We start from the raw sequence: 48,121 nt of genomic DNA on the forward strand, positions 1-48,121 counted from the left end.
CTGGCCAAAGCGGTCGCACCGCGAGCGCGAGCATCGCGGGAAAGCACACGGAACTCGTAGTCGCAGCCGAACGCGTCGCGGACGCTCGCGTGGACCGACACGCGTCGCTCGCGGTTGCTGCAGGCGCGGCAGGGATTCTGCTTGCCACAGTCGAATCCACCCGTAGCATTTTCTCACTCCAGCAGAGTTGCATGCCGCCCGGTCGGTGACCACGGGCAGCGGCGTCGGGACCTGCAGAATCCAGCTTTGCGACGAGCATCGCGGACGAACTGGTGTCCATGACAGTCGTGCTCAGTCGACCGCGACAGAGCACGCCCATCGCTCCGCGACGATCAGTCCACCTCCGCCGCCGCGACTTGACACGAAGACAGAATGGACCTAATGTTCCCGAACGGGAAGAGTATCTTTCCATTCGGGAACAAGCTTGCCGCTCACACTCACAAGGTCGTGGAGTGGCAACGATCGAACAGAGCTCCTCCAGCTCATGACAGCGATCGTGAAGACCGCGAAGCTGTCTTCAGGACGCATCCGCACCATGCAGTGCTCGTTACGCAACAAAGGGGTTTTACAATGAAGTTCTCCCGTCTCGCGGCCTCAGTCGGTATCTTCGCGGCGCTCACGGCATCGGTCTCCGGCTGCTCGCCGAGCGCACCCGCCGACGTCGACCAGCCGTCGGATCACGTCCTCACCCTTTCCATGCCCGCAGCGCCTCCGTCACTGGCTGTGGGGTCGCTCGACCAAGGCGTGTCGTCCTACGTCTGGGCCAGCGTCTACGACTCGCTGCTCACCCGCGACCTCAGCGGCGCGGTCCAGCCGAGCGTCGCCGAAGAGTACGCGGTCGCCGACGATGGTCTTACCCTGACCTTCACAATCCGCGACGGCATGAAATTCAGCACCGGCGAGCCTGTGGACGCGGAAGCCGTGGCCGATTCCCTGACTTTCTCGAGCACGGCACCGGCAACCTCAGCCGCGTTCGCCAGCGTCGCCTCCATTGAGGCGACGGACGAGTCGACGGTCACTTTGTCGCTGAGCAGGCCTGACACGGCATTGCCGTATCAGCTGGCGCAGGCCGCGGGTGTCATCGGTGAGCCCTCAACGCTCGGGTCGGAGACCGCGGCGCTTGACCCAGTGGGTTCGGGACCTTACGTTCTGGACAACGACGCGACTACCGACGGTTCGACGTACACCTTAGAGCTGCGACCTGACTACTGGAACGCGGATGCGTACAGTTTCAAGAAGGTCATAGTCTCCGTGATCGCGGACGCTACGGCCCAGCAGAACGCTCTGCAGGCGGGTCAGCTGGACTTCATGAGCCTCGCCAACCCTGCCCAGGGCGAGTCGTTGACGGCAGCGGGTTTCACCGTTCAGGAAACCGCGCCCGTCGCGTGGGGTGCCATCGTAATCGCGGACCGCGCGGGCGAAATCCAGCCTGCGCTCGGAGACGTACGCGTCCGACAGGCGATCAACCTCGCTGTTGATCGCGATGCGATCGTGGAGAAGCTTCTTGCGGGCGTCGGTGCGCCGACGGAGCAGATCTTCGACCCGGGCTCGGGTGCATACGACGCGGACCTAGACGGCACGTACGCGTATGACCTCGCCGAAGCGAAGGCGCTGATGGAAGAGGCCGGATATGCCGACGGGTTCACCGTCAGCATGCCCAGTTCCGTCCTGTCACAGACGATGGAGCCCACACTCACTCAGCAGTTGGGCGAGATCGGCATCACCGTCGAGTGGAAGCCGGTTCCCTTCGACCAGGTCGTGTCGGTGCTGGGATCCAAGACCTACCCGATGTATTGGTTCATCAACGGGTACAACGTGCCTCAGATCGTGACCAATGACACGCTGACCCCCACGGGCTATCTGAACCCGTTCGGGGCAACAGATCCGGAGCTGACGGCCCTTCTGGAGACTGCAGCCGACGCATCAGCAGAGGACGCTGATACCGCGTACCGCGCGGTCAACCAGTGGAGTGTGGACAACGCCTGGTTCGCGCCGCTGTACGCGTACGCGCAGCTGGTCGTCACGTCGAAGGCAGTGACCTTCACACCTCGCACCGTCGCCGGTCTCTTGACCGTCGAGCAGTTCCAGCCCGCTTCCTAAACAATGGGGTGCGGCGCCGGCGCTGCCGGCGCCGCACCCAGGGGTTCACATGATCGCATTCGTTCTGAGAAGGATCGCCACCGGAGTGGTGCTGCTCTTCGTCGTGACAACGCTCACGTTCTTCACCATTCAGCTGGCGGACATCCCGGTCGCGCGGAACATTCTCGGCAGCAGTGCCACACCCGAGCAGGTAGCCGCGCTCAACGCCCAGCTCGGCTTGGATCGCAGCGCACTTGAGCAGTACTGGTCCTGGATCACGGCAGCCGTGCGTGGAGACTTCGGTGTGTCGTACTTCACCAACGAGCCCGTGGCCGCCGCGCTGGAGAACCGCCTGCCCGTCACCTTGTCGATCGTGCTCCTCGCTCTGATCTTCACGGTCGTGTTCAGCCTCCTCCTCGGTGTGACCGCAGCATCCCGTGCAGGCGGCACCGTCGACCGCGTTTTGCAGGCCGTGTCCACGGTCAGCTACGTGTTCCCGCCCATCATTCTGGGCATCCTGCTCGTGCTGGTCTTCTCCATCACTCTGCATTTGGTTCCCGCAACCGGGTACGTCCCGATCGGCACGTCCTTCATCGGATGGTTCGGCAGTGTGCTGCTCCCTGCGGTCACTCTCATGTTCGCCTCCATCGCCAGCGTCGCCGGGCAAATCCGAGGGTCGATGATCGACGAGCTGCGCCGAGACTACGTCAGGACACTGCGCAGCCGCGGCGTGCCCGAAGGCACGATCCTTCTTAAGTACACGCTGCGCAACGCCGCATCCCCTGCGCTGACGACCTTGTCGCTCCAGTTCATCGGGATGATCGGCGGGGCGCTGTTCATCGAGCGCATCTTCGCCCTCTCCGGTTTCGGCACATATTCTTTCAACTCCGCCGTCCAAGGCGACCTGCCCGCGATCCTCGGAGTGGTCACGTTCAGCGTCATCCTCGTTGTCATCATGAACCTCCTCGTCGACCTCGTCAACGGCTGGCTGAACCCGAAAGCGCGTATCCAATGAGCGTCCTCATCCCCGACTCAGTCGAAAACATCCGGCGGCCGAATGTGTTTCGCCGGCTCCTAGGGAACCCGATGGCTGTCGGATCGATGGTGCTGATCGCCGCGGTGATCGTGCTCGGACTTCTCGCGCCAGTGCTGTCCCCGCACAGCCCCAACTTCAGCTCCCTCGACGCAGTCAACGCTCCCGTCGGCACTCCCGGCTATCTCTTGGGCGGGGACAGCAGCGGCCGCGACATCTTCGCGAGGCTCCTCGCTTCGGTCAACACAGCCATGCTGTCGGCGATCACCGGCGTCGCGGTCGCTCTGCTGATCGGGATCCCATTCGGACTTATCTCCGGATATGCCAAGCCTCGAACGGATTCGGTGTTCTCCTGGGTATTTAACCTGCTCATGACCTTCCCCGCACTCGTGCTGCTCATCGTGGCTTTCCCCATCACCGGGGGGTCCTACGTCGTGATGATGGCCATCTTTGGTTTCCTCTTCAGCCCCTCCATCTTCCGTCTTGTCCGCAACCTGGTTGTCGCCGTCAAGCGCGAGCTGTACATCGACGCGGCACGCGTCTCGGGACTGTCCACGGCACGCATTCTGCGCCGACACATCCTCCCGGCCGTCCGAGGCCCCATCGTCATCACCGCGTCGTTCCTGGCTGGTGTGGCGATAGCTGTTCAAGCGGGACTGGCGTTCCTTGGCCTGGGCACCAACGACGTGCCCAGCTTCGGCAGCATGACCGCTGACGCCTTCGCGAACCTCTACGTCTACCCCATCCAGTTCCTGTGGCCCACCATCATGCTTGCCATCCTCAGCGGAGGCTTCGTCCTCATCGGCAATGGGCTGCGAGACGCGCTAGAAGACTCCTCCTTGGCGCCCACAAAGGCCCTGCGTCCCTCAAACCCGGAAGCCCGGCATGCAACTGCCCGCGCGCCGCACGGTCCCGCCCAAACCTCCGAGGGACCCTCACCGCTGCTGCGTATCCGCAATCTTCGCGTCTCCTACCCCACCACCGGCGGACAGATGAAGCAGGTCGTCAACGGGATCTCCCTGGATCTCAACGCGGGTGGCGTCCTCGGCCTGATCGGCGAATCGGGTTCCGGGAAAACGCAGACGGCGTTCGCGGTACTGGGACTGCTCACTCAGGAAGCGCGCGTGGAGGCGGACGAGTTCACCCTCGACGGACATGACCTCCTGAGCGGGGACGCCGGGGACCTTAAGCGGCTCCGCACGTCGCTGCTGGCGTATGTTCCCCAGGAGCCGATGTCCAACCTCGCGCCCTCGTTCACCGTCGGCGCTCAACTCGTCGAAGGCATCCGGGCCACCAAAGGCGGCACCAAGCGCGAAGCCCGACAGCTGGCTCTCGATCTGCTTCGACGAGTCGGAATCGTGGACCCCGCGCGCACCTATCGTTCCTACCCACACGAGATATCCGGAGGAATGGCGCAACGCGTCCTGATCGCCGGCGCCATTGCCGCCGGCCCCCGACTCCTGATTGCCGATGAACCCACGACCGCGCTTGATGTCACTGTCCAAGCCGAGATTCTCGATCTTCTCCGCAACCTTCAGACGGATCTCAGCATGAGCGTCCTGCTCGTGACACACAATTTCGGTGTGGTCGCGGACCTGTGTGACGAAGTCGCGGTCATGCGATCGGGCGAGATCGTTGAGGCCGGCAGTTACCGAAACCTTTACCGGCACGCCGAGCACGTGTATACAAAGCAGCTGATCGGGGCGATCCTCGACGAAGACACATACCGCACCGACCCCGTCGCCACATCTGCTTACCCCGACCATTCCGAAGGGAGCGTGGGACGATGACGACGCTACTAGCAGTTCGAGACCTAAAAGTGCAGTACCCCGGCAAAGGATTCCGGCAGCCGCCCAGCGAAGTCCTCCACGGCGTTTCGCTCACGATCGCGGCCGGCGAAACGCTGGGCCTAGTCGGCGAATCTGGCTCCGGAAAAACGACCCTGGGCAGAGCAGTCCTTGGGCTCGTTGAGACCAGCGGAGGATCCATCGAGTTCAACGGGCAACCGATTCAGGATCTGTCTGCCCGGTACCGTCGCAAACTCGCCAAGGACATTCAGGTGGTCTTCCAAGACCCCTACACATCCTTGAATCCTGCGCTGCTGGTCTCCGACATCCTGAGCGAACCTCTCCTCGCTCAGGGCCGGTCACGGCAAGACGCGGCCGCCTCAGTTGCAGGTTTGCTTGACCGGGTCGGGCTGCCGAAAGACGCCGGCAACCGGTACGCACGCGAATTCAGCGGAGGACAACGCCAACGCGTCGCGATCGCGCGCGCACTCGCCATCGCACCGAAACTCATCGTGTGCGATGAGGCCGTGTCGGCACTGGACCTTGTCACTCAAGCACGCGTCCTGGACCTCCTGATCGAGATCCAACGCGAAACGAAGGTCGCGTACCTCTTCATTTCCCACGACCTGACAGTCGTCCGGCACATCAGTCACCGCGTGGCAGTCATGTACCGCGGTGACATCGTTGAAACGGGCACAGCGCGCGACGTCACCACAAGCCCTTCCAACCCGTACACACAACAATTGCTCCTCGCCGCCCCCGTCGCAGACCCAGCCGAACAAACCAAGCGGCGCCACGCCAGAATCGCGCTACGCACTTCCTAGCCGCACGACGGAAACGTTCCACTGTTGAATAGGGGATTCGCGACCGGGTCGTAGGCGGCTGCTGCCAACCGAGACGATGGGCAGCAGCTGTCGAAGAACGCGGCGAACTTGGTGTCGCGGATACCGGGTTCGACGGCTTGAATCTCGTCGACCCCGGCGACGTCGACGGCCCGAGCGGCCGGGCGGGCTGCTGCCCAGACTGGCGAACGCGCGCAGCTACTCAGACCGTTCCGGGTGAGTCAGCCACCAGCTGTGCGCTGCACGATGCGGTCGAAGATCGCGCGCAGCTCGCCGAGGTCCTGCCGTTCCATCCCGGCCCGTGACGCCTGGTTGTTCTCCGCTCCCGTCACTCGGCTCCAGTCGAGGTCGAACCCGGCGCCCGCGGCGATCTGGGTCCAGAAGATCCGTTGCGTGCGGCCGTTGCCCTCCCGGAACGGGTGCAGGTAGTTCACCTGGTCGTAGTGGTGCGCCAGGCGCGCCACGAACCGGTCACGGTCCAGGCCGTGTAGCTGGTGCTCCTCCGCGAGCTCCGCAAACGCGAACCCCGCCCCGGACTCCAGCCGGGACACCGGCATGAAGAACTCCGCGGCGGGGTCGGTGCCCTTGCGGATGTCGACAGTGCGCAGCTGCCCGGCCCACTCGTACACGTCCTGGAACAGCTGCCCGTAGATTGATTGCAGCTGTCGGAGATCTCCGGTGACCTTCACCGCCCGCCCGATCATCTGTGCGCGACGTGCCTCCACCAGGTCGGCCTCGGCGACGTCGAGCGCCTGCAGAGTCGCGATGCCGAGCCTGTTGCGAAGGATGCCCGATGTGGGCTCGAGGTACGGGTCGACGAACTCAGCCAAGGCCGTAACGCACGCGGGTGCGGGTGACCAGCTCGTCGGCGTCATACTCCCCCGCCACGAACGCGGCGGCGTCGGCACGATACTCCGGCGAGGCGGTAAGTCCTTCCATCGCGGAACTGTGCGCGGCGTCGGCCACGACTCGCTCGCGCAACTCGCGCTCGGACGCAAAAATGGTCTTGGCGGTCCTGGCGCTCATGGTGGCCTCCCCCGTTACTTCCATTTTACTCGACTTGTTCAAAAGCCCACAGGACTGGTTTTGCACAGGACGGGGTCTTGACTGGGGTTTTGAGAATCTGCGCTTCCGCGGATTCCCGGCAGATGCACTGCGGGTCGGCGGCCCTGCTCAGAACCGATCGTTACAGGCACACATGCTGGCAGGGACACTCAGAAGGGCGACCTCAACAGAGATTCGCCCAGAACAAGTGAGTCGAAACGACACACACTGAGAACCCGACAAGAAGACGGCCAAGCAGATGATGCAGGCCGTGATCGACACGATCACCACCGGAGTTCTCGCCGTTCTCATCGAGATCCGCAAGCTCGTCCGAACGATGAAGCAGCGCGCAACTGACATCCTCGCGTTTCGACCGGCCCGGCACCAGCAACGGCCCCACCTAGGCCATCAACGGCAGGCTAGAACACCTCCGCGGCTCCGCCCTCGGCTTCCGCAACCTTACGACCTACATCGCGCGGAGCCTGCTCGAGTCCGGAGGATTCAGACCCCACCTACACCCTGGAATGCGACAAGCCACATTACCAGCGGCGGCGCGATAGCCGTGGACTGCGGGTCGGAAGACCCGGCAGACGAGCTCGACCCTGAAACGACCCCGCTGCTCGTTGATGAATCGGATCATCTCAGCCCTTGACTTATCACCAGTCCTCTGCCGCGGCGATCCTTCCATGAACCTTCATCCACGGACCGCGCCCGAGCATCGTGGTCCCGCCGAGTGATCAGCGCAGCGAAGCTGAGAGACTCTCCCACGCGTTGTGGGCGGCCTGGTGGGGTGGTTTCTGCCAGAGCAGGTCGTTGAAGATCTCGACTTCGATCGGTCCGGTGTAGTGGGCGTCGGCGGTGGCGGAGAGGATGCCGGTGATGTCGATGATCCCGTCGCCCGGAAGCACGCGGGTGAGGAATGGTCCGTGTTCGTGCTCCCACGACCAGTCCGCGACCTGTACTGCTGCGATTCTGTTTTCCGCTCCGGCCCGGCGGATCTGCTCGATAAGCTCAGCGTCCCACCACACGTTGAAGGTGTCGACGACTACCCCTGCCGTTTCGGGAGGAAACGGGGCCACGACATCAAGCGCGTGGCGGAGGGTGTTCACGACGGACCGACGGGCGGTGAACATAGGGTGCAGCGGTTCGAGTCCGAGCCGCACCCCGGCTTCCCCAGCTACGGTGGCGATGTCGGCGAACACCTCCGTGACCCGCGTGCGAGCTCCGGCAAGATCACGCGAGCCGGGCGGTAGTCCCCCGGCGAGCACGACCAACGCGGCGGCTCCGAGCTGATGCGCGTCATCGATCGCACGTCGTGCGTCTGCGACCGTGTGCCGATCGGTAGAAAGCACACACCGGCACAAGGTGGACACCTGAAGGCCGTGATCTGCCACGACCTTGGCCGCCTGCCTCGCCGTCTTTCCATCGTAGGTTTCTCGCCACAGCCCCACGTTTCGTGCTCCAGTGGCCGCGATCGCGTCGAGGGCGACGTGCAGGGGTGGATTTCCGAGGGTGACGGTGTTGATCGACAGGCGTGTTTCTGCCACTCGGCGTGGAAGTGCGTTCACAGCGTGCTCTGTTGAAGTAGCCAGGCCGCTTGCCGGAGCGCAAGAGCGACTATTGTGAGGGTCGGGTTGGCGGCGGCGCTGGTGGTGAACACGGACCCGTCCGAGACAAACAGGTTGGGTACCCCGTGCACGCGCCCCCACCTGTCTACGACGCCGTCGTCGGGGTGGGCACTCATGCGGGCGGTACCGAGGTTGTGGCCGGACGGCGTCGGAGGGGCAGTCGAGACGCTGGCAGCGTCCACAGCGCCATACAGGGCACGGGACTTTGTATAGGCGTCTTCGCGCATCGCCACGTCGGCAGGATGATCGTCGTAGTGCACATTGGGTACGGGCAGGCCATGCTGGTCGACCCGGTCACCGAGTGTGATCCGATTGGTCGCCTGGGACATGTCCTCACCGCTGATCCAGATGCCGGCCGTGTGGGAGTAGTGCTCCATCATTTCAGCGAACTCGCGCCCCCAACCATGCGGCTGCGCGAATCGGGCGAAGGCGATGGGGCCGAGCGCGATCAGTTCAAGGTAGTAGCCCCCCGCAAAAGCACGATGCGGGTCGTGGCGGGACTCATCGGCGATAATCCCAGCCATGGATTCGCCCCGGTGGAAGTTCACTGGCCGTTCGAACCGGGCGAACACGTTCCCGGACACGTGGCGTGTGTAGTGTCGCCCCACCTGATCGGAGTGATTGCCGAGCCCGGCGGGGGAACGTCGACTCGTAGATAGCAGCAGCAGCCGTGGAGTTTCGATCGCGTTGCCGGCAACAGCAACGGCCCGGGCCCGCTGGAACTGTACGGCTCCGGAACCGTCCAGGTAAGCCACCCCGGTGACCCGCCCGTTCTCACCTTGTTCGATGGAGAACGCGTGCGAGTTGGCGCGCAGATCAAGGTTGCCCGTGGCGATGGCCCGCGGTATCTCGCTGACCAGCGGCGACCATTTGGAACCCTGTCGGTCGCCCTGGAAGTTGAATCCGTCCTGGACGGTACCGGGGCGACCGTCGTACGGGTCGACGTTGGTCGCGTAGGGCCCGGTGGCGAAGTGCCGGTAGCCCACTCTCTCGGCGCCTGCGGCGAAGACTTTGTAGTTGTTGTTCGCGGGCAGCGGCCGCCGGCCGTGCCGGTGCGATACACCGAGCCGACGCTCCGCTTCGGCGTAATGGGCGATCAGGTCGGGCAGGCCAATAGGCCAGTCCGCAATGCTGGTGCCGCTGATCTCACCGTAGGTTGTGCGCGCCGCGAACTCGTGCGCTTTGAACCGGGGGGTGAGTCCGGTCCAGATAAGTGTGGTCCCACCCACTGCTTTGACCATGTTCGCTGGACTACCGGGAAAATCGTTCCCGAGCTGCCAGGTACCGGAGGTTGTGCGCAGGTCGTTCCATCCCAGGAGGCGTTGCGCTTCGCGTTCATCGTTGACGAAGTCCTCCTTTGCCAGCCACGGGCCAGCTTCTAGCATCACGACCTTCTTGCCGGCCTGGGTGAGAACCGAGGCGAGGGTTGCGCCACCAGGACCGCTTCCAATGACAACGAGGACGTCTTCATCAGCGAGATCGAATCGTCTGCTCACCACGGCTCACCGTCGCCTAGCGTGTGGTCGGGCCCGATCTCGATCATTGGCTCGGTGGATTCCGCAATGCGTGGTTCGGGCAGCCATGTCAGATCGTTGAATCCGCGGTGGAGGTATCCGCCAAGGTGATGCGACGGGCCTTCATATCCGATTCGCGCCCACACCGCCGGATCCCCGTAAATGCTGGGGATGACCAGTTGACGGAAGGCGCGGAACCAGTCTTCATCAGTTTGACCTTCCAGCCATGTCAGCAATAGCTCGTCGCTCGCATCCGGCTCCCTGATCTGTTCGAGCGCGCGGCGAATCCGCAGACCGACAAGAGGGTCGGTGGCAGCGTGTGCCAGCGCATCTGCGGCGGCACACCGGTAGACCTCGTCGGGGACGTCATGCGGAAAGGCGATCCGCGCGACGCGTGCCCCGATAGAGACGAGCTCGTCTGCGACTGAGTCGTGTTGCATAAGAATGTTGTGTCGGTTGTGGCTTAGCCCAGTGCTGCCACACCCGCCTCGGCGATCAGTTGGTCCTGCTCGTTGCTGCCTCCGCTGACACCTACCGCTCCGACGACATCACCGTCAGAGAGTACGGGGAGGCCGCCCGCGAGCGGGGTGAGGCGGTCGATGCTCTTCAGCCCGTAGCCGAATTCGGGGTCGCCCTGAGAGATGCCGTACCAGGCGTTGGTGGGTGTGTTGGTGCTGGCGGCGCTGAAGGCCTTATCTTGCGCGACCTGCACACTGGCAAACGGGGCATCGTCAAGACGTTCGAGCAGGATGAGGCGTCCCGCCGCGTCAGTGACCGCGACGGTCACGGGGATGGAAAGGGACTGGGCGTGTTCGATAGCGGCACGCACGATGGCACGCGCCCCGTCGATAGTGAGCTGGCGAGTGGTGCGCACGAGGGCGTTGTGGGTAGTCATTGTGGTTCTCCAGGTGGTGGTTAGGGGATGAGGAGGGGACGGCCCACGACCCGGCCAGCTCGCATGTCGCCGATGGCTGACTGGAAGTCTTCGAGCGCGTAGCTGGTGTACGGAGATCGGATTGCAGGTGCGCGGGTGTGGACGAGCGCTTCGAGTTCGGTGTGAGTGCCGACGAGGTTGAACAGGATGGTCAATTCGGCAACGACCGCGGTGAGTGTGTCGATGGTGAGGGTTCCTCCGGCGCCGACGATGGAGACCGTGCCGCCTCGGGCGGCGAGCGCGACCGCGATGTCGGCGCTATCGGACGAGCCGACGAAATCGAACACCAGATCGTATCCATCCGGCGCAATCGTGCGTGCTTGATCCTGAGCGCGTGCGCCAACGCTCGTGACGACCTCGTTGGCGCCGAGCTCGCGGGCCAGAGCGGTCTTTGCGGGGTTCGGTTCCAACGCGACGATCCTGCCAGGAATTGCCGCGCGCAGGAGCTGCAGGCCGAACAGGCCAACGCCTCCTAAACCGATCACGGCGGCGTTGGTACCGGTCGGAAAAGTGCGGAGCGCCCTCTGGACCGCATGGTAGGCAGTCAGGCCCGCGTCGGTGAGTGGGCACAGCGCGAGCAGATCGGCGTCCGCGTCCACCCGGACGAGTGCTCGCTCGTCGACACGAATGTACTCCGCCCAGCCGCCTAGTGTGGACCCGTCCACGCCGGGGAAGGTTCGCGTGGGGCAGTACATGTCGGCGCCGCGTCGGCACGCGGCGCACACCCCACAGGTGGAGACCGGGTGAAGGATGACCGCATCACCGATGGCGACCGCCGTGACAGCCTCGCCAACTTCGCGCACCCACCCGGTTGTTTCATGGCCCGGCACGTAGGGGAAGTGCGGCACACCGTACGCGGCCACCAAACCCCCTTGCATCGTCTCGATATCGGTCTGGCACACCCCTGCCGCCGCGACCTGCACGATCACATCTGTCGGACGACGCAAAAGAGGCGTTTCGATATCCCTGAGCGCCACACGCCCGAATTCTTCGATGACGACCGCCTTCACGCCGTCACCTCGAACGGGGCAAAGGTGCGATCCACGGCGGCGAGCATGCGTTCTCGGTCTGCCTCCGCCACCGGCCGCAGAGGGGCGCGAAGGTGGGCCGCGTCGATGACACCAAGGTGCACGAGAGCCTCCTTGAGGCGAGAACGGTTGTCGCGGATCGGTTCGCCGTACATCACTGAGGCTAGCGGCGCGATCCGCTCAGCGTCCCAACGGATCGCCTCGGCGATACGGCCGGCGTGCACCAGGTCATGCAGCCGTAGAGTTGCCGCGCCTGCCAGGCCCGCGAAACCGAGGAGGCTGCCGTGAGCGCCGAGGATGTAAGACTCGAGGATGAAGTTGTCGCATCCGGTGAGAAGCTCCACGTTGGGGAAACTCTGCGTCAGCAAGTCGCGTGTGCGCACGTAGGCGCGCGCATCGAACGAGGCGTCCTTGACCGCAGCGATCAGGTCCGGCACCGCGCACAGCGGCGCGAGGGTGTCCGGTGTCAGGGTGACGCCACCCACATCGGCCATCAGGCTAAATGCGATCAGTGGAAGCCCCGCCTCCCGAGTGGCGGAGTAGTACCCGACAAGCGCGTCTGTGCTCACAGTCGTACCCGCGAACGCGGGCGGGGTGAACATGAGCAGAGCATCCGTCCCTGCCGTGGCAAGATCGCTCGCAAGCTGCTTCGCGGCACGGTCGTGGGTGGCGATCAGCCCTGACACGAGGTAGACGGTGTCCCCGAATTCTTCCCGCACCGCGTCGGCCGTCCGCAGCCGCTCCGGGTTGTCCAAGTGTGCTCCTTCGCCGGTGTCGGCGTTGATCGCGAAGGCGGTTATGCCCTGCTCATCTGCCAGCCACCGCAAATATCGGCGGAAGGCAACGAAGTCAGGGTCTCCGTTGGCCGCCATCGGAAGGGCGACGGATGCGATCACCTTGTGGGACGCGATTGTCATGTGGTGGGGTCCATTCTCTTCGGTCTCTTCCGCGAGGGTCGCGTTGGCGGGTGGATGGTTGCGGAGCTCTGTCACGGCACACGCTGCCTAGACGACGCGGGCCGATGCGGCTGCGTCCTATCGCGCTCATTCAGCCAATCGATCAGGCACTCGATAGAGGTCACGGGCAGGCCGTCCCGATCACCGGTGGTCAACAGTTCCGCCATCCGCATGGTGGAGCCATCGCTCGAGATCATCTCGCCGATTACGCCTACCGGCGGCAGGCCGGCCGCGCGCAGGAGCTCCACGGCAGCTTCAGTGTGGCCGGCTCGTTGGCGGACACCGCCGTCCACGGCGCGCACGGGCAGGATGTGTCCGGGTCGGATAAACGACGTAGCCGTCGAGTCCGCGGCCCCCAGAAGATTCAGCGTACGTGCCCGGTCGTGAGCGCTGATGCCGGTACCAATACCCGTCGCGGCGTCAATCGACACCGTGTAGGCCGTGCGACGAGGGTCCTGGTTGTCGCGGACCATGAGGGGAAGCTCAAGGGCGTCTGCGAGCTCCCCCGGCAGTGGCGCGCACAGATACCCGGAGGTGTTGCGGACCATCCACGCGATCCAGTGCGGTGTGGCAAGAGCCGCGGACATGATCGCGTCGCCTTCATTCTCCCGGTCGGCGGCGTCACAGACGAGGACGGGACGGCCGGCACGGAGAGTCTCGAGCACGTCGGGAACGGACGCCAGCGTGGATGGTGTGCTCACCGTCACGTCAGAGTCCGGAAGGCGCGGTCGAAAAACATGAGGGGACGCCGCGTCGTTCCCTCGATCAGGTCGCGGACGCCACCGACCGCGATCATGTGGTCCCCACCGTCGTGAGTGGCAACCAGCTCACACTCGATCCACGCGACACACCCCGCAAGACGAGGCACCCCGGACCGTCCGGGTGTCCACTCGACGTTCTCGAATCTGTCGGTGCCCGATTTGGCGAAGGCGAGTGCCAACTCCTCCTGATGCTCCCCCAGCACGTTCACCACGAACCGACCTGAGTCGACAATCTTCGGCCAGGACGTGGAGGTGCGGGACACATTGACCGAGATCAACGGCGGAGCGAGCGACAGGGACGAGAACGCCTGCAACGTGAAACCCACAGGGCCGTCATCAGTCATTCCGGTGATCACAGTCAACCCCGTGCCGAACAGGGCCATAGTTTCGCGCATAGCCGCCGCGCCGACAAGTTCCCGTGTTGCTTCCTGAACCACGATGTTCCTCCACTCCTAGATCACCACGAGAAACACCGTCCCATGTGTGAAGGTTGCAGTTCAAGGGCGGAATGCCGGAAGAATCGACGCAGCTGAATGTGAAAACCCCACACCCATTGGTCAAGCAAATGTGGCAGCTTGACCATTGTCCTCACCATGCCACCCCGCAAAACTGAACCATGATCGAACGACATCGTCGATGAACATGACGGTGATGAGATTCCGGGGCGACGATGCACCGACGTTCGAGACAGGTACTGGATCCAACTCGCTCAGGGATGAGGGGGTTGGACGGACTGAAAGAGGATGATGAATGGTCAACAACGGCTTCAAGACTGTCGAGACGATGCGCGGCCCCTTCGACCCGGGCGGACAGCCGGACCTGGAAACGGGACAGCCCCTGCAGCTCGGATTCTTCGGCTGGAACGTACGCGCGGGGATGACGGCATCGAAGGCGGTCCTCACGGACGAAGCGCGGCTCGCTGACTATTGGGTGTGGGAGCGCTCAAGCAAGCTCATCAAGCTGGCCGAAGATATCGGCTTCGATTACCAAGTGCCGTTCGGGCGGTGGATCGGTGGGGGCGGCGCCACCAACTTCAACGGCGCGGCGCTGGATTTCCTGGCCAGCGCTGCCGCCACCGCGCCGATCACCGAAAGGATGGGTGTGATCTCGACCGCACACATCACCTACGGTTTCCACCCCCTGCATATCGCGAAGTTCGGCGCCACCATCGATCACATCTCCAACGGTCGGTGGGGTTTGAACATCGTGTCGGGCTATCAGGCACAGGAGCGTGCGGCGTTCGGCCGCCTCGACGAACTTGACCACGACGAAGCGTACGACATGGCCGAAGAATTCGTCGTCCTCATGAAACACCTCTGGCATGAGAAGGAACGCTTCAACTTCGAGGGCAAGTACTACCAGTCCTATGGTGCCGTCGTCGCTCCTGGCCCGTCCCGCAACCCTCGGCCGGTGTTGATGAACGCCGGCGGTTCACCCAAGGGCATCGACTTCGCGGTGCGTAACGTCGACGTCGTCTTCACCCTGGCCCCGTCGCTCGAGGGATACCGGGAAAAAGTGTCCCAAATTCGTGAGCTGTCCACGAAATACAACCGAAAAGTGAAGATCGCGACCATGTCATGGGCATCGATCGAGGCCACCGACGAACTGGCCGAAGAACGCCTGGCATGGTACGAGGACCAGATCGACCTGGAGGCCGTCTACGGCTACTACCAGGCCCTCGCCGGAATCGACACCTTCGGCGCCGGCGACACATCCCCGAAATCAGACGACTACCCCGAGTACAAAGGACTGACCAAAGAGTTCGTCAAAACCTTCAGCCTCGGCATGACATCTCCCCGGCTCTACGGCTCCCCCGAAACCGTCGCGGAAAAGATTCGTGCACTCCATGATGTCGGCATCGAAAGCCTGTTCATCAACTTCGCCGACCCGCAGAAGGGCCTGCACCAGATGCAGGACGATGTCTTGCCGATCCTCCGCAAAATGGGGCTTCGCAAGTAGACCACCGATCAGAACAGACAGGTTCGCAATGCCGCCGCCCTCACCATGTACGCACTGCAGGTCTGGGGAATCCTCTCGAGCGCGTGGGTGCGCCTACCGGAAACCGAACCGGATGAGAAAGCAAATGAGGAACAGTCGCGCGGCGATGTCACAGGCGGGTCTGAGCTGAGCGCCTTGCCTCTGCGGCGGTACGATGCCCGGGTGGCGTCCGAGTCCAAACTGAACTACACCCCCGATGTTGAAGCGATGACCACGCTCATCGTCGAGAAGGTGTGGAACGAGTACCCCGGATACTCTTCTGAGTTCTTTCAGCAGACGGATTTGATCCCCTCCACGAGGGCAAATCTGAACTTGGCGTTGCGTGTGCTGCGGGATGGGAAGGTCCCCACCTATGAGGACCTCTCCCACGCCCGCAGCGTCGGGGCAATTAGGGCGCGCCAGCTGGTGCCGCTGGAATCAGTCATCCAAGCCTTCCGGCTCACGGAACGGGTGCTGATGTTGGACTTGTTCGCGGACACGCGCGAGTTGGTCGATTTCCGGGCCGGGACAGTCGCTGATCTTCTGACCTCCACTTTTGATGCGCTCACACAACAGATAATCAATTCGTACCGCGAAACGTTCACCGCTGCCGAAGAGGCCCTGCGATCAGCGGAGAACCAACTGGTATCGACCGTCGCGAGCGGCCTGACCCTGAACGACGTCGAGATGGAAGACTGGCGACGGCTGCTCTCCGTAGACGTGGAGACCCCCGTCGTGTCGATCGCGATCTTATGGCCACCGGGGGTTGACCAGCTGGAAACGCAACGCGCACTGCGACGGCTCAAAACCCGGCTTGAACTGACCAATCATGCACGGGTGCTCACCGGCAACGTGGCAGACGCAACCCTTGTGCTCGTCGTCGCAGCGGAGGAAGCAGATCAGGGGGACGCCGCTCTGAGAGCGGCGATCGAGGCGGCCAGGATTCCTGATGGGTGCGCGGTGGGAGTAGGGCAGCCAGCGCAGAACCTTCGCACCGCCAGCGCCGGCTGCCAACAATCCATCGATGCGGCAAAGGTTGCCGAGACCCGGCCCGCCGAGCGCGTTGCTTTCTACCATGAGGTGCTCATCGAACAGCTGCTGCGGGCACGGCCGCACATGAGCAACCTCCTCGCGGCATCCCGGCTCAACGGTTTGGACAGCAACCCGCAGCTTCGAGAGACGCTCGTGTCCCTCATTGACAACAATCTCTCCCAAGCCAAGGTCGCCAGGCAGCTGTATGTGCACATCAATACTGTCGCGAACCGGGTGCGGCGAATACACGAGCTCACCGGGTTCGACCCGCTGAACCTCACAGACCTGATTGAGATGGCCGTCGCTCTCCGCTGGGAAAAACTTCAGGACTGACCCTCCCCAAACTGCCTCAAAACCGCCGGTCAAGACATCCAGATCGGCGGTCTTCGAGCGCGCCGCCGTGCGACTCAACTCGCTTCGCCGACAGGGGGCAACTGTGACGATCGCACAGTTGCGATGCGTCATTTCGTAGGCCGTTGATCCATTCCTTGCGACCGTGGAAAGTCCCATGCTGAGACAGCCCCGGGAGCGCGGCCCGTACCCACCCGTCCCGCTCAGCCCGGTGCGAATATCACAATTTCGCTCGTTCCTGACGGCACGGTCACCTACCGCACCGCCACGGTCACGAGCTAGACGGAAGGAACTGCCATGCCCCACTCATTCGCCAGCACCGTCGTCGAGGCACCACCAAACATCGTCTGGGACTTCTTGAAGAATTTCAACGGAACTCCGGACTACCTCGCGCTCGTCGCAGGGAGCATCATCACTGATGATCAACCCGTCGACCTCCTCGGCTGTGAACGCGTCATTACCCTCACCGATGGACGCGTCGTCAAGGAAACCCTCGTCGCACGCGACGACGTCGCTCGAACCCTGACCTATCACCTGACCGAAGGGCCATTTCCCTTCTCCAACTACTACTCCACGATGCGCGTCACCCTCATCTCCGACACCGGAGGCAGCTTCGTCGACTGGAGCAGCACCTACGACAGCGACGCCGCAGACGCCGCAGCAAACAACCACCTGCTTGCCGATCAGATCTACGGCGCAGGCCTGCAGCAGGTCAAAGTCCGCTTCGCGTCAACCCGCATCCCTCACTGAACCCAACCTCTCACGCAGGTCAAAGGAGACCGAAAATGTCCACCACCCGAACAGGCGAGAACTCGCTGCCCCCACTCGTTGTCCGAGACACCGACGACCCGGACGTCGTCGCCGACGCTGGCCGCGATGACTACGCCGAGCACGTGGTGCCCCGAACCTGGCGCATCGGGCGTGCCGGGATGGCGTTCGCCTGGTCCTCGCTGCTCACCGCGATGTTCACCGTGGTGCTCGCCGCGACTGCAGCCTCGATCGTCGGGACCGCCGATGCCATCATCGGGATCGCCCTGGCCAGTGCCACCTACGGGGTGATTAACTACTTCATGCAGAAGACTGCCACCACATCGGGACTCACCGTCGGCCTCTTCTCTCGAAGCCTCTTCGGCTACTCCGGCGCAGCGGTCGTCACGATCATCTACGCGCTGACCGCGATCTGGTTCGCGGTGTTCGAAGGGTCCGTCGTCGCCGTGGCACTGCACACCTACTTCGGCGGCCCCATCGAGCTTTGGTATGTCGTGGTCGTTGCCCTGTCCGTCCCGCTCGTTCTCGGAGGCGTCCGGGTCTGGCTTGAACGCGTAAACAAGTGGCTCCTCCCCATCTTCGTCGCAGGCATGGTCGGGGCAGTCATCTGGGCAACAGTGTCGTACGGGTACAACCCTGACTGGGCCAACCAGCCCCCCGCAACCACCGCCGCTCTGGCCGGGCCAGGATGGCTGTACGTGTTCGTCATCTACATGGGCATCTACGCCACCATGATGTACACGTTCGACTTCGCCCGACTCGCCCGACCCAAAGACACCACCTTCAACGGGTGGATCACGTTCGGACCAGTCTTCTACTTCTTCTCCTACTTCATCAACGGGCTCATCGGCATCTACCTCGTAGCGGTAATCCCCCAAGACGGAGTTTCAGAGATCGGTGTGGTCGTAAGCATCGTCAGAATGATGGGCGTGTTCGGGGTGATCTTCATCTTTGCCACCCAGACCAAGATCAACACGGCCAACCTCTACCTCGCGTCCTCCTACCTGGAGAGCTTCTTCGCACAGGTCTTCAAAGTCAGACTTCCACGCTGGCTGTGGGCGGTCGTGGTCGGCGTCGTCATGCTCGGAGTGATGTTCCTGGACGTCTTCTCTTTCATCCTGCAGTGGCTCTCCTACCAAGGAGTCATCATCGTCGCCTGGGTGGCCATCGCCCTCGTCCAAATGGCATACCGGTCGCGCAAGAACACCCACAGGAAAAACAGGCTCATCGAATTCAGACCCGGTCGCGTCCCCGCAGTAAACCCCGGCGGTCTCGGAGCTTGGGTCATCTCCTCCATCGTGGGAATCGCCCTCCTATCAACGAACACGCCCTTCGGTGCCACCTGGGCCCTCCCCATCGCGTTCCTCCTCGCCGCAGGAATCTACGCCCTCGCGCTCCTGTTCGCACGGCAGCGATGGTTTACCCTGACGCGGCCACACGACCCGCGAGAGGAAGTCGAAGACATCTGGGAAACCCGGGTCCAATGCCACAACTGCAAGAAGTCCTACATCGCCATCGAAATGGACCGCGACCCGTCCCACGACCACCAGGCGATCTGCTCAGGCTGCGCCAATGGCCACACGTTCCGCGCCGCCGCAAGACACGAAGCAGACTCAGCAGCAACAACAACAACAACAAGCACAGTCGGAACCTGATCTAAGGAATCCCCGGCGACACAACACGCGACACCGGCGAGCGCGCCCTACCCTGGGAGTGCTCGCCGGTGTCGTGTTCGCGGCGGCGTTGAAGGGACCCACCCCACTCCACTCACCAGTTCACTAACCGGCGCGAGTGAGTCCGTCGAGCACTGCACGATCGGCTCAAGCCGAGTACCCAAGGAAACGGCGGGCGCCATCACGGCAAGGGGCGCATGCGACGGGAAGCTGTGGTCAATTCGAAAATCGGTTGCCGGTTCACACAACCCCGCGTGCCAACTGCGCACCAGCGGCACGCAACCACCGCCCGGTGTCAGCCATCGCGTGCTCTGCAGAACCGGCAAGGTCGGTAAGAGACATGAACGATGCAAAGGCGGATAGCTCGGCATCCGGTGCGATACGCCCGGCGACCAGCAAGACGCTCGTGCCGGCCCCCGCGAGAGAAGCAACGTACGCGGGCACCTTGCCTGCTGCCGACTGCCCGTCATAGGATCCCTCTCCAGTGACGATGATGTCCGCCTGAGCCCCGGCATTCGGAAGCCCGATGAGCTCCCCCACGGTGCTCGAGCCGGGTTGAAGGGTGGCGCCCCACGCCAGGAGCCCGAAGCCTGCTCCCCCCGCGGCCCCCGCCCCCGGTGTCGACGGGTCCGCGTCCACCAGGTCCGCAAAGTGGGCAAGCCCCGTGTCCAGCTGTGCAACTTGACCCGGATCGGCCCCCTTCTGCGGCCCGAACACTGCCGCTGATCCGGCCGCTCCCAGCAGCGGATTTGTTACGTCGGTCAGAGCGACAACGCCCCCTGGTGGGAGGGATACCAGGCCGGTTAGGTCGACCGTAGCGATGGCGGACAAACCTGCTCCTCCGGGCGGAACATCTGCACCGCCGGCGTTCAGAAAACGGGCGCCCAGTGCCTGTAGTAGCCCGGCGCCCCCGTCCGTGGACGCCGACGAGCCCAACCCAACCACGATCCGCGAAACTCCCGCGGTGAGGGCGGCCGCGATGGCCTGACCAAGGCCCACGGTGTGCGCTTCTAACGGACGCAACCTCTCGAGAAGTTCGATTCCGGATGTCGCACCGAGCTCAATGATCGCGGTGCCCGAAGGAAGATCGGGCGTGGGAGGAAGTCGCAGCCACGCCGAATCGACCGGCGACCCGTCAGGGCCCGTGACACGGACCGCGACGCGCTCCGCGCCTGGGACGGCTGCGGCGAACGCCGCCATCGTTCCCTCGCCACCGTCAGCCATCGGCAACAACACAGCTTTGTCCTCGGGACGCTCCCACAACCATCCCTCGGCCAACGCGGCGGCCACATTCGCGGCGCCCATCGTGCCTTTAAAGGAGTCAGGAGCGAAAACGACATTCACGACCACACGCTACCGGACGCGCACACTCCGCCCGCACTACCCACGCGCTCTGGACAAGATCGGGCCACAGCGGGGAGTCGCAGAGTGACGGATCGAGAACCGTGCTCGCATCTGCACCGGGCGGGCGGTCCGCGTTCGTGACAACGATCATGACACGCAGCTTGGCGTTGACGACATTGGACTGGATGAATGAACGGATGGGGCGAGCCGGCCGGGCGGTCGACAGGTCTGTGACGGGGCTTCTAGTCCAAGCTCCTATCAGGTCAGATCCGTCTGGCCGGCGCACTCCGTGGTGCTGCGCCAGGCTCCGCCGACAAATCGAACGAAGGACACCATGGTCATACCTTGGCCGGGGTCAGACGGAACCCAACGCAGCACCACGATAAGTCTTCACAGACTTTCCCGTTGGTTTGCGGGTGGTAGGGCTTGGTCCATTTGTGGCGGATGTCGCCGAGGGCGTCGGCGAAGGCGTGGGAGCGGTAGCAGGACCCGTTGTCGGTCATCACAGCGGTGACGGTAACTCCGATGCTGGAGAAATACGCATTCGTTCGTTTCCAGAACGCGGCAGCAGTTTCCTTGCGTTCGTCGTCGAGAATTTCCGAATACGCGACCCGGGAGTAATCATCGACGGCGTGGTGCAAATGCCGGTAGCCGCGTGAGCCGGGCGCTCCTGCGCGCGTGGCACGGTCTCGAGCAGATCCCGCCTTCCGATCTTGTGCGGATCCGCGCCCATGAACCCGCCACCCGCCACCTTCGGGAATGCGACCTTGCTTCTTGATGTCGACGTGGACGAGCTGACCGGGCACGCTCATCTCGTAGCGGACAGGTTTCGGTTTACGCACTGGCAGCCCCGTGGACTGGTCCACCCATGCCAGCAACGGCATCCGGTAGCGGGCAAGCACCCGCCCGACGGTTGATCGATGAAGCCCCAAATGATCCGCGATGCGGTGATGTCCCCACCGGCGAGTGAACCGCAGCCCGATAATTCGTCGTTCCGTCCGTCGCGGTAAACGGCCAGGCGATGCATGTGGTCGAGAGCTGAGGTCGGTGAGGGGCAAGCCCGCACGGCACCGGTGTGCCCATTTCGACGCAGTCGCTGGGGAACATTGAAACCGCTCCGCAGCACGTCGCACGGACCACCCATCTCGAGTTATCAACAGGGCAAGCCGTCTGCGTCCTTCAGGCGTCAAAGGGGCATTAGCGTGAGTCACGGAGACCTCCGGTTTGAACGATGTGAGTGTGGTAACCCACAGCGTGCCGGAGGTCTCCGCCTACCTCAAATGTTCACAACGTCCCGAAGAACTACACCTAGCGGCCCTGTCGAAGCCTTCCCGTAAACGCTCACGGCGACGAAACCAAACGCCCAGATCAGGAGGTGCCGCCGGAACAATTCCGGCGGCATCTTCTTGGTTTCTGTGCATCTGAGGCTTCGGGTTGAGCGCGTTCGCTTTGACCCTGGACTCAGCGGGCGGGACGAGCTCAACACAAGCTCTCGGGTGGTGCAAACCGATCGTTTCGCCCCTTGAAGCTCGTTTGTTGGCTAGTCACGCGCAGGATCGTTGTATGCGGCGTCATAGGCCGTCTGGGAGATGGAGTTTCTCCACTTGTAGAACTCGTGGCTGGACTCTGCCCATGATCCGTTCGCGTTATAGAACGCCTGCTGATCGCGTTCGTGCTTCTGCCAGGCCGTCTCGTACTGCTCAGAATCGGCAACTCTGACCACGGAGACAACTGAACGCCAGGGGAAAAACGTGCCATGGCTTTCGTTGAGGTCGGCATCTTCGATCTTGCTGCTGTCTTCTGCGAAGAGAGGCATGCAGCGGCCACCGTGGCTGTGCACGTGCAGCCCCGCCTGATCGGCGAAGATCACTCGACCCTGCAGTCCATCGCGGCTGCGATTCAGGCGGGCCCGTTCTTCTTCGTCGCGAACAAAGGGAAACGCCTTTTTGGTCAGGATCACGTTGACGACATCTCCCCGTGACAAAAATTCCGCTACGCCCACTGCATCCTCCTGGTCTCGCTGACCTGCGCCGCGCAGCGAACCGTCTACCTTGTCAGCTCAAGATTCATTCTGAAGCACGATGGACATGTCGGCTTCGTTGGTGCGTAACCGATCGGTTACGCACCACCCGAGAGCCCGTTGACGCCATGCCGCGATCCCGCCATTCCGCGCGGCGCAAGAACCCATCGTAAAAAGCCCAGATTGATGCAAAAATTATGCGGAACCCTTTTGCATCGTTTCGTAGACGTGCGCGCAAAATTGCACGGATGACCGCGCCTGGACAGGGCGCTATCGATCGAGCAGGGCGCGGATAGCGGAACGGGATTGCCTCTAACAGCTCCCAGGCAGGTCGGCTTAGACCTCCCGTGCCTGCTACCGGTTCGAATCTGGCCAGGGAACGAATCCTTCTGCGTTCACGTTCCACGTCGTGGGGAACAGAGGGTCGAAGTCTGGACCCGCCGTTGCTAGTAGTGAAATCGCGGCGAGCAAGGCCCCGTTTGATGGCAGGTAGATGGGCAGCAGGGACCCGAGCTGGGGGCTATGTCCGACTGCGGTGAAACGGTTCTTGATCGCTTCACGCGTGAGGAGGTCGGCGGCGAGGTCGGCGTTGTGGAGTCGCCCAGCTGTCATCGCCATGACCGGGTAGTCCCATCCGAAGGCGGAGTTCCAGTCCCAGTTCTGCAGGACGTCCTCCAGTGTCGCGGACATGATCTCCGGATCGATGAGCGGAGTGGGTGGGATCACTCCCAGCGCGGCCAGCAGCGACGGGTGGTCGTCGCGGCGGAGATAAGGCGGTGTCGCGATTGCCTGATACGTGCCGTCTTGCACCAGGGGCCGCGCCATACGGTTCTGCACGTTAGTCCAGTCGTCGCGTCTGGCATCGCCGTTGCGCTCGCGCCAACGTTGAGCGATTTCCAGCCCCCACCACCAATAGGAGAGTTCGAAGGTGGGGTCTTCGGTGGTGCGTGCGTCGTAGAACTCCTGCGCGGGCATCACGGGCGGTCCGAGGTGGAAGGAACCGTCCCGCTCCTCCACGAACGCCCCCATGAAGGTGGCCGTGTCCTCAACCAACTCCGCGAAGTGGTTGAGGAGTTGCGCACGATGGGCGGTCGTTGCGGCGCCCCAAGCGAGTTCCAGCATATAGAGGATGTGCGGCTGCTGCCAGATCAGCAACGAACCAATTTCGCTCGGGCTCTCCCGACCGTCGGGGCCGACCTGCTTGGGCCAACGCGCTCCGGGGTAGCCTTGTCGCCTCGCGGTTTGGCGGGCCACATCGAGGATTGACACGTACCACGCGAGACTTCGCTCTAGCAGTTCGGGGCGCCCCCAGCCCGCGAAATGCGCTGCATGCCAGAAGTGCATTTCCAGGTGGAACTTGCCGTGCCAGGAATTGGTGATGAGCCCTGTCTCCTGCGGGGGAAGCACACCGGACGAGTTCACTCGCGTGAGGTATTGAGATAGCACCACGCGCCGCTCCAGCTCCAACGCCCGCTCATCGTCAGAGGCACACAATTCGATGGCGGCACCGGATTCCCAGAAGTCGCGCCACCCGGACTTGGCTAGCTTTTTGATCTCCTCAAACGACTCTTGATCCAGAGTACTGAGTCGTCCAGGGGAGAAAGTCACAATCACCTCAAGCGAGGACGCCCCCGTCGTGAGTTCAAATCTGTGCGGGGCCACCTCTCGGATGTCCCCGGAATCGAATCTGACGTCAACGGTGTAACCGGTGCTATCAATTTCTCGGCCAATCGTCGCCTGCCCCTCCCCCGGTGTCTGGAGCGTGGAGGTGTGCTTGTCATCCGCGTCCCAGTCGCCGGTTTGTAGGAATCCGTCGCTGCCGTACGGAAACCGGAACCCGATAGCCAGTCTTCCGTCGGCCAGCAGCGGCGAGGTGATCCGGAATGCGACCTTGTCGGCGTCCGGAGATGCCACAGTTTCCACCGTCACTGGCACGCCCGCGAACGTGATCTCGCTCTGTGCTGCGCCGGACCACAGATCCAGCGACTGGGTTACGGCGGTCACTCGTTGCGGGTCTTCGACAGGCTCTGCTCCGACGGCGTCCCTCAGCACAAGTCCGATGCGCCCCAGATCGAGCCGGTGTGGGTTGGCGTGGAGCCAGGCGCCGGCTTCGTACCCCTCGGCGATTTTGCCTTCGGGCGTGAACGCGTAACGGTCGGGGTAGGAGACTGTGCCTCTCGCCGTCTGGTAGTCCGTCATCGCGTCATCTAAGACGTAGCCGTTCGGATTTGGCATCTCATGCCATCCCCAGTTCGACATTGTGGCAGTATCGATGGTCGGCGGCGCCGCAAACGCAGCGCCAATGTTCCCTCCCGCCGCCGCCTGGGCACTGTTCCAGGCGGCCGACTGGTCGTGAAGTCGGGGGAAAGTTTGCATACCGGTGAAGTCGAACGAGTACGCGAAGTCTCCGTTTCCCACGGTGAGGACGTGCTCGGCGCTTACTTCGTCAAGCACAATGTTGTGGCGCGCTACCAGTCGCTCGCGATTGATCTTGTCTCGGCCCATCTTCTTTTCCGTTCTATCGCTGGCACCGCAACTCCGCGCATGACAGGCAGCTGTATCTGTCGCCCAGGACGACTGCGTTAGGGGTGCTCTCCGGTGACCGGCCCGAGGGCGACGCCGTTCGCGTTGAACGCGTCAACAGCGAACCAATACTCCTCGCCCGTGTTCAGAGTGGCTAGATCCAGATCTGCTTGGTCATACACCAGCCAGGAATGGTAGAGCTTGTCGGGGTCGATGCCGTACCGGATGTTGTAGCCGGTGGCATCGGGACTGGCCGGCCACTCCAGACTCACTTGTGTGGCACTAGATCTGTGGATCGTCGGTGTGACGGGATCAGGGCCAGAACCGACCCCACGGCCGAACACGCGGACTCCGCTGAGCGCGAGAGGGGCACCGAACGGCATGGAACCGTCCGCGGTGACTCTCACAAATCGGGCCATGTGTGGCTCATGCAGGACGAGGAGTTCGTGCGCGGTGTCCTTAGGCGGTCCGTTCGTGATGAGCAGCCACTCGCCGCCGTCCACGGACACCTCCACCCGGAGCTGAACAGGATGGGGGTCGGGGTCGATCGCGCGATAGCCCGCCATCGTGTCTTCGCCGTCCGCGCGTTCCGGCACGAGGCTGTTGAGTTCATGGTCGGCGAGATTGAGGTGTACGGCGCTGATGGAATGCACGGAACCCAGGTCGAGTGAGATCCATTGACCGGGGTCCGCTGACCCCGCAACCCACCAGCTGCGGATGTCCTCGTTCACGGCCAGTTCGGGTGCGTGATCCGGGTGCGAGGATGACGCGGACGTATCGGCACGGTACGAAAGCAACATCCATTCGGGTGACACGGTTGCGTTGACATCGAGCTGACGCTGGGGCATACGCATCGGGTAGTCGGCGAAGTTCTGATTGCAGAACAACACTCCGTCCGAGTCGAAGCCGGCAGGGAAGAGCCCGACACGTCGCTCGAAATTGTGGTTGACGGAAATCCGCATCGTCGAGGCATGCCACCAATTACCGTGCGCGTCCAGAAATGTGCTGCCATGACCGGCCCCATTGATGAAGCCACCCGGCTTCGACGAGTAGGGGCTGTGCGCGGAGTAGGTGAACGGGCCCAGTGCCGTAGGCGCAGTGTAAATTCCGTCCGCGTACAGGTGGGATTCGGTTTGGGGTGCCGCGTACTGGAGGTGGTAGGTGCCGTCATGGTGAGTCATCCAGGCGCCCTCAATGAATGGGCGTCCGCCGATCAGTTCGAAGATGGCGCGTTCTTCCTCCGTCTTCGGTTCCGGCATGTCGCCTGGCACTTCCCAGCCGTGCGAGTCGGTGTCCGCGTTGATCACGGCGACCCGTTCATCGGTGGGCTCAAACGTGGTCCGGTCAAGACGGGTCGCGTAGATCGGCTCCACCGGGGAGCATCCCCAGTAGAGGTATACCTCCCCGTCCTGGTCCTGGAAAAGGTTCGGATCGAAAAACGCGAAACTGCCTGCGGCAACTTCCACGAAACCGTCCCGGAGGGGATCGGTGCTTCTGAAGAAGGGGCACGTTCCGGACATTCGTGAAGCGGTCACGATCAGTGCACCGTCGATTACGCGAGCGTCTGGCGCATAGTCGAAAGCCGGCAGGGCGTCTGTGTGCTGGTAGCTCCAGTTCACAAGATCTGCCGAGTGGAAGAAGCCGCGGGTCATGGAGACGAAAGCGAAGTATCGATCTCGGAAACGCACGATGGACGGGTCTGCTCCCTCACGGTGCACGGTTCGGGTCCCATCCGGAAGCCGTATGTGTTGAAACCGGTAAGGCAGGTCGATGGGGTTGCAGATGAAGCTTGCTGGCGCCTCACTCATTGTTCGCGTCCGGCAAGGCGACGGTGACTATGCGCCCCGTGTCGTATTCGAGGCCGAACCCGAATCGGAACGTCGGATTGGCGGTGTCGAACGGGGTATCTGGCCGGCTTTCGCGGACGGATTCCATCGAGGAAGGTATGTCGAAGGGCAGTGTGCCCTCAGGGGCAACGTCACCGAACAGGGTGCTCAGCAATACGCTGTCCGCCGAGCCGAAATTGGCGATGACGGCCGAGGCGATCGCGGTCACGGGTGCGATGATTGCGGGCCTGTCAAGGTAGATGTCCACAATGAGCGGGGCAGAGGCAGCCAGTTCACGAAGGTGCGTTAGTTGGTTTTCGGGGAATTCGAGGGACCCCGCGTGGAAGAAGGTCTCGAGTGTGCCCGGTTCTCCGCGACTTTCCCACGGCGCGGTGAGTCGAACGATGATGACGTCGGCGGCGTCAGGCGTCGCCACGACTGTCGCCCACTCCGCCAGGACATCACCGTCGACGCCTTCTGCGTAGACGTGCAGGCCACGCTCCAGCGGCAGGTGGGCCGCAGAATCAGAGTTCTTCAGGAGAACTTGCGCGGCGCCCTGCGCCTTGCGCCCTTCTTCCTTGGCATACTCGGTACCAACAGCGAGGATGGCCGCTTCGACGTCGACGAACGGGTCGTCGAAGAGGCCCAACCGGAACTTTTCCCGCAGCAGCCGACGTGCTGAGGTATCGATTCGCGATTCCGCGACGCGGCCACTACTTACCAATCGAATCAGGACGTCGGTGCTGGTTTCACCGCCGAATTGGTCGACCCCGGCATCGAGTGCTTTGATGATCCTCTCCTCGACTGACAGGTGTTCGACGCCCCAGGGCCGCTCGGTGAGGATCCCCCAGTCGGTGCACACGATGCCGTCGAAACCGAGTTGCTCGCGCAGCAGGCCGGTGATCACCTGCCGGTTGAATCCGAACGCGACCTCCTCATACGGGGTACCGACGGGCATCCCGTAGTACGGCATGATCTGCGAAACCCCCGCGTCAATCACCGCACGGAATGGCTCCAGGTGAAGGTCGAAGTTTCCACCGGGATACACCTGCTGTCTGCCGTACGAAAAGTGCGGATCTTCACCGTCCTTCTGCGCCCCACCACCCGGAAAGTGCTTGGCCATGACTGACACCGACTCGCGGCCGACTTCCGAACCTCCCTGGAGGCCGAGAACGTAGGCGATCCCGAGCCGGGAGGTGGTCGCAGCGTCCTCCCCGAAGGTTGCGGACATTCGCGCCCAGCGAGGATCGGTCGCGAGGTCGATCTGCGGATGTAGCGCGGCCCGGATACCCACAGCGACGTATTCCTGTCGGATTACCTCAGCCCATCTTCGGACAAGATCCTCGCTCCCGATTGCCGCCATTCCGAGCGGTTCGGGCCACTGAGAGAAGGGACCCGCCATGAGCGCCGCGCCCGGGTTGTTGCTGAATGCGTGGCGGGGGTCGCTGGATATTGTTGCAGGGATGCCGAGAGGGTGTTCGCGCAGGGTCGACTGGATGGCGTTGTTCCACTCCGCGACCTGACGAGTGCTGGTGGTCCAAAGGATGTTGAAGTGACTGATCCGGCGCGAGAGAAGCTGCCGGTTCGTTAGGGGCACGAACGCGGCGGATGCATCCAGGTCTCCGACATGGGCGATGGGCTGATACATCAACCCCACCTTGTCGTCGATGGTCATTCTTTGAAGTAGGTCCTCGACCCGCTGAGTAACGGACAGCGAAGAGTCCTGGTACGGGTAGATCGATGCTGAATTGGGCATAGTCCGTGTTTTCTAGTCGAAGATTTGGCTCGAGGAGGCGGTGAGTTACCGCACGCCCTTGATCGGGATGATTGCGACCGCCGCGAGGAGCGCGACGACGAAAGCGACCGGCCAGACGTAGCCGTAGAAGCCAGATGACAGGGCCACCACCGTCCCTGCTAGGAGCGGCCCCAGTGCCGAACCGAGATTCTGCCCGAGTGCGGCCATTCCCAGGTCCCGACCGGCCGAGTTCGGGTCGGGCAGCACGTCGATGAACAGGGCTTGATCAACCACCAGGAACGCACCCAACCCCACGCCCATGATCGCCGACTGCACGAACAGCGCGGTCACACTCGGCCAGAAGAATGGCACCAGAAACGACACAGCCATAATCAGTGACGCGACGATCACAAACGGCTTCCGTCGGCCAGACCTGTCCGACCAACGGCCTACCACGGCCATGCCCACCAGCGTGCCAGGCAAAGCGACCAGCCCAAGGAGCGGTGCGGTTTGTGCGGCTTCTGAGGCGGACAATGTGGGCTGCACGTAGGCCTGCAGCATGTAGATGCTGTACACCGAGCTGACACCTACACCGATGAACAGGACCACCTTCGCGATCCACGCCCACCGGAAGTCACGTGAGCGAAGCGCGTAGCCGTACGACTTGAACAGATCACGAGTACGGAGAGGTGACACTTCGAGTGTCTTCGAGGATCGGTCACGCGAAGCGAGCACGAAGATGATCGGCAGCAGCACCAAAAGAACGACGAACGGGTAGTAGGCAGCCAATCCTAGCGCGGCAAATAGTGTCCCCGCGGCGACGGATCCGACGATGGAACCCACGTACGAGACCAGACCCGTGACGGCAGATACCGTGGCCAAACGCTCTTCGGGGACCCGGTCCGCGACGGTTGCAGTGAGCGGGCCTTGGGCGATGTTCACGCTCAGCTGCAGGAGAGAAAGCAGAAGAACGACAAGTGCCAGGGACGGGGCGAAGCTCAGTGCGATTAGCAGGATTCCTCCCCCGACGACGCCACCCACGATGAAAGGTGCCCGGCGCCCGAGCCGTGAGCGAGTCCGGTCCGACAGCATGCCTACGACCGGCTGGACCAACATGGTCAGGAGGACACCGACCGAGGACACCAACGCCAGGCCGTTCGCCTTCGCCGCTTCGTAGTCACCGAGAAGACCAAGGAGCCTCGCCTGCTCAGAGCTGGGGGACACCTCACCGGCGGTGACTTGAGCCTGCAGCGCGGTCAGCGCCTGCAAGTTAACCGAGGCATCAGCACCCGTGAAGTACTGCGCGAACTCGATCCCCTGCACGTGGAGCGGGATCAGGATCGCGAGCACCCCACCCCAGATCAGGTTGATTCCGAGGTTCGCCAAGGAGTACGTGAGCATGTACCGCCGCAGGCGGCTGCCGGGGGCGTACTTTCCCGAAACACCCGGCAACGCCGCAGTGATCGTCGTTGTCGAAACCTCAGTCGTCATCGAACTGTCCTCTACTCGGGCGATGTGTGAGCCACGCACGATGGCGTAACCCCTCCTCTACGTCGAACTGCATCGCGGTCCATGTTCCCGAACGGGAAGAGCATGTTTCCTGTCGGGAACGCTAGACTGTCCTGCGCGTGCCGTCAAGTCGCGAAGGAGAAGGCTCAACGATGGAATCGGTGGAAACGACCACCCTGTCCACGCCTCGGCAACAGGGGAGACATGCGGGCCTCGATCGACGGCGGATCGCTGAGGCCGCGCGCAGTCTCGGCCCGCATGCGCTGAGCATCCAGGCCGTCGCCGATCTCCTCGGTGTTGATCGCAAGGCAGTCAATTATCACGTGACGAACCTCGCGGGACTTCTCGAATTGGTCGCGGTCGATGCATTCAGGATGAACTTCGCGAACGTGGATCTCTCCTCAATTACGGACTGGAAAGAGGCATGCCGTGCGTACGCCTTCGCGCTGCACGACAGCCTCGTCACCACCGGCGCCCTGGTCAGCTACTTTCGCTTCCAAGACTCGGGGGATTTGACGATGCTCGGTCCGGCGGACATCGTTATGCAACGGCTGTACGAGGCAGGTTTCACGGATGAGCAGGTCGGCAACGCCGTCATTTTGATTGTCAACGTCGCCATGTCCGCGGCGCGAGACGACGTGATGGTCATCGGAACGAACGGCACGCATCCGCAGTTGCCTATTATTCTTGGTGCCCTTCGAGACGCGTACCCGCGGCAGTTCCCGGGACTTCAACGCGCAATGACGGCGACCCCTGCGAGGGAACCATACGGTCCCGCGCAACTCGAAGCGAGTATCGACATTGTTACCCGCGGCCTGGAGTCCTTGCTTCCTGTATCTGCGCCTTCTTCGAAGCAGATTTAGCTCTCGCGTGTGCGGGAAGCGTCGACGGGTACGAGCTCGAAGTTGTCATCCTCGGCGAGGTCAGGCTGCGCCAGTCGCCTCTCCCGCCCGCGCCTTACGATGAAGACCACAACCGCAATGAGACCGAGACCGAGCGCGCACAGCCACCAGAGTGTCGAGGCACCCAGTACAGACAGGCCGATTCCCCCAAGCAGTGGCCCGACAGCAAAGCCGGCGGTGAACACGAGACCGAACAGTCCCTGGTACAAACCGCGGTACCTTGCCGGTGCCATATTCGCCACAACCGCGGCTGCCACCGGGAAGGTGCCTAGCTCACCAATGGTCCACAGCACCACCGCTACCGCGTACTGCTCCCATGTGTGCGCTAGTGCCTGAACCATGTATCCCGCAGCCGTGAGGAGTATTCCGACGGTGATGATCGGCGTTGAGGCGATGCGTTCAAAGACACGGATGAGGGGGATCTGGAGGACGCACAGCAGAACACCGTTGAGGGTGAGGAGCACTGAGTACTGAGCCACGGTGAATCCCGCGTTGGTCATCGCTATGGGGAGGGTTGACGTCCCCTGCGCGTAGATCGTCATGTAGGCGATCATCGCCGCAACGAACATCAGGAAAACGGTGTCGCGGCCAACGACCTTGTACCCCTCTCGCATTGTGGGGGGTCGCCCCACGCGAGTTCTTCGACCGACGCCGCGTGGAATCAGCACCACCGCAAGAAGAAGTGCTGTCAGCGCGAGCACCGCCGCTTGAGTGACGAATACCAGCCAGAATGCGACGGCGGCGAGGTTTGCCGCGATAACTGGTCCGATCGCAAATCCGGCATTCATCGCCAAGGCGTTCAACGAGAATGCTCGCTCGCGCAGCGTGGGCGGGACGAGATCGACGATCAGGGCGTTAAGTGCGGGGCCACCGACATGTCCGAGGATTCCGTACGCGAAGAGCGCACCGGTCATACCTGCGGGGCTGTCTTGAATCGGTATCAGCAGAATGAGCGCAGCGGCTCCCAACTCCCCGGCGAGAATTACCGGTGTGCGCCCGAACCGATCGGAGAGGAAGCCGGCCACGAGGCTGGCGATAATTCCGCCAGCCCCGTAGGCCGCCAGGACGATCCCGACTGTCGAGGGGGTGAAGTCGAGGTTCTCGGTCAGGTAGATCGACAAGAACGGAACGACGAAACGCCCCACCCAGAGGGCGAGAACGCCCACCCAGATCGCCCAGAACATTGCTGGTAGTCCCCAGAAGCTTCGCGCCACGGTGTTCGGTTTGTGATGGGACATGACGAAGGGCGCTTTCAGAGAGAGAGTGATTGGGGGACGGCGGTTTTCTAGACGAGTACGCCCTCCAGCCATTCGGTGACGTACTCCGAGGCGACGACCGATCCGGGCTGCAGGCTTGTGATCATCGTGAGCGCATCATCGTGTGCCTGATCGGAGGACCCGAGCAGCACGTCGGACGCGACGGCAAGGCGGAAGTCTCGCGCATGGGCGTCGACGGCGGTGTACAGCACACAGATGTCGGTGAATCCCCCGATCAGAATGAGGCTATCCACGCCGTAGGACTTCAGAATGATGTCAAGATCGGTTCCGAAGAACGCGGAGTAGCGTCGCTTCTTGACATGGAATTCGCCTTCGATGGGCCCGAGCCCCCACGCGATCTCCGTACCCGGGTCGGTTTCGATGCAGTGCGGACCTTCAGATCCGTCTAACTCTCGGCCGATGTCTTGCAAGTGAGGCTTGTGGACTTCCTGGATCCATACGACGGGGACGCCGCTGCGGCGGGCAGCAGCCACCATCGCTTGAGCCTTCGGCCGGGTCACACCGCCGTACTCGGTGTCCTGTGGGAGGTCTCCGCCTTGGAAGTCGACGACCACGAGCGCTGTCTTGTCGGTGATGTTGAGCATGAGGTTTGCCTTCTCTTCGGGGGTCGTCTTAGGACTGGAGCGGGGGGAGGGTGTCGAGCCAGTTGGTGACGGCGTCGGTGCTTACGAGTGCGTCACGCTGCAAATACTTGATTGCGCGGAGGGCAGCGTCGTGGAGGTCTTCGTCGGATCCGATCACCAGGTCGGAGATGACGCGGATTCGGTAGTCGTGCTGGTGGGCGTCGACGGCGGTGTAGTGAATTGCAGCATCGGTGCGGTCACCGACAAGGATGATCGTTTCTGCGAGGTATCCACGCAGGACGATGTCCAGTTCAGTTCCGAAGAAGGCCGAGTGGCGACGTTTGATGATCGTGTACTCATCGTCAGTTGGGGCGAGTCCGGAGAAGATCTCCGTACCTGCCGCGCCCTCAACCGCGTAGGGCTGCCCGTCGTTGTCGAGCTCACGGCCGAAGTCGATCAAGGTGGAGTTGTGAACCTCATGGACGAACACGACGGGTGCGGACTTCGCCCGGAATGCGGCTACGAGTTCAGCCGCCCGCTCATTCCGATCCTGGCGAGTTGCCAGCCCGGCCGCGTTGATGGTGTCCGGGCCCTGCGTGTGTAGATCGATCACAACGAGGACGACGTTTCCGACGGGTTTCAGCTCCGGTGACGGGTCCCATTCGGTGACCTGAGTGGGCCAGATAAGTTCAGTGGACATAGTTGTAGCTCCTTACGGGGACAGTGGGCGCGATCTCAGGTGAGCCGCACCCGCGGATCGACGATCGCGAGGACGATGTCGACGAGGGTGTTGATGAGGATGTACAGTCCTCCCAGCACGAGGCTGATGGCAGCAACCGCGTTGAGGTCTGCGGCACTGATCGCCGAGGTGAGGTACTGGCCGAGACCGTTCCACGAGAAGATCTGTTCCACGACCACCAGGCTGGACAGCATCATCCCGATCTGCACGCCTAACAGGGTCAGGGCGGGGCTCGATGCGTTCCGCAATGCGTGGCGGCGGACGATAGTGGACTCTGACTCGCCGAGGGAGCGTGCCGTCTGCGCGTAACCGCTCTTCAGGGATCCCGAAATGCCGTCGGCCAGGACGCGGGCAATAGCGACGCCGGGTCCGATGGCGGCGGCCAGTGCAGGCAGAAGCACATGTTGGAAAGCGTCCCACGCGTAGGCGGGATTGCCCGCGAGTATCCCATCGAGCACGTAGAGCCCGGTCATCCCGTCACTGGGACCGTAAGAGGTCCGCCCGGAAGCGGGCAGCCAGCCGAGCTGAGCAAACAGGAGCAGCACGCCGGCGGTGGCGAGGAGAAACGCCGGAGCACTCGCGGCGCTGAAAAGCACAAAGCGGATGACGGCCGCAACCTTCCCGCGCAGGGAATAGGCGCCTGCGAACACGACCGCGAGGATCAGCGCAAACACGATCGCCCACAGCGCCAATTCTGCGGTGGCAGGAATTCGTTGGGCTAGCTCTTCCGATACCGGACGCCTGGTGCTGAGGCTGAGCCCAAGATCACCCTGCGTGAGGCCCGTCAGATACTGGCCGAACTGAACGAAGAGAGGCTGATCGAGTCCGAGCCGTTCGCGCGCGGCAGCCACGGCCTCCGCGGACGCGTTGGCGCCGAGATAGCCGCGAACGGGATCTGCGCCGCCCGCACGGCTGACCGTGAAGATGAGCAACAGGAGCACGAAGAGCACGACGACCGCTGATACGGTCCTGTCGATTGCGAAGCGGACCATAGGTCAGAATCCTTTCGCGCGGAGGACTGTGCGCAGTCCGTCCCCGACGTAGTTGAACGCCAGCGCGACGAGGGCAATCGCGACGCCTGGCACCACTGCGATCCACCAGGCGGAGAGAATGTACTGCATTCCAGCGGACGCCATGAGACCAAGTTCCGGTGCCGGTGCCGGTGTACCGAGACCGATGAACGACAAGCTCGCCAGCGTCAGGACCACGGCGCCCACGTCGAGGCTTGCCGTGACGAGGACGGTGGGAACTACCGACGGCAACACGTGTTTGACGAGCAGACGAACGCCGCGGGTGCCGCTCATGCGAGCTGCCTCGACGTGCGGGCTGTTTATCACCCGCCTCACTTCACCTCGCGTCAGGCGTGCGTACATCGGCCACCACACGACGGCGATGCCGATCATCGAACTGGACAAACTGGCTCCGAGGCTGGCAGCAATCGCCATCGCCACGATCGTCGCGGGGAATGCCAGGAACAGATCAGTGACGCGCATCAGCACGCTGTCCAACCAACCGCCGACGAACGCGGCGATCGTCCCGAGAATCATCCCGGCGATCGCGCTGATCACAGTCACGGTGACGGCAGCGAAAAGGCTGATTCGAAGGCCGAAGACGACGCGTGTACCGATATCGAAGCCGAGGTTGTCCGTCCCGAGAAGATGCCCACTCGACCCGGGCGGCAGAAATGGGACACCGCTCGGAACGATGGGGCTGTACCACGCGATCAATGGACCGACTATCGCCAGTACGATCAGTCCACCGAGAGTGAAGAGCGCGATGGCCTCACCGATAGTGAAATGCCGACGTGGACGGGGCGTTGCCGGCACGAGGGCCGTATCCTCCGCGGGGGTCAACTCACGCAAGAACAGCATCCAGCAACCGCCTTCCATACTCGCTCTCGACGGCGCGGATGTCTTCTGCCGGTACCGACTCGATGATTCGACCGTTGCTGATGATGTCGACTCTGTCCGCGATGATGCGCGCGGCGGCAAGGTCGTGGGTGACAAAGAGAATCGACATTCCCAGTTCGTGTCGGAGGAGGTTCAGGAGGTTCAACACAATGGACGCTACGGACACGTCCAGAGCGCTGGTGGGCTCGTCGCACAGTAGAACGGTTGGGGGTACCACGATCGCGCGGGCGATCGCGACCCTCTGCTTTTGACCACCGGACAGCTGAGACGCACGCGCGCTGAGGACGGATGGGTCGAGAGCGACGCGCTCCAGCGCCAACCTGGCTGACGCGGTGTGCGCGGCCTGATCCAGGTGGCGGGTCTGTGGGGCGTTGGCTAGGCGTTCCATCAGCAATTGGGACACCGTGAGCCACGGGGTGAGTGATATGCCAGCATCCTGGAAAACGACTTGGACACCGGATCCTATGGAGCCCGCAACACTCACCTCCCCCGCGTCCGCACGCTCAAGCCCGGCCGCGATTCGCAGGATCGTGGATTTACCGGACCCCGACTCGCCGACCAGCGCCACGCTTTGACCGTGCGCCACAATGAGGTCGACGTCGTTGAGTACCTGTTTCTTCGCGCCAAACATGCTTCCGCTTCGGAACGCCTTCGACACGCCACGCAGTGTGAGGGCCGGAGTCTGTGCCACGCTTGTTGGTGGGGCGAACTCTGTCCACGTGAGCTCTCGTCGCTCCCACCGCTCGGTGACGGAATCGGCATCCAATCCGCGTTCGCGCAGCGCCTCCCCCATTGAAGCGATCACCGAGGACTCCGGCATCCCCAGGGGAATCGCTCTCTCTACATTTAGAGTGAGCCGCGAGGCAATAAGCCGCTGCGTGTAGGGCTCGGACGGAGCATCAAAGATCCGGTCGCTGGTCCCGCGTTCGATGACGCGGCCGTTGCGCATGACCGCGATGTCATCGCACATCGCCCTCGCGACGCCGAGGTCGTGGGTGATGAACAGCACGCCACACCCGAGCGAGTCACGCTCTCGAGTGAGGAGTTTGAGGATCTGCGCTTGAACCCCGACGTCAAGTGCTGTCGTCGGTTCGTCGGCAATCAATAGCGCAGGCCGTCGCGCCAGGGCGAGTGCGATCATCACCCGTTGCCTCATCCCCCCCGAAAGCTGATGCGGGTATGCCTTCAGGACGGTTCGTGGACTGCGAATCTCGACTTCTTCAAGCCACCGGAGGCTGTCCTGGCTGCTACGTGTGACCCGCCCCAGCATGTGACCGATCGTCATGGTTGGGTCTAGCGACGTCATTGGGTCCTGAAATACCGTCGTGACTTTGCTGCCCCGGATGCCCTCCCATGAGGAGTTGTCTGTCGGAGAAAGGACCCGATCTCCGACAGTGAGGTGGCCGGTCGCGCGGGCCGTTGTGTCTTTGGTGAGCAACCCCTGCAGGGCGAGACCGATGGTGCTTTTGCCAGATCCCGATTCACCGACCAGGCCGAGGCACTGCCCCGGTTCGACGACCAGGCTGACCTGATCGACAGCGGTGACGGTCCTGAGCGGGGTTTCGTAGTGGATCGACAAGTTGTCGAGCGTCGCAACGGACATGTCTCCTCCTCCGGCGATGTGGGCGAATCTAGGTATGCGAAGGCAGTCAGGAACTCTGACGGCCCCTATGGTCGGCTAGGCGGGCGGCTCGATGAGGGCGATGTCTAGAATGCCCGTGATCACGGGGCTATACGCCCGGTCGACACCGCTGATGCCCTTTTGGAAAACGGCGAGTCCGAGGCTGGTCGCCACTGAGCGCCAATAGCCCGACTCGCTCACCCGTTGTGCAACGTCTCCATAGAGAGCGTCGTCACCGGTTACCGTTGCCTGGTCGATTAGGTCCGCGACGCCCGGCACGTCGGCACCGAATAAGTCGAGGCCACCGGCCGGGGTGTAGAAGACGAATGCCCATGCCTCCGGCGACGCCGTGTCCGGGAACCCGGAGTAGAACGTGATGTCCGGGGCGGCTGCGCCTTCTGTAAGCGCCGCGTAGTAACTGCCGGTGTCATAGCCGACGCTCTCCGCAGCGATTCCTGCGCCGTTCAGTACGGCTGCGAGGTTATCGCTCAGCGCCTGGGCCGCTGGCCCAGCCTGGGCGTACGCGATGGTGATCGTCGACCCTGCGAGCTGTCCCTTCGCGAGCTGCGCCAGCGCATTGGGGTTGTAAGTGATGGCTTGCGTGTTCAGATTGGCTGGCAGCAGGGTGGTTGGGAAAACGCCGTCGGTCGGTGTGGCCGTGTCGGCGAGTGCTGTGTCCGCGAGGGCATTGAAGTCGATCGAGGAAATGAAGGAGCGGCGAACGTCCGGATCAGCGAGGTCGGGACTCTGCGGATTGACGAACATGGTCGGCGTTTCCATGCTGGGGAACGCGTACGCGCTCAGGCGGTCGCTGCGCTTTAGCTGATCGAACGTCGAAGCATCGGCGTAGCCGATCAGCCCGTCAACACCGCCGTCTTGCAATTCAAGCTGGATGGTGGCGGAGTTGGAGAACACATCGAAGCTCACGGCGTCATACCCGGGAGCATCTCCCCAGTAACCGCCATAGGCATTCAACTGATACGACGTTCCCGGCGCGAAAGCGCCATACGTGTACGGCCCGGTGCCAGCATCATTCGAATCGAACCAGTCTTCGCTGCCATTGACGACAGGGTGTTCTTTCAACGCCGTAGGGCTGATCATCTTCGGACCAAACGGGGAAGCGAGGAGATCAAGGAAGGAACTGTTGGGTTGTCTCAGGGTGATCGTCACGTTGAAGTCGTCTGCCGCCACGACCGATGCGACTCCGGCAGTCATGTACGACGGCCCCTCACCGATGGCGTTGCGACGGTCAAAAGAGCTCTGAATCGCGTCGGCGGTAAACGGCGTCCCGTCGTGGAAAGTCACGCCCTCTCGAAGCCGGAACGTGAATACGGTGTTGTTCGCGCTTGCAGTCCACTCCGTAGCAAGGACCCCGGTCAGTTCCGGTTCTTGTTTGCCCGGCACGTACCCGAGTAGACCCTCGTATGCGCTGTTGACGATATTGAGTTCTGAACCGTCGTAGGCGGTGTCCGGGTCTGGGGTGGAGATGTCTCCGAGAAGCGCGAGTCGCAACTCGCCGCCTTTTGACGCGCCGGGTACCCCGCCCGAGGCACTGCAGCCTGTAAGTGCGGCTATGAGCATCACGGATACTCCGCTACCGATCAGGGTGAAGCTCTTGTTGGCGAGCATGAATGGCCTCCTTGGATGGGAACTAAACCCAGCCTATCGATCGATAGGTCAGGGTCATTTCGCTTGTGTTACAGGGGTATTGCGTCTTCCCGAGTGTCTGCTGCCCGCGCACGTTTCCAGTTCGTCCAACTACCGAAACTGCTGATGTCGGCAGCCTTCTCCAGTGCCTCGGGTTCCACGAGGAAGCCCGTAACGTGCTGGCCGCTGTCCATTTGCACCTTGCCCAGGGTCATTGGCCGGGGTAGGGCTGCAAGGAAACGCCCAAGTCCTTCAGCGGGAAGGCTCCACAACTCTCCTTCGATCTGGCAGCCAGGGTTGCCGGCGCCGACGCGGACAAGGCCAGGTTTTGACGGGTCGGTTCCCAAGGCGTAGAGCCGGTAGGAGGCGGACGTTCGCACCGACCCTCGGAGCCTGCCGCCGAGCCCCGTGACCTGGTGGTTGAGGGGCTCGCCCGACATGTGGGCACCGAAGAGGGCGATGTCGATTTCCGTCGCACCGACCAGGCGGGCGAGGTCGGTGAGTGCGTCATCGGAGAAGGCGGGACCGGTAAGCATGACTCCGAAAGGCAGACCGTTGACGGTTCCCGCGGGGACGGCCAGGGATGCCAGGTCCATGAGGTTTGCGTAGTTCGTGAACCGGCCCATGCGGCTGTTGGTGGCAATGGGGTCGGCTTGCACTTGCGCGATGGTGGGGTGCCATGTCGTAGTGGGCGTAAGGATGGCATCGGCGTCAGCGAGAAGGCCGGCGGCCTCAAGGCGGAGGTGATCGAGGCGTTCCATATCGTCAAACAGCTCCGATGCGGTCGGGTTCGCGCCGGAAAGGATTATCCGTGCCACCGATTCGTCGAGATCCGTGCCGATCAGGGGTTGGTGATCTGCAATGTGCTTGCCGACGGCTGAATACCGTTCGGCAACAAAAGCACCGCCGTACAGCAAACTGGCCGCGGCGAGCAGCGGCGCAATGCTGCGCTCGAGAATCTCGACGCCGTTCGATTCCAACTCCAAAACGACCGCCCGGAAGGCGTCACTCCACCCGGGAGCGAGGTCGGAGTATTCATCCGCCGGAGGAACGAGCACCCGATGGATGCGACGCGCGGGCGAGGGGATGCCTAGTAACCCTGACAAGGGGTCGATGCCGTCGGGTCCGGCCATCAGGTCAACGGCAAGCTGTCCCAGTTGAGGTTCGCGCGCGAACACGGTGACGCAATCCAGGGTCCGGCAGGCGGGCACGACACCGGTTGCGGGCACGCGCCCACGAGTGGGCTTGAACCCCCACACACCGTTGAGTGCGGCCGGAACCCGTCCGCTCCCCGCCGTGTCTGTGCCTAGCGCAAGATCTACGAGCCCCAGCGCCACTGCAACGGCAGACCCCGAGCTGGAACCGCCGGAAATCCTCGACGGATCCACTGCATTGCGGACGGCACCGTACGGACTTCGCACACCAACCAGACCGGTTGCGAACTGGTCCAAATTGGTTTTTCCGATCACGATGGCTCCCGCGGCACGCAAACGACTGACCGCAGTGGCGTCGACGGCAGGAGAATACGCGTAAGAGGGGGCGCCAGCCGTTGTCGGCATCCCCGCGACGTCGATGTTGTCCTTCACCGCGACAGCAAGGCCGGCTAATGGCAGGCAGGTTCCGTTGCCGACAACCTCGTCGATGCGGTCGGCTTCCACAAGAACATCGCTCTCCTCTCGCAAGCTGATCCAGACCTCAGGCCGGTCGACAGTTCGGATGCTGCGATACGCAGCCTCGACTCGTTCGCGCGCGCTCATGCTGACACCGCCTCGAACTCGGGGGAGGTCACAATCATCCGCAGAGGCGTGGGGTTGAAGTCATTGCAGGGGTTGTTCATCTGGGGACAGTTGGAGACCACAACCAGCACGTCTCGCTCCGCCCGCAGCGCCACTCGTTTACCTGGGGCGCTTAAGCCGTCAACGATCCCCAAGGAACCGTCCGTCTCGACAGGCACGTTCATGAACCAGTTGATGTTCGACACCAAGTCTCGTGCGCCAAGCCCCCACCGTGCGCCCTCGGCGAGGAAGTTCTCTCTGCAGGCATGCTCGTGCACCGTGTGGTGTCCGTAACGCAATGAGTTGGACTCTTTCGAGCACGCTCCGCCAATAGTGTCCTGGCGGTCGACCTCGTTTCCGACCAACGTCATCAGCGGCCCCCCGGCGTTTGACAACAGCACGGCGCCTGTCCTGAGGTACGCATTTCGCTGAGCAGCGATTGTGTGTTGGACGCTGTACCTGACCGCGGTGTCTGCGGCCGCGTAGACGAGGAAGTCCGCGGATTGGTTGCCGCCGACGTCAACGATGGTGAGTGTGTCTCCCTGCCGAACGATCGCGGACCAACTTCCGCGCGGTGCAACGATCTCATCGAGAACCGTCTGGCCGACAGTATTGACTAGCGCCGCGCCCCAGTCGAACCAGTCCGCGGTGGCTGTGCCTGCAAAGTTCATGCGATCCCCCTTGAAGAGATGTAGTCCTGGGTATTCGAGTAGGCGCGTTCACGTTCTGGGGTTACCCTCCAGCGGGCGTGATCTCTGGTTGTGGCAGAGTCCCTCCAGGCGTGAATGCGGAGCTCTGAGACCGTATACTCCGCCCGCGGATCCAGTGCGTGCGGCGCGTTAGCAACCAGCAGAATCAATGGCATCTCCGCGAGGATCTCTACGATGGATCCCGGTCCTGCCGATCCGGTGAAACGCAGTTGCCCGTCGCTTTCAACGCGCACACCCTGAAAGAAGGCGACGCTCGGCGGGAGATCGCGGCGCGAGAGTCCCTGCTTGGAAGCAGCCAGCCCAAACAGGGCCTCGCCGCTCGGGCTCGCGGACTCCGCCGACGCGGCCCCAAACCGTTGCACTGCTTGGGCGCTGGAGACGGGACCGGCGAACGCATCGTGATGCGCCGACGTGTCCGAGACAATCGTGGCGAGAACTCGACCCTCACCAGAGAGCAAGGGATGACCAACGGTCGGGTACGCCTGCCAGAAAACCTTCTGCGTGTCAGCGACGTTCAAGCGTTCCCGGGGCGCGTCGGCGTTGAAGAGTACGAGATGTGCGCAGGCATCTCCACTAACGTCTTCGAATCGGATGCGTGTGCCCCGCGCCACGATTCGATGGGCATATCCCCCGCCCTGCACGGTCTCCGCCCAGACGGCACTCATTGCCGGCACGTCGTTGGGGAGGAAGGGGCTCGTGTCCGCTGGCACGTAGGGCATCACGTGAGCGAGAAGGTTCCCCTGCGCCCGTGCGTCCGACTGCGCCGCTAAGACGGTGTTGGTTGTGTGGTTCGTGCGCGGAGTGCTCACGTTGATCCTCCATCTGGTCTATCAACTGATAGGCCAGGTGTACAGGGTCAACGTTTCATGCTTGTTTCGGAGGGGTCAGAAGGCGTGCGACGGCCGCCATCGTCTGTCGGGAAACCTCATTCACATCGACCTGCTCGTAGGCGCGACGAAACACCACGCCCTCGATCATGCTGAAGATGACACCAACGAGGTCATCGCCGCGGAGGTCTCCCCATCCGGGCGAGGTCTCAACGATGAAGCTACGATAGAACCCCTGAAGTTCACTAAATCGGTCGAGCGGGCCATTCATCTCAGCGACCGTGCCCTGCGCGACAAGCGCGAACGCGCTACTGCTACGGTCGCTCTCCCAAAGAAGGCGCACATCGAAGTCAACCAGGCCCATAAGCCGATCATGCGGGGTGAGTTTCTCGTCTGAGGCGAGTTCTTCGGCCTTGCGCAGTGACGGTTCGACTGTGGCGAGCGCGACCGCGTGGAGTATGTCAGCCTTCGTCGCGAAGTGGTGATAGAGCGAAGGTTGACGGATCCCGGCAGCGTGCGCGATATCCCGGGTAGAGGTCGCGGCGTACCCCTGGGAAAGAAAGAGCTTGCTCGCTGCGTGCAGGATGCGTTCTCGCCCTCCGCCACCAGCCTTCCCGATGTCCATGACAGCCCGATCCGATTGCTTTTGGGAAGCCTGCGCACGGCTGCTCGAGGATGGGGACAGGCCTGAATTGGAGGACACCACTTTTCCTTCGATAGAGAGCGATCGTGTGCACGGGCACCCTTCAGTGAGCGCTGAGTGCGACTCCTCCGACTGTATCCGCTCATCTGCTTGCCACTGACTGCTGGGACACTTTTGCCGGTTCGCGGGCGGCGTGCCACTTCGTGACGCGGCGGGGTTGGGTGGCACATGTGTATCCATTGCTGCACGCGCAGAGCCCGGAGTACGGTCCGGAACTCAGAGCATCGTTGGCGCGACTGGCACCGGCGTTCCATTTCACTCCCGAACTGGTTGCACAGCTGGCCCGACAATACGCAGGCGAAGCCCACCTCGACGACCCGGTCGCGTTCCCAGGAAACGCAAATTCCGCCTTCCCTTGCCAGCTACCGTCAACATTTGTCCTCAACGCTGACGAAGATGAACTCCACGCTTCCGGCGAGGAATTCGGTCGGCAACTTCGCAACGCAGGAGTCCACGTTGACATGGGGGCTCAGCCGCACATGTACCATGGGTGCCTTGATGACACCTCACTGCCTGCGGCGCATTCGGCCATCGCGACGATGGCGAATTGGCTCACGGACGCCCTTCGAGCAGCGACGTTGCCGTAGTCAGTCTGCCGCTCTCGCTGACAGCCCCTTGTTCTCGGACCCATCCGTCTGGCGCCGCCAGTGGACGCCACCACAATCCCACCCCAGCGGCGCACTGAGGACCACACGCGGAGCGACCGCTCCACTGCTCCCAAATCACGGGACGCCAAAGAGGATTCCACCTTTGAGGAGCTAGCTGCACGTCCGCAGTCGCCAGGCAGAACCGCCCGACCTGCATGTCGGTCCGCGACGTGATCAATGACCCGGTCGTGTCACACGTCGCTCTCCTCAGCACGCACTGGCGATGGCGCTGTCGTTGTGTGCCGGCATGGCCGCTTCTTCCAGTCTCCTTGACGGAAAGATTCGAGCGAGGTCACTCGGTTCTGCAACAGCCGACGAAAAGGCGGAGCGTTGTATGTCGCACATTCCAGCCATTTCGCTGCGGGGTTGAGGCGTCGCGGAGCATGCAGCTAGATGGGCCGAGATCGTTCAGGATCCGCCGCCCGCGTCTCGTTGGCGACACCGCGAGACCGGACGCGCCCCAGCGCATGAGCTATATCTTGATGGGTTCGTAGCCATCGCGAACCTCATCCCGACAGTCACCACGATCGCCTCCTTGGGGGCGACGATGCGCCGATCCCCACCCCGCATTCACAGCCGCGGTGCGGCCAAACGCTGTGGGGATCGATGGCAAGCCGTCTAGAGAAGGGCGTTCGCGCCTACCCAGAGAACGCCGGGGTTGAGCCGGTGTGGGTGCAGCCGAGTCATAGTTTCGAAGAACTGGAGCGGCGTCGCAGACGTAGCGAGGTGCTCGTCAACGTCGTCGAGATACTTCCGGGTGAGTGCGATATGTGCCGGGGCATCCGCGGAGGCCGGATTCTTGTGTCCCGCGACGACGTGCGCCGGGTCGAGTGAGCTGACAATGTCCAGAGCCTTCCGCCATGCATCGCGGCCTCCGTCCACGGACTCGGCGAGCGAGAGGTGGACCTCGTTGTAGACGACGTCTCCGGCTACGGCCAATCGCAGATCAGGCACCCAAAGGACGGTGCTGTCATCGGTGTCGCTGTGCCCGACTTCGACGGGGAGAAGCTCTTTTCCTTCCAGCCGGATCCCGTTCTCGTCGGCAACCCGCACATCGAACTCTGCTGTGGGTATTTCGGTGGGGAAGAGAACGTCCCAGAATGCGGTGCGCGCCTCCGCGCTCGCGGGACTGACAATCTGGGCGCGTGTGCTAGCCGTGGCGTGCACCACGGCGTCGGAATACCGTTCGAGGATGATGGGTGTTCCGAACCAGTGATCACCATGACCGTGGGTGATGTAGATGTCCGTGATCGTTCGTTTGGTGCCTTCAACCCAGTCCAGCACTTTGCGCGCCGACGCGGTGGTGAAGGGCGGGTCCACGAGTACTGCGTCGTGGTTTCCGTAGATCAAGGTGGTTGTTTGGGGTGACCATGCGATCGGGTCTCCGTTGGGCATATTGAGGTTCCCCGAATGCTGGGGCAGCGGCGGTGTTACGAACGTGCTGTATTTCAGACTGTTTGACACGGCTGTTTCCCCTTAGAACATGGTGTTGTTGTTGGCGGCTTGCGCAGGGACGTCTTGCGCCGCGCTCCAATGCTCGACAATTTTCAGATCGCGAACACGGAACAGGTCGATGACCGACGATCCGAGGTCGTCGGGCGAGGTCTGGTAGTGGCTGTGCACGGCGACGAAGTCGCCCTCGGCGATGAAACGCTTGGGGGTGATGGTGAGTTGGGGATTCGCCTCGAAATAGGCGGCGAGGTCGGCTCGAAGGTCCCCTCCCCCGCGCGGAACGTGCAATCCGTGTTCGAAGTAGTCCGGGCCGACGTAGGAGGGAAGGCTGTCGAGGTTTCTCTCACCCAGCACCTCTTTGACATAGTTCCTCACGACCTCGCGGTTGTGAGGCGTGAACCAGCGCTGTGTCGGAAGGGTGGAGCCCGGGTTACTGAGCGTGGTGAACGCGTTGTCAGCGACAGTGTCAGGGACTTCTTGAAGGATGTCCCAGTGTTCAGCGATCTTGCCGTCCTGGAATCGGAAGATGTCGAATACAGCAAGGCCAGAGGTTCCGGGCACGGTGATGCCGTGAGAGTGCAGCAGCACAATATCGGCGTCGGTGAGAGCGTGAATGTTTACGTAGTCAGCCTCGGGGAATTGAGCCTTCCAGGCTGCACCAAAGGCCTTCATCGCCTCAGGTCCGTCAGGCGCGAGGGGGTTGTGCTGGATGTAGTCCGGGCGGATTAGCGCGTCAACCTTGGTGAGGTCGCCTCCCGGCTCGAACACCGCGCGCAACACGTCCGCGGCCTCATATGCCTTCCGTGCCTCACGAACAGTCAGCACGATCTTCCCGGAGGTGCGTCCCGTTTCGCCAAGGGCGTGCGCTTGAGCTGCTTGCGCCAAGGGGAACGTCGCTTCGATGTGCGCGCGCAGCTGCCCGTTTTCGACGAGGTCAGCAATCGCGTTCATTCCGGCGCCGTCTGCCTGAACAAGCAACGACTCGAACCGGACACCAAGTTCGACGAAGGTCTCAGCTTCTCCGTCGGCCAGGGGAACCGGCAGGATGGAGATAAGCGTTCCCCCACGTCTGAGCACGCTCAGCGATCGGGCGCGGCCTGCCTGATCGAAAGACACCGAGTCAAGGACAATGTCGATGTCGGCGGGGAGGGTGGTGAGATCGACTGCTTCGTAGTCGATGACTTCATCCGCTCCCATTGATCGAACAAAATCATGCTTGTTCGCGCGGGCCGTCCCAATGACGTACGCGCCGCGCGATTTGGCGATCTGGATCGCCAAATGTCCCACACCACCTGCGGCAGCGTGGATCAAGACGCGTTGCCCTGACCGAACACCGGCTGTTTCAACGAGAGCTTGGTACGCAGTCAGGGATGCGAGAGGAAGAGCCGCGGCCTGCACGTGATCGATGTACGCGGGCTTCGTGGAGAACACACGCGCTGGCGCGGTGACAAACTCGGCATGCGAGCCCACCCCTTCCGGATACGGCAGCATCCCGAAGACCTCATCGCCGGGCTTGAAGATCGTTACTCCCACACCCACCGCTTCAACAATTCCTGACACGTCCCATCCGAGGACGAGCGGAAGTCGGTCGATCGTGAGCACCCGAGCCCGGTTCGACCAATCCGTGGGGTTCACCCCGGCAGCGTTCACGGCCACGAGAATCTCTCCGGCGCGCGGCGAAGGAACGGGCAGGTGTACAAGTTTCAGGACGTCGGGCGAACCGAGCGTTTCCTGGCTAACAGCGTTCATCACAGTAGGAAATGTCATAGATCCCACATTGCGACAGTACAGGGCGCCATACAATGGCTATTAGGACACTTATCGACGGGATCTTGCCATGCCTACTCCACACCGTGTTGCCGTTCTTGCTCTTAACGGCGTCTACCCGTTCGACCTTGGCATTCCCGCGCGGGTGCTAGGCGCCGCGGGCGGGCGGTACTCCATCGTCACTTGCAGCGTTGACGGCCGCGCAGTGCGCACAAATGCTGACTTCGAGATCAGTATCGAGAACGGACCAGAGGCACTCGAGAACGCGGAAACAGTCATCGTTCCTGCGTTTGAGACCGCCACACTCGATCGCTCGCACTTAGCCACAATGGCCCAAGCCCTCTCAAAGGTCGCGCCAGGAACCCGAATCGTCTCCATCTGCACGGGCGCTTTCATCGTCGCAGCGGCAGGCCTTCTAAACGGGCGTCGCGCGACGACGCACTGGGCCGCAGCGACTCTGTTTCGTGACTGGTTCCCGGAAGTCGACCTCGATCCCGATGTGCTCTTCGTCGATGAAGGCGACGTCCTCACGTCCGCCGGCGCGGCCTCCGGGCTAGACGCCTGCCTCCACCTCATCCGAAAAGATCATGGGAGCGAAGTAGCTAACCACGCCGCTCGTGTCTGCGTTGCCCCACCGTGGCGAGACGGTGGACAGGCCCAGTACATCGAACACCACTTCCCGCACACGCCACAGCACGCATCTTCTGAAGTTCGGGAGTGGGCGCGAACGCGACTTCGCGAGCCCCTCACATTGGCGATGCTCGCCGAACACGCGCGTGTCAGCCCGCGAACACTTTCACGGCTCTTCGACAAGGAAGTTGGCATAAGCCCTGGCCGTTGGCTCGCGCAACAGCGCATCGACCAGGCCCGACAGCTTCTCGAATCCACCGATCTTGCGGTTGAGCAGATTGCCAACCAGGTCGGCTTCCAAGGCAGCGCATCGCTGCGCGAACACTTCGGTAACACTCTCGGGGTCTCCCCCAACGCCTACCGGCGTACTTTCCAAGGAGTTCAGTCTCAAGGATCTGAAATCACATCACTGGATCTCCAAGCGCCATGAACCCACGCTGGGCCATGCCAGTGACGGGCGCGCAGGATTGGATCGTAAGAACTCTGTGTTGGCTAGGGCGTGTCTCCCATATGTTCGGTGAAGCTCGCGGCAGTCTGGTCGGGTGAGGTCGACGGGTTCGCGGTATCGGGTGTTCACGGACGAGCAG

40 protein-coding genes and 2 pseudogenes are annotated in these 48,121 nt (G+C 62.7%); 12 read left to right on the plus strand and 30 right to left on the minus strand.

Features of this window, described 5'->3' with window-relative positions:
- The first annotated feature begins 570 nt into the window (after nt 1–570).
- Genes BLW00_RS19835 through BLW00_RS19850 form a run of 4 tightly spaced genes read left to right on the plus strand, consistent with a single transcriptional unit; the run spans nt 571 to nt 5,723 of the window.
- Nucleotides 571–2,100, plus strand: coding sequence for an ABC transporter substrate-binding protein (locus tag BLW00_RS19835; RefSeq protein WP_175494447.1), 1,530 nt, complete (start codon nt 571–573; stop codon nt 2,098–2,100).
- A 49-nt stretch (nt 2,101–2,149) separates the two neighbouring features.
- Entirely contained in the window at nt 2,150–3,094 is a 945-nt protein-coding gene (locus BLW00_RS19840; protein WP_092557510.1) for an ABC transporter permease, read from the plus strand.
- Nucleotides 3,091–4,902, plus strand: a complete 1,812-nt coding sequence (locus BLW00_RS19845; RefSeq protein WP_281242430.1) for a dipeptide/oligopeptide/nickel ABC transporter permease/ATP-binding protein — start codon at nt 3,091–3,093, stop codon at nt 4,900–4,902. The genes BLW00_RS19840 and BLW00_RS19845 overlap by 4 nt, the downstream gene beginning before the upstream one ends.
- Complete coding sequence (locus BLW00_RS19850) at nt 4,899–5,723, plus strand: ATP-binding cassette domain-containing protein (RefSeq protein WP_092557512.1); 825 nt, start codon at nt 4,899–4,901, stop codon at nt 5,721–5,723. Before BLW00_RS19845 ends, BLW00_RS19850 begins: the two co-directional genes overlap by 4 nt.
- A gap of 239 nt (nt 5,724–5,962) precedes the next feature.
- On the opposite strand, the gene BLW00_RS19855 is transcribed toward BLW00_RS19850, so the two are convergent.
- Together BLW00_RS19855 and BLW00_RS19860 are read right to left on the minus strand one after the other, a co-directional pair.
- Entirely contained in the window at nt 5,963–6,571 is a 609-nt protein-coding gene (locus BLW00_RS19855) for a Fic/DOC family protein (RefSeq protein WP_245741699.1), read from the minus strand.
- Complete coding sequence (locus tag BLW00_RS19860) at nt 6,564–6,767, minus strand: antitoxin VbhA family protein (protein WP_217634444.1); 204 nt, start codon at nt 6,765–6,767, stop codon at nt 6,564–6,566. Before BLW00_RS19860 ends, BLW00_RS19855 begins: the two co-directional genes overlap by 8 nt.
- Nucleotides 6,768–7,077: 310 nt before the next feature.
- Between BLW00_RS19860 and BLW00_RS19865 the strand changes: the two are divergent.
- Nucleotides 7,078–7,345 (plus strand): annotated as a pseudogene (locus BLW00_RS19865) (transposase); the annotation flags it as partial.
- Between the two features lie 177 nt (nt 7,346–7,522).
- Here the strand turns inward: BLW00_RS19865 and BLW00_RS19870 are convergent.
- The 8 genes from BLW00_RS19870 to BLW00_RS19905 form a co-directional block, all read right to left on the minus strand.
- On the minus strand, nt 7,523–8,353 hold the full coding sequence (locus tag BLW00_RS19870) for a sugar phosphate isomerase/epimerase family protein (RefSeq protein ID WP_322788352.1): 831 nt from the start codon (nt 8,351–8,353) through the stop codon (nt 7,523–7,525).
- Entirely contained in the window at nt 8,350–9,909 is a 1,560-nt protein-coding gene (locus tag BLW00_RS19875; RefSeq protein WP_092557596.1) for a GMC family oxidoreductase, read from the minus strand. Before BLW00_RS19875 ends, BLW00_RS19870 begins: the two co-directional genes overlap by 4 nt.
- Entirely contained in the window at nt 9,906–10,367 is a 462-nt protein-coding gene (locus BLW00_RS19880) for a hypothetical protein (RefSeq protein ID WP_092557520.1), read from the minus strand. The genes BLW00_RS19875 and BLW00_RS19880 overlap by 4 nt, the downstream gene beginning before the upstream one ends.
- 23 nt (nt 10,368–10,390) lie before the next feature.
- Nucleotides 10,391–10,822 carry a GlcG/HbpS family heme-binding protein gene (locus tag BLW00_RS19885; protein ID WP_092557522.1) on the minus strand — a complete coding sequence of 144 codons (432 nt, stop codon included), beginning with the start codon at nt 10,820–10,822 and terminating at the stop codon, nt 10,391–10,393.
- 20 nt (nt 10,823–10,842) lie between these two features.
- Nucleotides 10,843–11,871 carry an alcohol dehydrogenase catalytic domain-containing protein gene (locus BLW00_RS19890; RefSeq protein ID WP_092557524.1) on the minus strand — a complete coding sequence of 343 codons (1,029 nt, stop codon included), beginning with the start codon at nt 11,869–11,871 and terminating at the stop codon, nt 10,843–10,845.
- The gene (locus BLW00_RS19895) at nt 11,868–12,806 is read right to left on the minus strand and encodes a dihydrodipicolinate synthase family protein (protein WP_092557526.1); all 939 of its coding nucleotides are present in this window, start codon (nt 12,804–12,806) and stop codon (nt 11,868–11,870) included. Before BLW00_RS19895 ends, BLW00_RS19890 begins: the two co-directional genes overlap by 4 nt.
- A 71-nt stretch (nt 12,807–12,877) precedes the next feature.
- Nucleotides 12,878–13,546, minus strand: coding sequence for a 3,4-dihydroxy-2-butanone-4-phosphate synthase (ribB, locus tag BLW00_RS19900; RefSeq protein WP_092557598.1), 669 nt, complete (start codon nt 13,544–13,546; stop codon nt 12,878–12,880).
- 2 nt (nt 13,547–13,548) lie between these two features.
- A complete protein-coding gene (locus tag BLW00_RS19905) occupies nt 13,549–14,043 on the minus strand; it encodes a flavin reductase family protein (protein ID WP_245741700.1) in 495 nt (164 codons plus the stop codon).
- Between the two features lie 313 nt (nt 14,044–14,356).
- Here BLW00_RS19905 and BLW00_RS19910 point away from each other — a divergent pair, with 313 nt between their 5' ends.
- The 4 genes from BLW00_RS19910 (at nt 14,357) to BLW00_RS19925 (ending at nt 19,389) form a co-directional block, all read left to right on the plus strand.
- A complete protein-coding gene (locus BLW00_RS19910) occupies nt 14,357–15,565 on the plus strand; it encodes an LLM class flavin-dependent oxidoreductase (protein WP_217634445.1) in 1,209 nt (402 codons plus the stop codon).
- Between the two features lie 45 nt (nt 15,566–15,610).
- Complete coding sequence (locus tag BLW00_RS19915; RefSeq protein ID WP_092557530.1) at nt 15,611–16,948, plus strand: PucR family transcriptional regulator; 1,338 nt, start codon at nt 15,611–15,613, stop codon at nt 16,946–16,948.
- A 315-nt stretch (nt 16,949–17,263) separates the two neighbouring features.
- Nucleotides 17,264–17,716, plus strand: coding sequence for an SRPBCC family protein (locus BLW00_RS19920; protein ID WP_092557532.1), 453 nt, complete (start codon nt 17,264–17,266; stop codon nt 17,714–17,716).
- Nucleotides 17,717–17,751: 35 nt separating this feature from the next.
- The gene (locus BLW00_RS19925; protein WP_092557534.1) at nt 17,752–19,389 is read left to right on the plus strand and encodes a purine-cytosine permease family protein; all 1,638 of its coding nucleotides are present in this window, start codon (nt 17,752–17,754) and stop codon (nt 19,387–19,389) included.
- A 258-nt stretch (nt 19,390–19,647) separates the two neighbouring features.
- On the opposite strand, the gene BLW00_RS19930 is transcribed toward BLW00_RS19925, so the two are convergent.
- From BLW00_RS19930 to BLW00_RS19960, 7 genes and pseudogenes are all read right to left on the minus strand, one after another.
- The gene (locus BLW00_RS19930) at nt 19,648–20,751 is read right to left on the minus strand and encodes a glycerate kinase (protein ID WP_092557602.1); all 1,104 of its coding nucleotides are present in this window, start codon (nt 20,749–20,751) and stop codon (nt 19,648–19,650) included.
- A 395-nt stretch (nt 20,752–21,146) separates the two neighbouring features.
- Nucleotides 21,147–21,962, minus strand: a pseudogene (locus tag BLW00_RS19935) (IS481 family transposase); the annotation flags it as partial.
- Between the two features lie 329 nt (nt 21,963–22,291).
- On the minus strand, nt 22,292–22,753 hold the full coding sequence (locus BLW00_RS23125; RefSeq protein WP_139256820.1) for a hypothetical protein: 462 nt from the start codon (nt 22,751–22,753) through the stop codon (nt 22,292–22,294).
- Between the two features lie 372 nt (nt 22,754–23,125).
- The gene (locus BLW00_RS19945; protein WP_092557539.1) at nt 23,126–25,276 is read right to left on the minus strand and encodes a hypothetical protein; all 2,151 of its coding nucleotides are present in this window, start codon (nt 25,274–25,276) and stop codon (nt 23,126–23,128) included.
- Between the two features lie 77 nt (nt 25,277–25,353).
- The gene (locus BLW00_RS19950) at nt 25,354–27,102 is read right to left on the minus strand and encodes a family 43 glycosylhydrolase (protein ID WP_092557541.1); all 1,749 of its coding nucleotides are present in this window, start codon (nt 27,100–27,102) and stop codon (nt 25,354–25,356) included.
- The gene (locus BLW00_RS19955) at nt 27,095–28,795 is read right to left on the minus strand and encodes a glycoside hydrolase family 3 protein (protein ID WP_245741702.1); all 1,701 of its coding nucleotides are present in this window, start codon (nt 28,793–28,795) and stop codon (nt 27,095–27,097) included. The genes BLW00_RS19950 and BLW00_RS19955 overlap by 8 nt, the downstream gene beginning before the upstream one ends.
- 126 nt (nt 28,796–28,921) lie before the next feature.
- Nucleotides 28,922–30,346, minus strand: a complete 1,425-nt coding sequence (locus BLW00_RS19960) for an MFS transporter (protein ID WP_092557545.1) — start codon at nt 30,344–30,346, stop codon at nt 28,922–28,924.
- Between the two features lie 170 nt (nt 30,347–30,516).
- Between BLW00_RS19960 and BLW00_RS19965 the strand changes: the two genes are divergently transcribed.
- Nucleotides 30,517–31,227, plus strand: a complete 711-nt coding sequence (locus tag BLW00_RS19965) for a TetR/AcrR family transcriptional regulator (RefSeq protein WP_092557547.1) — start codon at nt 30,517–30,519, stop codon at nt 31,225–31,227.
- Here the strand turns inward: BLW00_RS19965 and BLW00_RS19970 are convergent.
- The 11 genes from BLW00_RS19970 to BLW00_RS20020 all read right to left on the minus strand — a co-directional run bounded on the left by BLW00_RS19970 (nt 31,224) and on the right by BLW00_RS20020 (nt 42,960).
- Entirely contained in the window at nt 31,224–32,576 is a 1,353-nt protein-coding gene (locus tag BLW00_RS19970) for an MDR family MFS transporter (RefSeq protein WP_092557549.1), read from the minus strand. The genes BLW00_RS19965 and BLW00_RS19970 overlap by 4 nt on opposite strands.
- Entirely contained in the window at nt 32,552–33,127 is a 576-nt protein-coding gene (locus BLW00_RS19975) for a cysteine hydrolase family protein (protein ID WP_092557551.1), read from the minus strand. The genes BLW00_RS19970 and BLW00_RS19975 overlap by 25 nt, the downstream gene beginning before the upstream one ends.
- A gap of 28 nt (nt 33,128–33,155) precedes the next feature.
- Nucleotides 33,156–33,806: a cysteine hydrolase family protein gene (locus BLW00_RS19980; protein WP_092557553.1), complete on the minus strand. Its 651-nt coding sequence runs from the start codon at nt 33,804–33,806 to the stop codon at nt 33,156–33,158.
- Between the two features lie 35 nt (nt 33,807–33,841).
- Entirely contained in the window at nt 33,842–34,837 is a 996-nt protein-coding gene (locus BLW00_RS19985; protein WP_092557555.1) for an ABC transporter permease, read from the minus strand.
- A gap of 3 nt (nt 34,838–34,840) precedes the next feature.
- Nucleotides 34,841–35,716 (minus strand): ABC transporter permease, encoded by an 876-nt coding sequence (locus BLW00_RS19990; RefSeq protein ID WP_175494456.1) that lies wholly within the window; start codon nt 35,714–35,716, stop codon nt 34,841–34,843.
- Nucleotides 35,700–37,358, minus strand: a complete 1,659-nt coding sequence (locus tag BLW00_RS19995) for an ATP-binding cassette domain-containing protein (RefSeq protein ID WP_092557559.1) — start codon at nt 37,356–37,358, stop codon at nt 35,700–35,702. The genes BLW00_RS19990 and BLW00_RS19995 overlap by 17 nt, the downstream gene beginning before the upstream one ends.
- A 75-nt stretch (nt 37,359–37,433) precedes the next feature.
- Nucleotides 37,434–39,005: an ABC transporter substrate-binding protein gene (locus BLW00_RS20000; protein WP_092557561.1), complete on the minus strand. Its 1,572-nt coding sequence runs from the start codon at nt 39,003–39,005 to the stop codon at nt 37,434–37,436.
- A 68-nt stretch (nt 39,006–39,073) separates the two neighbouring features.
- Entirely contained in the window at nt 39,074–40,780 is a 1,707-nt protein-coding gene (locus tag BLW00_RS20005; protein ID WP_092557563.1) for an allophanate hydrolase, read from the minus strand.
- Complete coding sequence (locus BLW00_RS20010) at nt 40,777–41,469, minus strand: urea amidolyase associated protein UAAP2 (protein WP_092557565.1); 693 nt, start codon at nt 41,467–41,469, stop codon at nt 40,777–40,779. The genes BLW00_RS20005 and BLW00_RS20010 overlap by 4 nt, the downstream gene beginning before the upstream one ends.
- Nucleotides 41,466–42,317, minus strand: a complete 852-nt coding sequence (locus tag BLW00_RS20015; RefSeq protein ID WP_245741703.1) for an urea amidolyase associated protein UAAP1 — start codon at nt 42,315–42,317, stop codon at nt 41,466–41,468. The genes BLW00_RS20010 and BLW00_RS20015 overlap by 4 nt, the downstream gene beginning before the upstream one ends.
- Nucleotides 42,318–42,372: 55 nt before the next feature.
- Nucleotides 42,373–42,960, minus strand: coding sequence for a TetR/AcrR family transcriptional regulator (locus BLW00_RS20020; protein ID WP_175494458.1), 588 nt, complete (start codon nt 42,958–42,960; stop codon nt 42,373–42,375).
- A 248-nt stretch (nt 42,961–43,208) separates the two neighbouring features.
- Here BLW00_RS20020 and BLW00_RS24465 point away from each other — a divergent pair, with 248 nt between their 5' ends.
- On the plus strand, nt 43,209–43,625 hold the full coding sequence (locus BLW00_RS24465) for an alpha/beta hydrolase (protein WP_175494460.1): 417 nt from the start codon (nt 43,209–43,211) through the stop codon (nt 43,623–43,625).
- 678 nt (nt 43,626–44,303) lie between these two features.
- Here the strand turns inward: BLW00_RS24465 and BLW00_RS20030 are convergent.
- Together BLW00_RS20030 and BLW00_RS20035 are read right to left on the minus strand one after the other, a co-directional pair.
- Nucleotides 44,304–45,149, minus strand: a complete 846-nt coding sequence (locus BLW00_RS20030) for an MBL fold metallo-hydrolase (protein ID WP_092557571.1) — start codon at nt 45,147–45,149, stop codon at nt 44,304–44,306.
- Between the two features lie 12 nt (nt 45,150–45,161).
- Complete coding sequence (locus tag BLW00_RS20035) at nt 45,162–46,886, minus strand: zinc-binding dehydrogenase (RefSeq protein WP_092557573.1); 1,725 nt, start codon at nt 46,884–46,886, stop codon at nt 45,162–45,164.
- Between the two features lie 88 nt (nt 46,887–46,974).
- On the opposite strand from BLW00_RS20035, the gene BLW00_RS20040 reads away from it, so the two are divergent.
- Entirely contained in the window at nt 46,975–47,964 is a 990-nt protein-coding gene (locus tag BLW00_RS20040; protein WP_092557575.1) for a GlxA family transcriptional regulator, read from the plus strand.
- Nucleotides 47,965–48,121: the final 157 nt, after the last annotated feature.

The sequence above is a fragment of the Herbiconiux ginsengi genome, from assembly GCF_900107435.1.
In the GTDB taxonomy this organism is placed as follows: Bacteria; Actinomycetota; Actinomycetes; order Actinomycetales; family Microbacteriaceae; genus Herbiconiux; species Herbiconiux ginsengi.

Bases quoted from the DNA above. Each gene is read 5' to 3' on its own strand.
- BLW00_RS19835 (WP_175494447.1), top strand. From the start codon at position 571: ATGAAGTTCTCCCGTCTCGCGGCCTCAGTCGGTATCTTCGCGGCGCTC.
- BLW00_RS19840 (WP_092557510.1), top strand. From the start codon at position 2,150: ATGATCGCATTCGTTCTGAGAAGGATCGCCACCGGAGTGGTGCTGCTC.
- BLW00_RS19845 (WP_281242430.1), top strand. From the start codon at position 3,091: ATGAGCGTCCTCATCCCCGACTCAGTCGAAAACATCCGGCGGCCGAAT.
- BLW00_RS19850 (WP_092557512.1), top strand. From the start codon at position 4,899: ATGACGACGCTACTAGCAGTTCGAGACCTAAAAGTGCAGTACCCCGGC.
- BLW00_RS19860 (WP_217634444.1), bottom strand. From the start codon at position 6,767: ATGAGCGCCAGGACCGCCAAGACCATTTTTGCGTCCGAGCGCGAGTTG.
- BLW00_RS19880 (WP_092557520.1), bottom strand. From the start codon at position 10,367: ATGCAACACGACTCAGTCGCAGACGAGCTCGTCTCTATCGGGGCACGC.
- BLW00_RS19885 (WP_092557522.1), bottom strand. From the start codon at position 10,822: ATGACTACCCACAACGCCCTCGTGCGCACCACTCGCCAGCTCACTATC.
- BLW00_RS19895 (WP_092557526.1), bottom strand. From the start codon at position 12,806: ATGACAATCGCGTCCCACAAGGTGATCGCATCCGTCGCCCTTCCGATG.
- BLW00_RS19910 (WP_217634445.1), top strand. From the start codon at position 14,357: ATGGTCAACAACGGCTTCAAGACTGTCGAGACGATGCGCGGCCCCTTC.
- BLW00_RS19915 (WP_092557530.1), top strand. From the start codon at position 15,611: ATGTACGCACTGCAGGTCTGGGGAATCCTCTCGAGCGCGTGGGTGCGC.
- BLW00_RS19920 (WP_092557532.1), top strand. From the start codon at position 17,264: ATGCCCCACTCATTCGCCAGCACCGTCGTCGAGGCACCACCAAACATC.
- BLW00_RS19925 (WP_092557534.1), top strand. From the start codon at position 17,752: ATGTCCACCACCCGAACAGGCGAGAACTCGCTGCCCCCACTCGTTGTC.
- BLW00_RS19945 (WP_092557539.1), bottom strand. From the start codon at position 25,276: ATGGGCCGAGACAAGATCAATCGCGAGCGACTGGTAGCGCGCCACAAC.
- BLW00_RS19950 (WP_092557541.1), bottom strand. From the start codon at position 27,102: ATGAGTGAGGCGCCAGCAAGCTTCATCTGCAACCCCATCGACCTGCCT.
- BLW00_RS19955 (WP_245741702.1), bottom strand. From the start codon at position 28,795: ATGACCATCGACGACAAGGTGGGGTTGATGTATCAGCCCATCGCCCAT.
- BLW00_RS19960 (WP_092557545.1), bottom strand. From the start codon at position 30,346: ATGACGACTGAGGTTTCGACAACGACGATCACTGCGGCGTTGCCGGGT.
- BLW00_RS19965 (WP_092557547.1), top strand. From the start codon at position 30,517: ATGGAATCGGTGGAAACGACCACCCTGTCCACGCCTCGGCAACAGGGG.
- BLW00_RS19970 (WP_092557549.1), bottom strand. From the start codon at position 32,576: ATGGCTGGAGGGCGTACTCGTCTAGAAAACCGCCGTCCCCCAATCACT.
- BLW00_RS19975 (WP_092557551.1), bottom strand. From the start codon at position 33,127: ATGCTCAACATCACCGACAAGACAGCGCTCGTGGTCGTCGACTTCCAA.
- BLW00_RS19980 (WP_092557553.1), bottom strand. From the start codon at position 33,806: ATGTCCACTGAACTTATCTGGCCCACTCAGGTCACCGAATGGGACCCG.
- BLW00_RS19985 (WP_092557555.1), bottom strand. From the start codon at position 34,837: ATGGTCCGCTTCGCAATCGACAGGACCGTATCAGCGGTCGTCGTGCTC.
- BLW00_RS19990 (WP_175494456.1), bottom strand. From the start codon at position 35,716: ATGCTGTTCTTGCGTGAGTTGACCCCCGCGGAGGATACGGCCCTCGTG.
- BLW00_RS19995 (WP_092557559.1), bottom strand. From the start codon at position 37,358: ATGTCCGTTGCGACGCTCGACAACTTGTCGATCCACTACGAAACCCCG.
- BLW00_RS20000 (WP_092557561.1), bottom strand. From the start codon at position 39,005: ATGCTCGCCAACAAGAGCTTCACCCTGATCGGTAGCGGAGTATCCGTG.
- BLW00_RS20005 (WP_092557563.1), bottom strand. From the start codon at position 40,780: ATGAGCGCGCGCGAACGAGTCGAGGCTGCGTATCGCAGCATCCGAACT.
- BLW00_RS20010 (WP_092557565.1), bottom strand. From the start codon at position 41,469: ATGAACTTTGCAGGCACAGCCACCGCGGACTGGTTCGACTGGGGCGCG.
- BLW00_RS20020 (WP_175494458.1), bottom strand. From the start codon at position 42,960: ATGGACATCGGGAAGGCTGGTGGCGGAGGGCGAGAACGCATCCTGCAC.
- BLW00_RS20035 (WP_092557573.1), bottom strand. From the start codon at position 46,886: ATGAACGCTGTTAGCCAGGAAACGCTCGGTTCGCCCGACGTCCTGAAA.
- BLW00_RS20040 (WP_092557575.1), top strand. From the start codon at position 46,975: ATGCCTACTCCACACCGTGTTGCCGTTCTTGCTCTTAACGGCGTCTAC.